Origin of the sequence: Roseococcus sp. YIM B11640 (assembly GCF_049727625.1) — a bacterium.
Lineage (GTDB): Bacteria > Pseudomonadota > Alphaproteobacteria > Acetobacterales > Acetobacteraceae > Roseococcus.
This window is the reverse complement of the sequence record NZ_JBBJOZ010000004.1, coordinates 1-55612: the sequence shown is the minus strand read 5'-3', so window position 1 is coordinate 55612 and position 55612 is coordinate 1. Positions and strand designations below refer to the sequence as shown.

At 68.8% G+C, this 55612-nt stretch carries 54 protein-coding genes (1 of these 54 cut by a window edge); 25 read left to right on the top strand and 29 right to left on the bottom strand.

What is annotated here, in order from left to right; genetic code table 11:
- Window positions 1-1142, bottom strand: the 5' portion of a protein-coding gene (locus WJM96_RS16680; protein ID WP_424813661.1) for an ABC transporter substrate-binding protein. 424 nt of this gene lie to the left of the window's left edge; only the first 1142 of its 1566 coding nucleotides appear in the window; it begins with the start codon at window positions 1140-1142; its stop codon lies off the left edge, out of view.
- Window positions 1143-1189: 47 nt separating this feature from the next.
- Window positions 1190-1651, bottom strand: a complete 462-nt coding sequence (locus WJM96_RS16675; protein ID WP_424813660.1) for an Hsp20 family protein — start codon at window positions 1649-1651, stop codon at window positions 1190-1192.
- Between the two features lie 124 nt (window positions 1652-1775).
- Here WJM96_RS16675 and def point away from each other — a divergent pair, with 124 nt between their 5' ends.
- The 3 genes from def to truA are packed head-to-tail and all read left to right on the top strand — an operon-like array spanning window position 1776 to window position 3982.
- Window positions 1776-2306, top strand: a complete 531-nt coding sequence (def, locus tag WJM96_RS16670; RefSeq protein ID WP_424813659.1) for a peptide deformylase — start codon at window positions 1776-1778, stop codon at window positions 2304-2306.
- Window positions 2299-3219, top strand: coding sequence for a methionyl-tRNA formyltransferase (fmt, locus tag WJM96_RS16665; protein WP_424813658.1), 921 nt, complete (start codon window positions 2299-2301; stop codon window positions 3217-3219). The genes def and fmt overlap by 8 nt, the downstream gene beginning before the upstream one ends.
- 1 nt (window position 3220) lies before the next feature.
- Complete coding sequence (gene truA, locus WJM96_RS16660) at window positions 3221-3982, top strand: tRNA pseudouridine(38-40) synthase TruA (RefSeq protein WP_424813657.1); 762 nt, start codon at window positions 3221-3223, stop codon at window positions 3980-3982.
- Here truA and WJM96_RS16655 read toward each other — a convergent pair.
- From WJM96_RS16655 to dapD, 3 genes are read right to left on the bottom strand one after another with little or no spacing between them, the layout of a single operon-like run.
- On the bottom strand, window positions 3979-4557 hold the full coding sequence (locus tag WJM96_RS16655) for a hypothetical protein (RefSeq protein ID WP_424813656.1): 579 nt from the start codon (window positions 4555-4557) through the stop codon (window positions 3979-3981). The genes truA and WJM96_RS16655 overlap by 4 nt on opposite strands.
- Window positions 4545-5696 (bottom strand): succinyl-diaminopimelate desuccinylase, encoded by a 1152-nt coding sequence (dapE, locus tag WJM96_RS16650; RefSeq protein ID WP_424813655.1) that lies wholly within the window; start codon window positions 5694-5696, stop codon window positions 4545-4547. Before dapE ends, WJM96_RS16655 begins: the two co-directional genes overlap by 13 nt.
- A 4-nt stretch (window positions 5697-5700) precedes the next feature.
- Window positions 5701-6531 (bottom strand): 2,3,4,5-tetrahydropyridine-2,6-dicarboxylate N-succinyltransferase, encoded by an 831-nt coding sequence (gene dapD / locus WJM96_RS16645; protein WP_424813654.1) that lies wholly within the window; start codon window positions 6529-6531, stop codon window positions 5701-5703.
- Window positions 6532-6756: 225 nt separating this feature from the next.
- On the opposite strand from dapD, the gene WJM96_RS16640 reads away from it, so the two are divergent.
- On the top strand, window positions 6757-8061 hold the full coding sequence (locus tag WJM96_RS16640; protein ID WP_424813653.1) for an MFS transporter: 1305 nt from the start codon (window positions 6757-6759) through the stop codon (window positions 8059-8061).
- Between the two features lie 7 nt (window positions 8062-8068).
- Here WJM96_RS16640 and WJM96_RS16635 read toward each other — a convergent pair whose 3' ends face one another.
- Complete coding sequence (locus tag WJM96_RS16635; protein WP_424813652.1) at window positions 8069-8659, bottom strand: HNH endonuclease; 591 nt, start codon at window positions 8657-8659, stop codon at window positions 8069-8071.
- A gap of 213 nt (window positions 8660-8872) precedes the next feature.
- Between WJM96_RS16635 and gluQRS the strand changes: the two genes are divergently transcribed.
- Genes gluQRS through WJM96_RS16620 form a run of 3 tightly spaced genes read left to right on the top strand, consistent with a single transcriptional unit; the run spans window position 8873 to window position 11046 of the window.
- Window positions 8873-9787: a tRNA glutamyl-Q(34) synthetase GluQRS gene (gene gluQRS, locus WJM96_RS16630; RefSeq protein WP_424814034.1), complete on the top strand. Its 915-nt coding sequence runs from the start codon at window positions 8873-8875 to the stop codon at window positions 9785-9787.
- Between the two features lie 9 nt (window positions 9788-9796).
- Complete coding sequence (locus WJM96_RS16625) at window positions 9797-10681, top strand: DMT family transporter (protein ID WP_424813651.1); 885 nt, start codon at window positions 9797-9799, stop codon at window positions 10679-10681.
- A complete protein-coding gene (locus WJM96_RS16620; RefSeq protein WP_424813650.1) occupies window positions 10678-11046 on the top strand; it encodes a DUF3293 domain-containing protein in 369 nt (122 codons plus the stop codon). Before WJM96_RS16625 ends, WJM96_RS16620 begins: the two co-directional genes overlap by 4 nt.
- Before the next feature lie 93 nt (window positions 11047-11139).
- Here WJM96_RS16620 and WJM96_RS16615 read toward each other — a convergent pair whose 3' ends face one another.
- From WJM96_RS16615 to WJM96_RS16605, 3 genes are all read right to left on the bottom strand, one after another.
- Window positions 11140-12204, bottom strand: coding sequence for a patatin-like phospholipase family protein (locus WJM96_RS16615; RefSeq protein WP_424813649.1), 1065 nt, complete (start codon window positions 12202-12204; stop codon window positions 11140-11142).
- Window positions 12204-12998 carry a 3-hydroxybutyrate dehydrogenase gene (locus WJM96_RS16610; RefSeq protein ID WP_424813648.1) on the bottom strand — a complete coding sequence of 265 codons (795 nt, stop codon included), beginning with the start codon at window positions 12996-12998 and terminating at the stop codon, window positions 12204-12206. The genes WJM96_RS16615 and WJM96_RS16610 overlap by 1 nt, the downstream gene beginning before the upstream one ends.
- A gap of 69 nt (window positions 12999-13067) precedes the next feature.
- Window positions 13068-16586 carry a PAS-domain containing protein gene (locus WJM96_RS16605; RefSeq protein ID WP_424813647.1) on the bottom strand — a complete coding sequence of 1173 codons (3519 nt, stop codon included), beginning with the start codon at window positions 16584-16586 and terminating at the stop codon, window positions 13068-13070.
- Window positions 16587-16762: 176 nt separating this feature from the next.
- Here WJM96_RS16605 and rpmH point away from each other — a divergent pair, with 176 nt between their 5' ends.
- The 7 genes from rpmH to WJM96_RS16570 all read left to right on the top strand — a co-directional run bounded on the left by rpmH (window position 16763) and on the right by WJM96_RS16570 (window position 23783).
- Window positions 16763-16897, top strand: coding sequence for a 50S ribosomal protein L34 (gene rpmH / locus WJM96_RS16600; RefSeq protein ID WP_131547129.1), 135 nt, complete (start codon window positions 16763-16765; stop codon window positions 16895-16897).
- A gap of 32 nt (window positions 16898-16929) precedes the next feature.
- Window positions 16930-17268: a ribonuclease P protein component gene (rnpA, locus tag WJM96_RS16595; protein ID WP_424813646.1), complete on the top strand. Its 339-nt coding sequence runs from the start codon at window positions 16930-16932 to the stop codon at window positions 17266-17268.
- 10 nt (window positions 17269-17278) lie between these two features.
- The gene (gene yidD, locus WJM96_RS16590) at window positions 17279-17545 is read left to right on the top strand and encodes a membrane protein insertion efficiency factor YidD (RefSeq protein WP_424813645.1); all 267 of its coding nucleotides are present in this window, start codon (window positions 17279-17281) and stop codon (window positions 17543-17545) included.
- Between the two features lie 9 nt (window positions 17546-17554).
- Entirely contained in the window at window positions 17555-19342 is a 1788-nt protein-coding gene (gene yidC, locus WJM96_RS16585) for a membrane protein insertase YidC (RefSeq protein WP_424813644.1), read from the top strand.
- Window positions 19339-20010 carry a ribosome biogenesis GTP-binding protein YihA/YsxC gene (yihA, locus tag WJM96_RS16580; protein WP_424813643.1) on the top strand — a complete coding sequence of 224 codons (672 nt, stop codon included), beginning with the start codon at window positions 19339-19341 and terminating at the stop codon, window positions 20008-20010. Before yidC ends, yihA begins: the two co-directional genes overlap by 4 nt.
- A 52-nt stretch (window positions 20011-20062) precedes the next feature.
- Entirely contained in the window at window positions 20063-20944 is an 882-nt protein-coding gene (argB, locus tag WJM96_RS16575) for an acetylglutamate kinase (protein ID WP_424813642.1), read from the top strand.
- A 175-nt stretch (window positions 20945-21119) separates the two neighbouring features.
- The gene (locus tag WJM96_RS16570) at window positions 21120-23783 is read left to right on the top strand and encodes an ATP-binding protein (protein ID WP_424813641.1); all 2664 of its coding nucleotides are present in this window, start codon (window positions 21120-21122) and stop codon (window positions 23781-23783) included.
- A 13-nt stretch (window positions 23784-23796) separates the two neighbouring features.
- Here WJM96_RS16570 and WJM96_RS16565 read toward each other — a convergent pair whose 3' ends face one another.
- The 8 genes from WJM96_RS16565 to WJM96_RS16530 form a co-directional block, all read right to left on the bottom strand.
- Window positions 23797-24765: a tripartite tricarboxylate transporter substrate binding protein gene (locus WJM96_RS16565; protein ID WP_424813640.1), complete on the bottom strand. Its 969-nt coding sequence runs from the start codon at window positions 24763-24765 to the stop codon at window positions 23797-23799.
- A gap of 100 nt (window positions 24766-24865) precedes the next feature.
- Window positions 24866-25945 carry a toxic anion resistance protein gene (locus WJM96_RS16560; RefSeq protein ID WP_424813639.1) on the bottom strand — a complete coding sequence of 360 codons (1080 nt, stop codon included), beginning with the start codon at window positions 25943-25945 and terminating at the stop codon, window positions 24866-24868.
- Window positions 25942-26784, bottom strand: a complete 843-nt coding sequence (locus WJM96_RS16555) for a hypothetical protein (RefSeq protein WP_424813638.1) — start codon at window positions 26782-26784, stop codon at window positions 25942-25944. Before WJM96_RS16555 ends, WJM96_RS16560 begins: the two co-directional genes overlap by 4 nt.
- Window positions 26784-26912: a hypothetical protein gene (locus WJM96_RS16550; protein ID WP_424813637.1), complete on the bottom strand. Its 129-nt coding sequence runs from the start codon at window positions 26910-26912 to the stop codon at window positions 26784-26786. The genes WJM96_RS16555 and WJM96_RS16550 overlap by 1 nt, the downstream gene beginning before the upstream one ends.
- Before the next feature lie 36 nt (window positions 26913-26948).
- Window positions 26949-27338, bottom strand: a complete 390-nt coding sequence (locus WJM96_RS16545; RefSeq protein WP_424813636.1) for an MAPEG family protein — start codon at window positions 27336-27338, stop codon at window positions 26949-26951.
- The gene (locus WJM96_RS16540) at window positions 27335-28090 is read right to left on the bottom strand and encodes an alpha/beta fold hydrolase (RefSeq protein ID WP_424813635.1); all 756 of its coding nucleotides are present in this window, start codon (window positions 28088-28090) and stop codon (window positions 27335-27337) included. Before WJM96_RS16540 ends, WJM96_RS16545 begins: the two co-directional genes overlap by 4 nt.
- 13 nt (window positions 28091-28103) lie before the next feature.
- On the bottom strand, window positions 28104-28976 hold the full coding sequence (locus WJM96_RS16535; RefSeq protein ID WP_424813634.1) for a DMT family transporter: 873 nt from the start codon (window positions 28974-28976) through the stop codon (window positions 28104-28106).
- Between the two features lie 10 nt (window positions 28977-28986).
- Entirely contained in the window at window positions 28987-29997 is a 1011-nt protein-coding gene (locus WJM96_RS16530) for an NAD(P)H-quinone oxidoreductase (RefSeq protein WP_424813633.1), read from the bottom strand.
- A 122-nt stretch (window positions 29998-30119) separates the two neighbouring features.
- Here WJM96_RS16530 and WJM96_RS16525 point away from each other — a divergent pair, with 122 nt between their 5' ends.
- Complete coding sequence (locus WJM96_RS16525) at window positions 30120-31283, top strand: ABC transporter substrate-binding protein (protein WP_424813632.1); 1164 nt, start codon at window positions 30120-30122, stop codon at window positions 31281-31283.
- 114 nt (window positions 31284-31397) lie between these two features.
- Window positions 31398-32348, top strand: a complete 951-nt coding sequence (locus WJM96_RS16520) for a lactate/malate family dehydrogenase (RefSeq protein WP_424813631.1) — start codon at window positions 31398-31400, stop codon at window positions 32346-32348.
- Here the strand turns inward: WJM96_RS16520 and WJM96_RS16515 are convergent.
- A complete protein-coding gene (locus WJM96_RS16515; protein ID WP_424813630.1) occupies window positions 32345-32719 on the bottom strand; it encodes a hypothetical protein in 375 nt (124 codons plus the stop codon). The two genes, WJM96_RS16520 and WJM96_RS16515, sit on opposite strands and share 4 nt — an antisense overlap.
- 81 nt (window positions 32720-32800) lie before the next feature.
- Window positions 32801-33775 (bottom strand): D-erythronate dehydrogenase, encoded by a 975-nt coding sequence (gene denD / locus WJM96_RS16510; RefSeq protein WP_424813629.1) that lies wholly within the window; start codon window positions 33773-33775, stop codon window positions 32801-32803.
- Between the two features lie 45 nt (window positions 33776-33820).
- Between denD and WJM96_RS16505 the strand changes: the two genes are divergently transcribed.
- The 7 genes from WJM96_RS16505 (at window position 33821) to WJM96_RS16475 (ending at window position 41458) form a co-directional block, all read left to right on the top strand.
- A complete protein-coding gene (locus WJM96_RS16505; RefSeq protein WP_424813628.1) occupies window positions 33821-34972 on the top strand; it encodes a diaminopropionate ammonia-lyase in 1152 nt (383 codons plus the stop codon).
- A gap of 73 nt (window positions 34973-35045) precedes the next feature.
- Window positions 35046-36386: a sn-glycerol-3-phosphate ABC transporter substrate-binding protein UgpB gene (ugpB, locus tag WJM96_RS16500; RefSeq protein WP_424813627.1), complete on the top strand. Its 1341-nt coding sequence runs from the start codon at window positions 35046-35048 to the stop codon at window positions 36384-36386.
- 118 nt (window positions 36387-36504) lie between these two features.
- Entirely contained in the window at window positions 36505-37386 is an 882-nt protein-coding gene (gene ugpA, locus WJM96_RS16495) for a sn-glycerol-3-phosphate ABC transporter permease UgpA (RefSeq protein ID WP_424813626.1), read from the top strand.
- Window positions 37386-38312, top strand: coding sequence for a sn-glycerol-3-phosphate ABC transporter permease UgpE (ugpE, locus tag WJM96_RS16490; RefSeq protein ID WP_424813625.1), 927 nt, complete (start codon window positions 37386-37388; stop codon window positions 38310-38312). The genes ugpA and ugpE overlap by 1 nt, the downstream gene beginning before the upstream one ends.
- Window positions 38312-39385, top strand: a complete 1074-nt coding sequence (ugpC, locus tag WJM96_RS16485; protein ID WP_424813624.1) for a sn-glycerol-3-phosphate ABC transporter ATP-binding protein UgpC — start codon at window positions 38312-38314, stop codon at window positions 39383-39385. Before ugpE ends, ugpC begins: the two co-directional genes overlap by 1 nt.
- Before the next feature lie 39 nt (window positions 39386-39424).
- On the top strand, window positions 39425-40402 hold the full coding sequence (locus WJM96_RS16480) for a Bug family tripartite tricarboxylate transporter substrate binding protein (RefSeq protein ID WP_424813623.1): 978 nt from the start codon (window positions 39425-39427) through the stop codon (window positions 40400-40402).
- Window positions 40403-40459: 57 nt separating this feature from the next.
- The gene (locus tag WJM96_RS16475) at window positions 40460-41458 is read left to right on the top strand and encodes a Bug family tripartite tricarboxylate transporter substrate binding protein (protein ID WP_424813622.1); all 999 of its coding nucleotides are present in this window, start codon (window positions 40460-40462) and stop codon (window positions 41456-41458) included.
- A 3-nt stretch (window positions 41459-41461) separates the two neighbouring features.
- Here WJM96_RS16475 and WJM96_RS16470 read toward each other — a convergent pair whose 3' ends face one another.
- Window positions 41462-41899: an acyl-CoA thioesterase gene (locus WJM96_RS16470; protein WP_424813621.1), complete on the bottom strand. Its 438-nt coding sequence runs from the start codon at window positions 41897-41899 to the stop codon at window positions 41462-41464.
- A gap of 80 nt (window positions 41900-41979) precedes the next feature.
- Here WJM96_RS16470 and WJM96_RS16465 point away from each other — a divergent pair, with 80 nt between their 5' ends.
- Both WJM96_RS16465 and WJM96_RS16460 read left to right on the top strand, forming a co-directional pair.
- Complete coding sequence (locus WJM96_RS16465) at window positions 41980-42939, top strand: tripartite tricarboxylate transporter substrate binding protein (protein ID WP_424813620.1); 960 nt, start codon at window positions 41980-41982, stop codon at window positions 42937-42939.
- Window positions 42940-42994: 55 nt separating this feature from the next.
- Window positions 42995-43966 carry a tripartite tricarboxylate transporter substrate binding protein gene (locus WJM96_RS16460; protein WP_424813619.1) on the top strand — a complete coding sequence of 324 codons (972 nt, stop codon included), beginning with the start codon at window positions 42995-42997 and terminating at the stop codon, window positions 43964-43966.
- Here WJM96_RS16460 and WJM96_RS16455 read toward each other — a convergent pair.
- The 9 genes from WJM96_RS16455 to WJM96_RS16415 all read right to left on the bottom strand — a co-directional run bounded on the left by WJM96_RS16455 (window position 43963) and on the right by WJM96_RS16415 (window position 55468).
- Window positions 43963-45507, bottom strand: coding sequence for a hypothetical protein (locus tag WJM96_RS16455; protein ID WP_424813618.1), 1545 nt, complete (start codon window positions 45505-45507; stop codon window positions 43963-43965). The two genes, WJM96_RS16460 and WJM96_RS16455, sit on opposite strands and share 4 nt — an antisense overlap.
- Window positions 45494-48298, bottom strand: a complete 2805-nt coding sequence (locus WJM96_RS16450) for a glycosyltransferase (protein WP_424813617.1) — start codon at window positions 48296-48298, stop codon at window positions 45494-45496. The genes WJM96_RS16455 and WJM96_RS16450 overlap by 14 nt, the downstream gene beginning before the upstream one ends.
- 71 nt (window positions 48299-48369) lie before the next feature.
- Window positions 48370-49317: a glycosyltransferase gene (locus tag WJM96_RS16445; RefSeq protein ID WP_424813616.1), complete on the bottom strand. Its 948-nt coding sequence runs from the start codon at window positions 49315-49317 to the stop codon at window positions 48370-48372.
- A complete protein-coding gene (locus tag WJM96_RS16440; RefSeq protein ID WP_424813615.1) occupies window positions 49310-49720 on the bottom strand; it encodes a GtrA family protein in 411 nt (136 codons plus the stop codon). Before WJM96_RS16440 ends, WJM96_RS16445 begins: the two co-directional genes overlap by 8 nt.
- Window positions 49717-51000 (bottom strand): NAD(P)/FAD-dependent oxidoreductase, encoded by a 1284-nt coding sequence (locus tag WJM96_RS16435; RefSeq protein ID WP_424813614.1) that lies wholly within the window; start codon window positions 50998-51000, stop codon window positions 49717-49719. The genes WJM96_RS16440 and WJM96_RS16435 overlap by 4 nt, the downstream gene beginning before the upstream one ends.
- Before the next feature lies 1 nt (window position 51001).
- Window positions 51002-51931 carry an NAD-dependent epimerase/dehydratase family protein gene (locus WJM96_RS16430; RefSeq protein ID WP_424813613.1) on the bottom strand — a complete coding sequence of 310 codons (930 nt, stop codon included), beginning with the start codon at window positions 51929-51931 and terminating at the stop codon, window positions 51002-51004.
- Window positions 51931-52671, bottom strand: coding sequence for an SDR family oxidoreductase (locus WJM96_RS16425; RefSeq protein ID WP_424813612.1), 741 nt, complete (start codon window positions 52669-52671; stop codon window positions 51931-51933). The genes WJM96_RS16430 and WJM96_RS16425 overlap by 1 nt, the downstream gene beginning before the upstream one ends.
- Complete coding sequence (locus WJM96_RS16420) at window positions 52668-54020, bottom strand: FAD-binding oxidoreductase (protein ID WP_424813611.1); 1353 nt, start codon at window positions 54018-54020, stop codon at window positions 52668-52670. The genes WJM96_RS16425 and WJM96_RS16420 overlap by 4 nt, the downstream gene beginning before the upstream one ends.
- Window positions 54017-55468: a UbiA family prenyltransferase gene (locus tag WJM96_RS16415; RefSeq protein ID WP_424813610.1), complete on the bottom strand. Its 1452-nt coding sequence runs from the start codon at window positions 55466-55468 to the stop codon at window positions 54017-54019. The genes WJM96_RS16420 and WJM96_RS16415 overlap by 4 nt, the downstream gene beginning before the upstream one ends.
- Window positions 55469-55612: the final 144 nt, after the last annotated feature.

Here is a 55612-nt window from a genome sequence, read left to right as displayed (position 1 = left end):
TGCGCCACCGCCTGCGTCAGACGCGCATCATTCGGCCAGCGGTCGTTGGGCGTATGGACGGTCAGCCGGAAACCTTCGGGATAGCCGGCCTCGGCCAGCAGGCGCTTGGCAGCGTCCGGGTCAAAGGGCATGGGACGTACGTCGGGATTGTAGCCGAAGGCGCCCTCCGGCAGCCATTGCGCCGTCGAGACCGAGGCGCCTTCCATGACGCGCTCCACCAGCGCATCGCGGTTGATCGCCATGGAAAGGGCGCGACGCACCCGCACGTCACGGAACGGGTTGCGCGGCAGCGGCGCGCCCGCATGGTCGGTGATCAGCGGCGTGCCGCCGTCGCGGGAAAAGTCAGGCGCCATGTAGACGGTGCGCAGGCTCGCGATCTCCGTCACCCGGAGGCGCGGCTCCCGCCGCAGCCGCGCGAGGTCACTCGTGGGGATCTGCTCGATCATATCCACGTCACCGGCGAGCAGCGCCGCCGTACGGCCCGCATCGTTCAGGATCATGCGGTAGTTCACGCGCTCCCACGGCTCGCGCCCTCCCCAATAGCCGTCATGGCGCGAGAGCTCCACGCGGTCGCCCGCGCGGTAGGAGACGAGGCGGTAGGGACCGGTGCCGATCGCGGCGCGGCCGGTGTTGTAGTCCTCGGTCGTCATGCCTTCCCCCGCATGGCGGGAGATGATGGAGACCGAAGCGAAATCCAGCGGCAGCAGCGGATGTGGGCGGCTGGTATGGATTCGCAGAGTCAGCGGATCCTTCACCTCGACGCGGGAAATGGCGCGCAGGAAGCCGCCGAAGCCACCGGGGCTATTGGGCACGTTGGGCACGCGCTGGAAGGTGAAGACGACATCGTCCGCCGTAAACGGCCGCCCATCATGCCAGGTGACGCCGGGGCGGAGCTTGAATTCCCACTCCGTCTCCGAGATCGCGCGCCAGCTCTCGGCCAGCGCCGGCCGCATCCGGGAACGCCCGTCGCGCTCCACCAGCCGGTCGAAGATGTGCATGGTGAGGGCGTTGTTGGGCCCGAGATTGTGGAAATGCGGGTCGGTCGTCGTGACCGGCGCCCCGGCGCCGATGGTGAGCGTCTGCGCCGACGCGGCGGCACAGAACCCGAGACCCGCCAGGGCCATGGAAAGCTTGCGGAACATCTTCATCCCCTTTTGCCGGGGACGGTAACAAGCCTCGCGTCGAGAAGCTATTCGCCTTCGCTACGCACGCGCTGGCTCACCACGGTGCGCGCGGGGCCGGAGGGCGCCTTGATGGGAATGGAGCGCACCTTCACCTCCGGGATGGGACGCTGCAGGTCGATATGCAGCAGCCCGCTGTCCAGATGCGCGCCCTCGACCTCGATACCCTCAGCCAGCACGAAGGCACGCTGGAACTGCCGGGCGGCGATGCCGCGATGGATGAAGATGCGCCCGTCGCTGTCGTCTCGCTGGCGTCCGCGGATGACGAGCTGGTTGTCCTCCTGCGTGATCGCGAGGTCGTCCATCGAGAAGCCTGCGACGGCCAGGGTGATGCGCAGCCGCGCCTCGCCCGTCGCCTCGATGTTGTAGGGCGGATACCCATCGGCGCTCTTCTGCACGCGGTCGAGCATCTGCTCGAGATGGTCGAAACCGAGAAACAAGGGCGAGCCGAACACCGATGAACGCGACATGAAGCCTCCTGCAGGGAGCGAGGGCGACCGTCACCCCTGAAAAGGCAGCGCCGGACCCCGCAGAATTGGCCCGCAGGCCCCGCCGTTGCAAGCCTGGGGTCGCGGCGCTACCTCCCTGGGCAGCATGACCGACGAAAAACTCCCCATCCTGCTGGTTCCGGACAAGCGGCTGCGCCTTAAGGCGCGCCCGGTGGGGCCGGCCGACCAGGACGCGGTGCGCGCGCTCGCGCCCCGCATGCTGGCCACCATGTATGCCGCCCCCGGCATCGGCCTGGCGGCGCCGCAGATCGGCTCCGACCTCCGGCTGATCGTGGTGGACGTGGCCGGCAAGGAGGAGACGCCCGCGCCCATGGTGCTGGTGAACCCCGAGATCACGGCCGCCAGCACCCAGACGGATATCCGCGAGGAAGGCTGCCTCTCCCTCCCCGGCCAATATGCCGATGTGGAGCGCCCGGCCCGCATCAAGCTGCGCTGGCTGGAGCTGGATGGCACGAAGCGCGAGATGGAGGCCGATGGGCTGCTGGGCGTCTGCCTGCAGCACGAGATCGACCACCTGAACGGCGTCCTCTTCGTGGATCATCTCTCGGCGCTGAAGCGGAACATGATGCTGCGGAAGCTGGCCAAGGACCTGAAGTCCCGGACGAGGGATGACTGAGCGCCTCCGTCTCGCCTTCATGGGCAGTCCGGATTTCTCGGTCCCTGCCCTGCGCGCGCTCCACGCCGCCGGCCACGAGATCGCCTGCGTCTACGCCCAGCCACCCCGCCCCGCCGGGCGCGGCCAGCAGGAAACCCCCTGCCCTGTCCATCGCGCGGCGCTGGAGCTGGGCCTGCCCGTCCGCACCCCCGCCCGCGTCAAGCGCGACACGGCCGAGCACGAAGCCTTCGCGGCACTGGACCTCGATGCCGCGGTGGTGGCCGCCTATGGGCTGATCCTACCCCTGCCGATTCTGGAGGCGCCACGACGGGGCTGCCTCAACATCCACGCCTCGCTGCTGCCGCGCTGGCGCGGGGCGGCGCCGATCCACGCCGCCATCCTGCATGGCGACGCCGAGAGCGGCGTCACCATCATGCGGATGGAGGAAGGGCTCGACACCGGCCCCATGCTGCTGAAAGGCACCGTCCCGCTGGGACCGCGCGCCACGACGGCGGAGCTCCACGACGCGCTGGCGGGGATGGGCGCCAATCTGATCCTGCGCGCCCTGGACGAGAATCCCCCCGCCATCCCCCAGCCCGAGGAAGGCGCGACCTACGCCCCCAAGCTCACCAAGGCCGACGGGCTGCTGGACTGGTCGCAGCCCGCCGCGTCGCTGGATGCCCGGGTCCGGGCCATGAACCCCTGGCCGGGCGCCTATTTCCCGCATGGCCGCGAATCCCTGCGGGTCCTCGCGGCCGAACCGGCCCCTGGCACCGGCGCGCCGGGCGAGGTCCTGGCGGGTCCCGCGCTCACGGTCGCCTGCGGCGAGGGCGCGCTGCGCCTGACCCGCCTGCAGCGACCCGGACGCGGCGCCATGGACGCGGACGCCTTCCTGCGCGGCTATCCCCTCCCCCCCGGGACGCGACTGGGCTGAGATGCCGGGCTACGCCCTCCTCGTCGAATATGACGGCGCGGCCTTCTACGGCTGGCAGCGCCAACCCTCCGGCCCCTCCGTCCAGCAGGTGCTGGAGGAAGCCGCCTCGCCGCTGAATGGCGGAGAGGTGCCGCTGGCGACGGCCTCGGGCCGCACGGATTCCGGCGTGCATGCCGAGGGCCAGGTCGTGCTGATGGAGCTTTCGGCCGCGCTGCCACCCGAACGGATGCGTGCCGCGCTCGACTTCCACACGCGCCCGCACCGCATCGCCATCCGCGGCGCCGCGATGGCGCCGGAGGGATGGTCGCCGCGCTTCTCTGCGGTGCAGCGGCACTACCGCTATCGCATCCTCGCACGGAAGGCGAAGCCGGCGCTGGAGGAAGGCCGCGTCTGGCACATCCCCCTGCCGCTGGACCATGAGGCCATGCACGCGGCGGCACAGGGGCTGCTGGGCAAGCATGACTTCTCAGCCTATCGCGCGGCCTCCTGCCAGGCCGAGCACGCGCTGCGCACGCTGGACCGGCTGGACGTGATCCGGCTGGGCGAGGAGGTCCATATCCTCGCGAGCGCCCGCAGCTTCCTGCACCACCAGGTGCGGAACCTCGTGGGAACGCTCTACGAGGTCGGGCTGGGCCGCCGCCCGGTGGAATGGCCGCGCGAGGTGCTGGAGGGACGGGACAGGCAGGCGGCGGGCCAGACGGCGCCGCCCCAGGGGCTGTGTTTCCTGCGCGTGGACTTCGCCGAGGCGATCGACTGGCGCTAGCCGCCGGAAATCCGGCCCGTCGCGCCACCGATGAACAGGCCGAGCACCAGGTCCAGCACCACGAATAGCACCGCGGTCGAGCCCGGCACATTCAGCGCCACCCGCGCCACGAACCACTCCAGCCACATCGCATAGCCGATGGCCACCAGACCGAGCGCATTGCCGACCCAACCCGGCAGGCCCAGCACGGCGGGCAGCAGCAGCACGATCAGCAGCGCGTACTGGATGAGGTTCGACCAGTTCCAGGCGGCGATGAAGCGCGGCCAGTCGCCCAGCCGCTGCGCGCGCTCCGCCACGAAGCGCGAGGCCAGGGCGAAGGCGACCCAGCCCACCGTGTAGCCCACCAGTTCGCCCGCCAGCGCCACCGCGAAGCCCTGGGGCGGCACGCCCTGTGTGGCCCAGCCGACGAAGCGCATGATCAGCAGCACGGGCAGGCAGATGAGCGCGGCGACGAAGGAATGCCGCGCTCCCTCCATCGTGGGCGAGATCAGCGCCAGGCCCTCCGGCCGGCCGCGCGCGAAGAGGATCGCGGCGGCGATGCCGTCGGGAACGCTGGGCGGGTTCAGCTCAGGCACTCCTCGAGCACGACCCGGTAGAGGCCCGCGAGGTCGCGCAGTTCCCGCACCGGCGCGTGCTCGTCGCGCTGGTGCAGCGTGGCGCCGACCGCGCCGAGCTCGGCCACCGGGCAGTAATGCGTGATGAAGCGCGCGTCGGAGGTGCCGCCCCCCGTGTCCAGCTTCGCCTCCAGCCCCGTGCCGCGCCGCACCGCGCGCTGCAGCGCCTCCACGAAGGGGCCGGGCTGGGTCAGGAAGCTTTCGCCGGAGACGGAGATCTTCAGCTCGTGATCCGGCGCGTGCTCCGCCAGGACCGCGCGGATGCGGTCGCTCAGCTGGCTCGAATGATGATGGTCGTTGAAGCGGATGTTGAGGAAGGTCCTGGCCTCGGCCGGGATGACGTTGGTGGCGTTGTTGTCCACCTGGATGCCCGTGACCTGCAGCGTCGAGGCCTCGAAGAATTTCGAGCCCCCGTCGAGCGGCTTCGCCGTCAGCGCCGCCAGCACGCGGATGAGGCGATGCACCGGATTGTCGGCCAGGTGCGGATAGGCGCTGTGGCCTTGCCGCCCCTTCACCGTGATCCATGCATTCATGCTGCCGCGCCGGCCGACCTTGATCGTGTCGCCCAAGGCCTGCTTCGACGTCGGCTCGCCCACCACGCACATGTCGGGGACATGGCCATTCTCGGCCATCCATTCCAGCACGCGGCGCGTGCCGTCCACGCTCGGCCCCTCCTCGTCGCCCGTGATGAGCAGCGAGATGGAGCCGGGGTGGTCCGGATTGGCCGCGATGAAATCGGACAGCCCCGCCACGAAGGCGGCGATGCCGCCCTTCATGTCGCAGGAACCGCGGCCGTAGAGCACGCCGTCCTTGATGACCGCGGCGAAGGGGTTGTCCGCCCAGGCGCTCTCGTCGCCCGGCGGCACGACGTCGGTATGCCCCGCGTAGCAGAAATGCGGACCCTCCGTGCCGCGCCGCGCGAAGAGGTTCTCCACCTCCCCGTACTTCAGCCGCGTGCAGGCGAAGCCCAGCGGCTCCAGCGCCGCCTGCATGACCGCGAGCGCGCCGTCGTCAGCCGGCGTCACGCTGCGGCAGCGGATCAGCGCCTGCGCGAGCGGAATCGGATCGGTCGGCGTCTCCGGGAGGTTGCCGCGGGCCACCGGGTCAGTCGCGCAGCAGGTCGTTGATCGACGTCTTGGCGCGCGTCTGCGCGTCCACCCGCTTCACGATCACGGCGCAGTAGAGGCTCGGGCCCGGCGTGCCGTCCGGCAGCGGCTTGCCCGGCAGGTTTCCCGGGACCACGACCGAGTAGGAGGGCACGCGGCCGATGAAGATCTCGCCCGTGTTGCGGTCGATGATCTTGGTGGTGGCGGAGAGGAACACGCCCATGGAGAGGACCGACCCCTTCTCCACGATCACGCCTTCCACGACCTCGGAGCGCGCGCCGATGAAGCAGTCATCCTCGATCACGACCGGGTTGGCCTGCAGCGGCTCCAGCACGCCGCCGATGCCGACGCCGCCCGAGAGATGCACGTTCTTGCCGATCTGCGCGCAGGAACCGACCGTCGCCCAGGTGTCGACCATCGTGTTGGCGCCGACATGCGCGCCGAGGTTCACGAAGCTCGGCATCAGCACGACGTTGGGCGCGATATAGGCGGAGCGGCGGGCCACGGCGCCGGGGACGGCACGAAAACCGGCCTCCTTCCAGCGGTTCGGGCCCCAGCCTTCCCACTTGAGCGGCACCTTGTCGTAGGCGCCGGCGACGGTGTCCATGGGCGCGGAATCGCTGAGGCGGAAGGAAAGCAGCACGGCCTGCTTCAGCCACTGGTTCACATGCCAGCCGCCGTCCTTGGGCTCGGCCACGCGGGCCTGGCCGCTGTCCAGCATCTCGAGCGCGGCCTCCACGGCCTCGCGCGGCGCACCCTGCGTCGTGGCGGAGAGCGTGTCGCGCTTCTCCCAGAGGGCTTCGATGGTGGATTGCAGGCTCGTGGACATGACCGCTCCTCGTCTGAGGGGCAGAGGCTTCGCAGCGGCAAGGCAGGGTGTCAATCAGGCACCCTGCCATAAGCGGAGCGGGCGGCTCCCATGCCTGCTCGGCGCTATGCTCTTGCGCCGAAAGGGCCGAAAAGGACATTTCCTGCATGCCGCCGGGGCCTGGCAGGGGCGTCTCCTGTCGGGGCGCCCCCAGGCGCGGCGCATGCGTCCGCAGAAGTTGAAGATATGGCCGACCACAGCACCACATTCGACAAGCCGGCGGCGGTCCCTGCCGCCAAGCCCTTGAACTCGCCGCAGAAGGTCCTCCTCGCCAGCCTCATCGGCACGACCATCGAGTTCTTCGACTTCTACGTCTATGCGACGGCTGCGGTCCTCGTCTTCCCGGCGCTCTTCTTCCCGAGCAGCGACCCCACTTCCGCGCTGCTCGCCTCCTTCGCGACCTTCTCCATCGCCTTCTTCGCCCGCCCCTTCGGCGCCGTGGTCTTCGGCCATTTCGGCGACCGCATCGGCCGCAAGGCGACGCTGGTGGCCGCGCTGCTCACCATGGGCATCTCGACGGTGGTGATCGGCCTGCTGCCGACCTACGCGCAGATCGGCGTGGCGGCGCCCCTGCTGCTCGCCATCTGCCGCTTCGGCCAGGGCTTCGGCCTCGGCGGCGAATGGGGCGGCGCGGTGCTCCTCGCCACGGAGAACGCGCCGGAGGGCAAGCGCAACTGGTACGGCATGTTCCCGCAGCTGGGCGCGCCCGTCGGCCTGTTCCTCTCCTCCGCCTTCTTCTGGCTGATGCTGCAATTCATGACGCCGGCCGCCCTGCTGAGCTGGGGCTGGCGCATTCCCTTCGTCGCGTCGCTGGCGCTGATCGTCATCGGAATGTGGGTGCGGCTCTCGATCACCGAGACGCCGGAGTTCCAGAAGGCCATCGACAAGCAGGAGCGCGTGTCGGTGCCGGTGGTGGAGGTCTTCCGCTCCCACAAGCGCAGCATCTTCCTGGGCACCTTCACGGCGCTCATCACCTTCGTGCTGTTCTACATCTGCTCGGCCTACATGCTGTCCTACAACGTGAAGGTCGTGGGCATCTCCTTCGCGGACGCGCTGAAGGCGCAGATCTACGCCTCGGTGGTGTTCGGCATCTCGACGGTCTTCGCCGGCAAGCTGGGCGACCGCTTCGGCCGGCGGGAGCTGCTGATCGTCGGAACGGCGGCGGTGGCCGTCTTCTCCTTCGCCCTGGGCCCCCTGCTTTCGGCCGGGATCGGCGGCATCTACCTGTTCGCGACGATCGGCATGCTGCTCTTCGGGCTGAATTACGGCGTGATCGGCGCGGCGCTGGCCGCCCCCTTCCCGACCCGCGTGCGCTACACGGGTTCCTCCATCACCTTCAACCTGGCGAGCATCTTCGGCGCCTCGCTGGCGCCCTATGCCGCGACCTGGCTGCAGGCGCATCACGGCATCAACGCCGTCGGCTATTACCTGCTGGCCGCGGCGGTGGTCAGCCTGGTCTGCATCTTCGTCACCCCGAAGGGCGAGGTGTGAGGAAGGCTCAGCCCTCCTCCTCCAGCTCGCTGTCCCAGTAGAGGTAGTCGCGCCAGCTCTCGTGCAGGTGGTTCGGCGGGAAGCTCCTGCCGTTCTCCTGCAACTCCCAGCTGGTCGGCTGGCGCGGAATCTGGCGGGGCAGCATGTGGCATTCGCGCGGAAGCTTGCTGCCCTTGCGCAGATTGCAGGGGCCGCAGGCGGCAACCACGTTCTCCCAGCTGGTGCGGCCGCCGCGGCTGCGCGGGATCACGTGGTCGAACGTCAGGTCCTGCGCCGGCAGGCTGTCGCCGCAGTACTGGCACTCGAAGCTGTCGCGCAGGAAGACATTGAAGCGCGTGAAGGCCGGTCGCCGCGCGGAGGGGATGTACTCCCGCAGCGCGATCACCGAGGGCAGGCGGAGCGCGAAGGAGGGCGAGCGCACCTCCGTCTCGTATTCGCTCAGCACCGAGACGCGATCCAGGACCACCGCCTTCACCGCGTCCTGCCAGGACCATACGGAAAGGGGAAAGTAGGAGAGCGGCCGGAAATCGGCGTTCAGCACCAGCGCGGGAAAGCCGCCGGGGCCGTGGACGTGGGAGATGAGACTGCCGTCGGGCAAACGAGGCTCCTCCTGGCCGCGAAGGCGGAGGGCCGAAGCACCGGGGATGAGGTCAGGCTTCCCGGGACTCGGTAGCGCCGCCAACAACTGCGCGGCATGCATGACACCCTTGCCCTCAAGCCGCAAGCCGGGCCTTCGGGCGGGCCGCCGGCTTTCACGCGGACGTCATAACGCCTTGCCGCTGCGCCGGATTCGCGCGAGAGGGCGGCGATGATGCCCGAAACGCCGCCCGGATGCGTCACGCGCTTCGCCCCGTCGCCTACCGGGCTGCTGCATCTCGGCCACGCGCATGCGGCGCTTTTCGCTCGGACGGCGGGCCAGCGCTTCCTCCTGCGGATCGAGGATATCGACGCCACGCGCTGCCGGCCGGAATTCACCACGGCGCTGCTGGAGGACCTCTCCTGGCTCGGCCTCGCCTGGGAGGAGCCGGTTCGCGTCCAGTCGCGCCACTTCGCCGAATACGGTGCCACGCTGGATGCGCTGTCGCGCCGCGGACTTCTCTATCCCTGTTTCTGCACACGATCGGACATCGCGGCGGCCGTTGCCGCGCAACACGGCGCGCCGGCGCACATCTACCCTGGCACCTGCCGCCATCTGCCGCGCGCCGAGGCAGAGGCACGCATCGCCGCCGGCGCGCCCTATGCGCTGCGCCTGGATGTCGGCCGCGCTTTGGCGGAGACCGGTCCGCTGTCCTTCACGGATCTGATCCACGGCCCCCGCCGCTGCGTGCCCGAGGCGCAGGGCGACGTGGTGCTGGCGCGCAAGGACACGCCGGCCTCCTATCACCTCTGCGTCACGCATGACGACGCGCTGCAGGGCGTGACGCTCGTGACGCGCGGCGAGGACCTGCTGGAGGCGACGGATATCCATCGTCTGCTGCAGGCCCTGATGGGTTGGCCGGAACCGCTCTATGCGCATCACGAACTCATCCTCGGCCCCGACGGCCGGAGGCTCGCGAAGCGCGACAAGGCGCCCACGCTGCGCGCTCTGCGCGAAGCCGGCCGCAGCCCGGAAGAAGTTCGCCGGATGGCGGGCTTCCGGCCGGAGGACGAGATAGTTCGCGCCCGCCGGACCGCCGCGGCGGAACCTGGCGGCCGGCGGCTTCGCCATGGCCCGGAATCGTCCTAGCCTCGGGCTGTGACGCCCAGAACAACCGGCCTGCTCCTGCTGCTGATCACAGCCATCAACTGGGGCGCCACCTGGCCTCTGCTGAAATTCATCATGACCGGGCTTCCGCCGCTGACGCTGCGCGCCTGGGGCGCGACGGCGACCGCGCTCGTGCTGCTGGGCGTCTCTCTGCTGCTGCGAACGCCGCTCGGCGTGCCGCGCGGGCAGCGGGGCCGGCTGGTGCTCTATGCGCTGCTGAACATCACGGCCTGGATGGCCTTCGGGACGCTGGCCCTACGGTGGCTCAGCGCCTCCGAGGGCGCGATCCTCGCCTATACCATGCCGGTCTGGACCGCCCTCTTCGCCTGGCCGATCCTCGGCGAAAAGCCGGGGCTGGGGCGCACGCTCGGCCTGCTCATCGGCTTCGGCAGCGTGGCCGTCCTCTTCGCCGGGCGCGGCGCCGCCATGGGCCTCGACAAACTGCCCGGCATGCTGCTGATCCTGAGTTCCGCCGTGCTCTTCGCGCTCTGCTCGGTGCTGTCGAAGCGCTGGCCGCTGCGCCTCGCGCCCATGGCCTCCGTGACCTGGCAAATGGGCATCGGGGCGCTGCCCATGCTGGTCCTGGCACCCTTCATCGAGCATGCGGATATCGGTTCGGTCAGCGGCGAGGTCTGGTTCTGGTTCGGCTGGATGGTCGTCTTCTCGATGGGGGTCTCCTACTTCACCTGGTTCGGCGCCCTGTCGCGGCTTCCCGCATCCACCGCGGCGCTGGGCACGCTGCTGGCGCCGGTGCTGAGCGTGGCCGGCGCCTCCGCCTTCCTGGGCGAGCCCTTCGGCCTGCGCGAGGGCGGGGCGCTGGCCGGTGTCATCCTGGCGGTGGGATTGGCCATTACGCAGCGGGACCGCCCGGCATGAGCCGGGACACGGCCTACCGGCGCACCGTCTACCGCGCCGGGCCGGTCGTGGTGCGCGTGGGGCGGCCCAGCGCCTCCGCCGATGCCTGGATGGCGCGCCACCGCCGGCACGAGGCCTGGTTCATCGGGGCCTGGAACCCGCTCAGCCGCCGGATGCGGCCGCGCTGGAATGCCGGGGCCCATGCGCGCCTGGCGCGGGAGCTCCGGGTCTTCGAGGAAGGCGAAGGCCAGCTCGCACCCTGGCGCGAGGACATGTTCCTGGCCGCGGCTGATGCCGCCAGGATCCGGCTCCTGATGTGGAGATTCCGCCAGGCGGCCGTGGTGCGCGTGACGCGGGGACGCCCTGCGCGTTTGGTTTACCGTTGATTTTTTTCTCTACAAGAAGCTCCGCCAAGGGGCGGAGTTTGTCCGGAACCGGCCCGCGGGCGCGGGTAAGATAGTAAGATAGTAAGGCGCCGCTCAGAGATACCGCTCGATATCCAGCGTGCTCTCGCGCCCGACCTTGTCGAAGCTCTCGCGCAGGAAATGGTCGGCCGCATCGCGGCCATAGGCGCGCAGCGTCGAGAGGAAATCCCATTCTCCATTGAACTTGGTGCTGAGCTTGAAGGCCCGCATGCGCTCCTCATCCTCGATGGAGTGCAGGAAGATGCGGCGATAGCGCGGCTGCTCCAGGCGGCCCGCATCGAGCATGCGCTGCACGAAGTCGATGGCGCGCATCTCGCTCATCAGCGAGGCGTTGAAGCTGATCTCGTTCAGCCGGTTCATGATGTCGCTGGTCGAGGTCGGCAGCTCGGGCCGCAGCAGCGGGTTGAGCTGGACGAGCACGATGTCGGCCGCCAGGCGCTCGTGATAGAGCGGCCAGAGCGCGGGATTGCCGAGGTATCCGCCATCCCAATAGGCCTCGCCGTCGATCTCCACCGCCTTGAAGATATTGGGCAGGCAGGCGGAGGCGAGCAGCGCTTCCACCGTGATCTCCTCGCGGCGGAAGACCTTGGGCTTGCCGGTGCGGACGTTGGTCGCGGAGATGAAGATCCGCATCGCGGACTTGTCCTGGCGCAGTCGCTCCAGGTCGAGCGTCTCCTGCAGCGCCTTGCGGAGCGGATTGAACTCCATGGAGAAGGGATTGAGCTGATAGGGGCTCATCACCCGCGACATGGTGTCGAAGGCGTTCCAGGCGACGCTGTAGGTCAGGTCCCAGCCCCAGAGCGCCTTCTCCACCGGCGTCGCGCGAAGCGGCGAGACGGCGAACTTGGCGCCGAGCGAGCGCCAGAAGCGCTCCAGCGCGGCACGGGCGCCCTCGCGCCCGCCTTCGAGCAGGCCGAGCGCCAGGATGGCCCCGTTGATCGCGCCCGCCGAGGTGCCGGACAGCCCGTCGAAATCGACGCGCTCATCCTCCAGGAGGCGCTCCAGCGCGCCCCAGGTAAAGGCGCCATGCGTGCCGCCGCCCTGCAGGGCGAGGTTGATGCGGCGCGTGGTGCGCTGCTGAACGACCGGTGCCGGCAGCCCGGCGGGAGGAATATCCATCAGGAAGCGAACCAGCCGCCGTCGATGGAGAGCGCCGAACCATTCACCCCGCCCGAACCGGGGCCGACGAGGTAGAGCGCCATGCGCGCGACTTCCTCCACCTCGATCCAGCGCTTGGAGGGCTGATGGGCCAGCAGGTAGTCCTTGAGTGCGACTTCCTCGCTGACGCCGTTCTTCTCGGCCAGCGGCTTGACCTGCGCCTCGGCCAGCGGCGTGCGGACGAAGCCGGGGCAGATGGCGTTGCACGTGACCTGCGACTGCGCGACCTCGAGCGCCACGGACTTCGTCAGCCCGACGACGCCATGCTTGGCCGCGACATAGGCCGTCTTGAACGGGCTTGCGACCAGGCCATGGGCGCTTGCGACGTTCACGATACGGCCGTGATTGCGCGCCAGCATGCCCGGCAGCGCAGCGGCGATCGCATGGAAATTGCTGCTGAGGTTGATCGCGATGATGGCGTCCCACTTCGCGGTAGGGAATTCCTGCACCGGCGAGACGAACTGGATGCCCGCGTTGTTGACCAGGATGTCGAGCTTGCCGAACTGCTTCTCCGCCTCCGCGACCATGCCGCGGACTTCATCGGGCTTGGACATGTCGGCGGCGCTGTAGGGCGCCTCCTTCACGCCCATGATGGCGCCGATCTCGGCCCGGGCCGCAGCAATCTCCTCGGGCTTGCCGAAGCCGTTCAGCATCACCTTCGCGCCGGCTTCCGCGTAGATTTTCGCGATCCCGAGGCCGATGCCGGAGGTCGAGCCGGTCACCAGGGCCGTCTGGCCCGCCAGTACCTGATCCATGCGTTCCGAACCTTGCTTTGTTGCGCTGCAATAGCGGAATCCGCCCCGCCCCTCAATTGTGCGGGCATTTCATCCGGCGGCCATCCCCCCGCCGGCCATCAGCGCCGGCCGCGCCACGGCCAGTGTTTCGGCGAGAAGCGAGGGAAGCTGGCCCCGGGCCGCCTCCACCTGCTCGCTGTCGCCACGCCGGGCGGCCTCCTCCAAGGCCTGGGCCGCCTCGGCCAGCAGCCGCGCGCCCACCATCCGGGCGGACCCCTTCAGGCGGTGGGCGGCATCGGCGACGCGCGGGCCGCTCGCGGCCTGCAGGCCGGCTATGTCATGGCTCGCCTGCTCGCTGAAGCTGTCGAGAATTCCGAGCAGCCGCTCCCGATCCTGGCCGAAGAGCCCCCGCAAGGCCTCGGGGTCGAACAGGGCGCCGCCCGCGGGACCGCCGGCGGCGCCGAGGCCCGGCATGAAGCGCCCCAGCGCGCGGGAGAGGCCCTCGAGCGTCACGGGCTTGGTGACGAAGCCGTCCATGCCCGCGGCGTAGCAGCGCTCCGCCTCGCCCTTCATGGCATTGGCCGTGACCGCGATCAGGGTGGTGCGCGGCAGGCCACCGCGGGCCTCCTCGGCACGGATGGCCCGTGCGAGCTCGAACCCGTCCATGACCGGCATGTGGATGTCGAGCAGCACCACCGAAGGGCGGCCCCGCCGCCAGTCCGCAAGGCCCTTGGCGCCATCATCGGCGGTGGCGGTCGCGATGCCGAGCAGTTCCAGTTGCCGGGTGATCACCTCCCGGTTGACCGGATGATCGTCCACGACCAGGACCCGGCCGATCTGGGGGCCGGCGGGCGGAAGCGGCGCGCTGGCGGGAACCTCCGGGCTCAGCACCGGCGCCGGCGCGGTCGCGAGGCCGAGGCGCAGCGTCACCGTGAAGCGGCTGCCCCGGCCCGGCGTGCTCTCCGCACTCACCGAACCATCCATGAGTTCCGCGAGCCGGCTGACGATGGAGAGGCCGAGGCCCGTGCCGCCGAAGCGGCGCGTCGTCGAACTGTCGGCCTGGGTAAAGGGCTGGAACAGGCGGGCAAGGGTCCCCGCATCCATGCCCACGCCACTGTCCTCGACGGTGAGGGTGACGAAAGCCCCGCCGTTCTCCTCCCGGGTCTCCGCCCCGATGCGGACGAACCCGCGTTCGGTGAATTTTAGCGCATTGCCGATGAGGTTGAACAGGATCTGGCGCACCCGTGTCGGGTCGCCCTCCAGCCAGTCGGGTCCGGGGCCAGGCGGGTCGGCGAAGAAGGCGATGCCCCGGCGGCGGGCCTGGGACATCAGCGCCTCGATAGTGCCGTCGATGAGCCCGCGCAGGGAGAAAGGCAAGGTCTCGACCTCCATGCGGCCGGCCTCGATCTTCGAGAAGTCGAGCACGTCGTCGATGATCCTCAGGAGGGATTGGGCGCTTTCGCGCATCACGGCCACGCTGCGTGCCTGATCAACCGCCAGGTCCGATCGTTCCAGGATTTCCAGCATGCCGAGCACGCCGTTCATGGGCGTCCGGATCTCATGGCTCATGGCCGCCAGGAAGGCGGATTTGGCCTGCGCCGCGGCCTCGGCGGCATCGCGCGCCGCCTCGGCCTCGGCCTGGGCGGCGAGGGCGGCCTGCTCGCTGGCCTTCAGCGGCGTGACGTCGCGGGCATGGCTGATGAGCCGGCCGCCCGAGAGCAGGGTATAGGTGAACTCGACCCAGCGGCCGTCCGGCATCTGCCGCGCGTAGCGCAGGCTGTCCCCTGGATCGTCCATGCCGAAGACGAGCTTGAGCCTGCGGCGGACAAGCTCATCCTCCTCCTCTGCCGCGACCGGGCCGAAATCTCCACGGCGGACGAGGAAGCGCAGCCCATCCTGGAAGTACCTGCCCGGAGCGAAGAGCTCCTGCGGAGCCCCCATCAGCTCCTCGTGCCGTCCATTGGCGATGGTGATGCGGCCATCCTCGTCGAAGAGCGTGACGAGGGAATCGGTGCTGTCCAGCACCTCGCGCAACAGCGTGCGCTCGGTCTCCAGCTCCGCCTCGCGCTGCTTCAGCTCGGTGATGTCGCGGGCCTGGGCGATGAGGCGCCCGCCCGAGATGCGGCGATAGGCGAATTCCAGCCAGCGCCCATCGGGAATCTGGCGCGAATGCCGGTGGACCTCGCCCGAGTAGATTTCCTCCATTCGCCGGCGCACCAGCGCATCCTCGTCGTCCACCATGCCGTAGAAGCCGTTGCGGGCGAACCAGCGGATCCCCTCTTCCAGCGAGCGGCCGGGCTCGAAGAGGATCTGGGGAATGCCCATCAGGTCCTCGTGCCGGAGATTGGCGAGAAGCACCTTCCCGTGGGCGTCGAAGAGGGTGAGCATCGAGTCGCTGCTGTCCACCACCTCGCGCAGGAGGGAGCGCTCCGCATCGAGCTCGGCCTCGCGCATCTTCAGCGGCGTGACGTCCCGGTAGAAGGCGAGCAGGCCGCCATCGGGCAAGGGGCGTGTGTTGAACTCGATCCAGAAGCCGCCGGCGGTGAAGCGCACATATTGTGCTCCCCCCGGGCGCCGCATGATCGCCTCGCGCTCGTCGATGAGCGCCTCCAGCGTCGCCTCGTCCTCGGGCACTGGCCCGAAATCCCCGCGCCTCGCCTGGAAGCGCAGGATGTCGCGCGCATGCGCGCCCGGAAAGGCCACGTCCGGCGTCAGCGCCTGAAACTCCATCAGGCGTTCATTGGCCATGCGCCAACGGAAATCGGCGTCGAAGAGCATGACGCCGTCCGGCAGGTTGGAGATGACGGTGTTCAGCATCGCGCGCTCCCGCTCGAGCGCGATCTGGGTCTCCTTGAGGGCAGTGATGTCGCGAATGGTGACGAGGAGGCGTCCATCCTCCAGCACGCGGAAATTGTACTCGACCCAGGTGCCGCTGGGCATCTGCGTGGAATAGGTGACGGCACCGGCCATGATGATCCGGCCGCGGCGCTCGTTGACGAAGGCTTCGATGTCCTCGACCGGGCCGAAATCTCCGCGCTCGGCCATGAAGCGCAGGATCTTCTGATGGCTGGAGCCAGGGGCCGCGAGCTCCGGCGGCAGGCCCAGCAGATCCCCCGTGCGGTCGGAGTTCTCGAGGATCGTGCCATCGGCTTCCATGAGCACCACCACATCCCGGGTGTGGCGCAGCAGAAGCTCAGCCCGGCGGCGGGCGGCAGCGAGCTTGGCCTCGGCCTCCCGCGCCGCGGTCTGGTCCCGGCAGATGCCCAGGCGCTGGCCGCCCGGCGCATCCATCACCGTCATCGCGAGGTAGCGTCCGGTACCCGACAGCCAGGCAACCTCCGCCCGCCCCTCCTGAGCGAAAGCCCGGGCCAGCGCCTCGGCGTCGTGATCGCGGAGAATACCCTGGGCGCGGAGTGCCGCGAGCTGGGAGGAAAAGGCAGTGCCGGATTCGGTCAGCGGCGGCGAGAGGCCCAGCAGTTCGTCCATCCGGGCATTGGCCAGCAGCCGCCTGCCCTCGGAATCGTGGACGCAGACACCGGCTGTCATCCCCTCCAGCAGCACAGGGAGCAGGGCCGCGGCTGCTTCCGGCGGCATGGATTGCAGACTCATTTCAGGCATTTGGGCCTTAGCCCTAGCATGGGATAAGGGCGGCTTCTGTCGCGTGTGTCGCGCGGGGCTGCATCAACTTGACCCCCCGGACCGGCCTCCCTATACACCCCCGCATCCGCCGGGGTGGCCATCCACCACCGGTACTTGCCATTGAGTGAATACCCCAGGAGTTCGCCGTGAAGCGCACTTATCAGCCCTCCAAGCTCGTCCGGAAGCGCCGGCACGGCTTCCGCGCCCGCACGGCGACCGTCGGTGGCCGCAAGGTTCTCGCGAACCGCCGCTCCAAGGGCCGGGCGAAGCTTTCCGCCTGATCCCTGCTTCGCGGCGGATGGGAGGACCAGCCATGCTCGGTCGCCTCAAGCGCCGCGCGGAATTCGTCCAGGCCGCCAAGGCGGGCCGCCGTGCGGCCCGCGATTCGATCGTGCTGCAGGCCCTGCCGCGCGCGGACGGCGAGACTCGCCTGGGCTTTACGGCCACGAAGAAGATCGGCAACGCCGTGGCCCGCAACCGGGCCAAGCGGCGCATGCGCGCGGCCGCGCGCCTGGCGCTCGGCGCGTCTCCCACGGAGACGGGCTGGAACCTGGTGCTCATTGCCCGCGACTCGACCGGAAGCTGCCCCTTCCCCTCCTTGATGGCCGATCTGGACAACGCCCTGCGCAAGGCGGGCGTGAGCCGCACATGAGCATCGCGCCATGAGCCCGGCAGGGGCTCTGCTCAAGGGCGCTGTGGTCGCCTATCAATGGACGCTGCGGCCGATCCTGGGCTGCAACTGCCGTTTCCACCCCTCCTGCTCCGATTACGCGATCGGGGCGCTCACCGAGCACGGGGCGTTGCGCGGAGCCGGACTGGCTGCCCGTCGCGTCCTGAGCTGCCATCCCTGGCACCCCGGCGGCTACGACCCGGTGCCCCCAGCCTCGAAGCGGCCCGAGCCGAACGGCGACGCCCGCTCCCCGATCTGATCGAGACCCATGGACCAGAAGCGCCTCATCGCGGCCATCGCGATTTCCATCGGCATCCTGCTGACCTTCGAGGTCTGGAACCGCTCGCAGGCGCCCGCCCCGGTGCCGGCGCCGCCCGCGGCCTCTCAGCAGGCGACGGCACCGGCCGTGCCCGCGCCCAGCACTCCCGCCTCGCCCGCAAGCCCGGGCACGGAAGTCACCGCTACGCCGGAGGCCGGCCCTGCGGTGACGGTGCCGGTCCAGAACGGCCGCGTGTCCGGCCGCCTCTCGGCCCGTGGCCTGATGCTCGACCAACTGACGCTGACCGACTACCGCGAGACGATCGAGCCCAACTCGCCGCTCGTCACCCTGCTTGCCCCGCGCGGCACGCCCGAGGGTTATTACGCGCAATGGGGCTGGACGGCGGCGGACAACCGCACGCGGGTGCCGGACAACAACACCGACTGGCGCGTGACGGGCGGCCCGCTGGGCCCCGACAGCCCGGTCACGCTGACCTGGGACAATGGCCAGGGCCAGGTCTTCCAGGCGGTGGTCAGCATCGACGGGAACTACATGTTCCACGTGCAGCAGAGCGTGCAGAACAACGCTGCCGAGGCCATCACGGTGCTGCCCTGGGCCCGCGTCCGGCGCGAGCGCACGCCGCACCTCGCGGGCTTCTACATCCTGCATGAGGGCTTCATCGCCGTGCAGGACGGCCGCCTGAACGAAGTCACCTACAGCGACGGCAAGAAGGCGCAGACCGGGGACCGCCGCGCGCTCGGCTCCGCCTGGGAGAACGAGGCGACCGAGGGCTGGGCCGGCCTCTCCGACAAGTACTGGCTGACCGCGCTGACCCGCGCCGACGACGGCACGCGCCTGCGCAGCGCCTTCCGCCACATTCCCGATGGCGCCATCGACCGCTGGCAGGTGGATGTCGCCCCGCCGCAGGCCGTGACCGTCGCGGCCGGCACCAGCAGCAGCCTCGCCACCCGTCTTTTCGCGGGCGCCAAGGAAGTCCACCTGCTCGACGACTACACGAACCGGCTGCGCATTCAGAACCTGGACAAGGCGATCGACTTCGGCTGGTTCTACTTCATCACCAAGCCGTTCTTCTACGCGATCGACTGGCTGTTCAAGTTCACGGGCAATTTCGGCGTCGCCATCCTGCTCTTCACCCTGGCCCTGAAGATCGCGTTCTTCCCGCTCGCCAACAAGGCGTACAAGAGCATGAGCCGGATGCGGCTGCTCGCGCCGAAGATGACCGAGATCCGTGAACGCTATAAGGAAGATCCGCAGAAGATGCAGGCCGAGATGATGGCCCTGTACAAGACGGAGAAGGTGAACCCCGCCTCCGGCTGCCTGCCGATCCTGATCCAGATCCCGGTGTTCTTCGCGCTCTACAAGGTGCTGTTCGTCACCATCGAGATGCGGCACGCCCCCTTCTTCGGCTGGATCCGCGACCTCTCGGCGCCGGACCCGACCAACATCTTCAATCTGTTCGGCCTGATCCCCTTCGACCCGCCCACCTTCCTGCACCTGCCGGCCTGGGCGCTCGTCATGGGCATCACGATGTTCCTGCAGCAGAAGCTGAACCCGCAGCCGCCCGATCCTATCCAGGCCAAAGTCTTCGCCTGGATGCCGGTGATCTTCACCTTCATGCTGGCGAGCTTCCCCGCGGGCCTCGTGATCTACTGGTCCTGGAACAACCTCCTCTCGATCGGCCAGCAGTGGTCCATCATGCGGATGGACGCGAAGGCCAGCGCGAAGAAGCCGCCTTCCCAGGGGGGTGCCGGCGGGGCCGTCGCCGCGAAGAAGTGAGCCTTCCCGCGGGCGGCCTGTCGGAAGCCACGACGCCCGAGGAACGCGCCGCCCTCATCGAGGCCGGGCGGCTCCTCTTCGCGAAGCCCTGCGCCTTCTTCACGGCGGCGCAGGGGCTCGACCACCTGCCCCCGCCCGACGGCATCGAGATCGCGCTCGCCGGCCGCTCCAATGTCGGCAAGTCGTCGCTGACCAACGCGCTGACGGGGCAGAAGGCACTGGCCCGTGTCTCCGTGACGCCCGGCCGGACCAAGCAGCTCAACTTCTTCCGCGTCGGCGAGGGTCCTCTCGTTCTCGTGGACATGCCCGGCTACGGCTACGCCAAGGCCTCCAAGTCGGTGAAGGAGGACTGGCAGGGGCTGATGTTCGACTTCCTGCGCGGCCGGCCCAACCTTCGCCGCGTCCTGCTGATGATGGACGCGCGCATCGAGACCAAGCCCTCCGACACGGCGGTGATGGACCTGCTCGACCGCGCTGCCGTGCCGTTCCAGCTCGTGCTCACCAAGGCGGATAGCGTGAAGCCCGCGGCGCTGGCCAAGCGCCAGGCGGAGATCGAGGCCCTGGCCCGCAAGCACCCGGCCGGCCACCCCCTCGTGATCACCACGAGCAGCGAGACGGGCCTCGGTATCGAGGAATTGCGGGCCGAGCTTGCCGCCCTGGCGGGTTGACGCACCGCAGCGCGCGTCGGATAGCGGCAGCAAAGCCTTCCAAGGACACGCCATGGACGACGCCCTCGCCCAGATGCAGACGCTGACCGGCGCCCTGCCTTACCTCAAGCGGTACGACGACCAGATCGTGGTCGTGAAGTACGGCGGCCACGCCATGGGCGAGGAAGAGACCGCCCTGCGCTTCGGCCGCGACATCGCGCTTCTGGAGCAGGTGGGCGTGAACCCCGTCGTGGTCCATGGCGGCGGACCGCAGATCAACTCCATGCTGTCGCGCCTCGGTGTGAAGTCCACCTTCGTCCAGGGCCTGCGCGTCACCGACCAGCAGATGGTCGAGGTCGTCGAGATGGTCCTGGCCGGGACGGTCAACAAGCAGGTGGCGGAGGCGATTACCCGCGCCGGTGCATTGGCGGTCGGCATCTCCGGCAAGGATGGCGGGCTGATCCGCGCGCGCAAGGCGACGCGCACGGTGAAGGATCCGGGCTCCAACATCGAGCAGGTGCTGGACCTCGGCCTGGTGGGCGAGCCGGAGTGCGTGGATACCCGGGTGCTCAAGCTGCTGATCGGCGCGGATATCGTGCCGGTGGTGGCGCCCGTGGGTGTCGGCGCCGACGGCCAGACCTACAACATCAACGCCGACACGGTGGCCGGTGCGGTGGCGGGCGCGCTGGCGGCCGAGCGCATGCTGATGCTGACCGACGTGCCCGGCGTGCTGGACGCGAACAAGAACTTCATCCCCGAGATGACCGTCGCCGAGGCCCGCGCCGGCATCGCCGCGGGCTGGATCGCGGGCGGGATGATCCCGAAGGTCGAGACCTGCATCTACGCGGTCGAGCAGGGGGTAAAGGGCGCGGTGATCCTCGACGGCCGGGTCCCCCACGCCGTCCTGCGGGAACTCTTCACCGATGGCGGCGCCGGGACGCTGATCAAGGCCTAGGAGTCTCGCGTCACGCGGGCAATTTTCCAGGACACACTCCCGCAAAAGTAGTAGATCGGTCCTCCGTTGGAATGTCGCAAGGCCGGAGGACCGCTGGCGTGTTTCGCCAGAAGCCTGGATTGACAAGATTCTTTCCCGCGCAGCGATGGTTCCCGGCCATGGGGATCACCTGCGGGTGAGGGCTCGCCACGTCGCGCTCGCGGTCGGTGCCGCCACTGGTCTGCTGATCCTGGCCACTTGCCTGCTGGCCGCCCGTATCGTGACGCGTGGGGACCGGCTGATTCTCGCCAACACGCAGGACACCGTCCGGAACGCCGCCGAGGTGGCGCAATCCCTGGTAAACCGCCATTTGCTGCAGGTCGAAGGCCAGCTTTCCAGCCTGGGCGAGTTGCTCGACCAGGGTTTCATCTCCGTGGCGGAGCCAGAGCGGACGACCCGCGCGCTGCGGGAAATGACCGCGCACGCTTTCACCTACCGGAATCTCATGCTGGCCGATCTGGATGGGCAGGTATGGGCATCGGCCTTGGAAGGCCGGCGCGGACGCGGCTTGCCCATTCCGCCCGGTGCCGAACCTTCGCTTTCGGTCGACCTCGCCCGGATTTTCGGGCCGAGCGTCCACAACCCCGGCCGGGAAAACACGCTGCTGATGGCCCGCCGGCTTGATCCCGGCGGCCGGGGCCATGAGCTCATCGCGGCCGCGGAAATCGCGACGTCCCAATTAGGTTCAGCGCTGGCGCCTCTCATACATCCCGCCGGCCTCCGTATCCGCCTCGAGGGAGCGGGCGGCACTATCCTCGTCGGAGGCCCCGGCCAGGAGTACTTGGAAGCAAGCACCCTGGGCGACACCGGCCTAGGCGCCAATCAGGAGGTTGTCCGCCGACCGGACCGCCAGGGGAACGGACAGGTCTTCGCGACAAGCAGGGGCACGGCCTATCCTGGCTTGCGCGCGGTCGTCGCCATCGCGGAGCGTGATGCGTTCGGAGCCTGGTGGCAGGTTCGGCGCCGGGTCATGATCGGGGCGGGCTTGGCCTGTTTCCTGATCGCGGCGGCGGGCGGCGCCCTGCTGCTCGCGATCCGCGCCCGGCTTCGCGCGGCCGACGAACGGGCCATGGCCGGCGCCAGGCTGGCGCAGGCTGTCGAGGGCCTCCCGCACGGTTTCGCCCTCTGGGACAGCGAGGATCGGCTGGTGATCTGCAACACCGGCTACCAGGAGCTTTTTGGCGCGCTGCCGGCGGGCCTTGGCTATGAGGCTTTCGCGCGCCAGGTCGCGGTCCGCGGCCTGTTCGTCGAACCCGACGCCTTCCCGATGTCTCTGGAAGCGGAAGCCCTCCGGGAAGGCTACGTGGAACGCGAGCTGACGGACGGCCGTTGGTTGCGCATCGCCCAGCGCCGAATGGACAGTGGCGCCACCGTCGTGGTGCTGACCGACGTCACGGCGCTTCGCCGGGCCCAGGAGATGGCGGACCGGGCAACGGAAGCGAAATCCCGCCTGCTGTCCCATGTCAGCCACGAGATGCGGACGCCCCTCGCGAGCCTGCTTCGCCTCTCCGAGCTTCTCAGGTCCGACACACGGCTGTCTCAGGCGCAGCTCCATCAGGCTTCGCTGGTGGGGGCGTCGGCACGCCATCTTCTCGCCCTCGCCAATGAGGTGCTGGACCTCGCCGCGATGGAAGCCCGAAGCCTGAGCCTGAATCTTGCACCTGCTTCGCCCCGGGAGGTCTTCGAGGAAGCGCTCGCGATGATGCAGCCTCTGGCGGAGGCCAAGGCTGTCCTCCTGAGCTTCCGCGGCGAGGGCCTGCCCGAGAGCATGTGCACGGACGCCACTCGCCTACGGCAGATGGTGCTCAACCTCGTCGGCAACGCGGTGAAGTTCACCCCGCCCGGCAGCCTCGTGCGCCTCGATGCCGCGGCTCTCGTCAATCCGGCAAGGCTACGCTTCGAGGTGGTGGACCAAGGCCCTGGCGTGCCGGAACACGAGCGCTGCCGACTTTTCCAGGACTTTACGCGCCTCGGCGCCATGGAAACGGAAGGCACCGGCCTCGGTCTCTCGATCACGGCGCGGCTGACGGAGCTGATGGGAGGCACTATCGGCTGCGATGATTCGCGGTCCGGCTCGGGGGCATGCTTCTGGGTGGAGTTGCCGCTGCGGATCGCGGCGGCGGTCCCTTCCCCAGAGCCGTCATTGGAAACGGAGCGGCGGTTGCGCCTGCTCGCCGTCGACGACGTTGCCTCTAATCTGTCCGTCCTGCGTGCCATGCTCGCCTCCACCGGCATAGAGCTCTCCACCGTGATGGAGGGCCAAGCGGCGCTTGAGGCCGTGATCCGGGCGGCGCAGGAACGCCGGCCCTTCGATGTGGTGCTGATGGACGTCGTCATGCCCGGCATGGATGGGATGGAAACAACGCGGCGCCTCCGGGCCCTGCCCGGTGGCGTGGGCGCCATGCCGGTGATCGGGGTCACTGCGGGCGCGCTGCCGCAGGATGTCGAGGCCTGCCGGAACGCGGGGATGGCCGCACATCTCGCCAAGCCCGTGCAGCGCATTCCCTTGCTGCGTGCCATCGCCGCCGTGATCGAATACGCGCCCCAGCGAACTCACCTGATGGAGCTTGGGCATCGCGCGGCCGAATTGGAGGCGTGCCTCCCGGACGGCACCATGATCGACGCGATGGAGGCGATTCTGCGCGCCATTGAACCCGCGGAACGACCTGAACTCGCAAAGCTCGCGCTGAGCGCGCTGAGCGCCCTGAAGGCAGGCCGGGCCGACGCCCCATCGCTCGTGGCGGAGTTCCTCGAGGAGCTCCGCCGCAGCTTTCCCGGCCTCGAGAGTCGCGCCGCCTGAAGCCGCGCGCTTTCTAATCCGGCTTGATGTCGTTCTCGCGGATCACGCGTCCCCAGGTTTCAATCTGGCGATCGATGAATGCTCCGAAGACCTCCGGCCCCTCGAGGGCGAGGTCGATGCCCATGACGTTGGTCAGCCGATCGCGCACCTCGGGCAGGGCGGCCGCCTTTCGCGCCGCGGCCTCCACGCGGGCGACGATCGGCGCGGGCGTGCCCGCTGGTGCGAGCAGGCCCCAGAAGGCCAGGGCCTCCACACCCGGAACGCCTCCTTCGGCCATGGTCGGCACGTCGGGCAACGAGGCCCGGCGGTTTGGGCCGAGCATCGCAAGCGGGCGAAGCACGCCCTGGCGCAGATGCTCGACGAAGATCGTGCCGGTGGCGACCACGATATCCGTCTCCCCGGCCATTGCCGAAACCGCGAGCGGGCCGCCGCCCCGGTAGGGCACATGCGTTACCTTGAAGCCGCCCGCCTTCTGCGCGAGCGACATGCCGAGATGCGCGAGGCTGCCATTGCCGATGGTGCCGTAGTTGATCTGGTCCGGCCGCGCCTTGGCCGCCTCCACCACCTCCCGCAAGCTGGTCCATGGCCGGCTGCGATGCACCGCGAGCATGTTGGGCGCCGTGCCCAGGAGCAGGATGGGCGCGAGGTCCCGCCGCGTGTCGAAACCCATGTTGGGGATCAGCGTCGGGTTCGTCACATGGGTGTCGAAGACGAGCACGAAAGTCTGCCCGTCCGGCGCCGCCCGCGCGACCTGCCCCGTTCCGAGCGACCCGGAGGCCCCTCCCCGGTTCTCGACGATGACGGGCACGCCCAGCTCGGCCGAAATGGGGCCCTGAAGGAGGCGAGAAACGGTATCGACACTGCCCCCCGGCGGAAAAGGCGCCACGAGGCGGATGGGACCATGAGGCCAGGCGGGCTGGGCCAGCGCGGGCGCTGCGAGCAGCCCCGCGCCGGCCGCGCCCAGGGCGCGGCGGGTGATCATTCGTTCTCTCCCTGTTGCTTCTTTGGCAACAGAGATTGCCCGCATGTCATCCGGCGCGCCAGACCGCGAATCGCCAAGCCTGGCAAGAAGCCGTGAGGCGCTATCGCCGAGGCGCTGGAACCGGCGCCTGGGACTTCGCCGCCGTCAGCGAGCGGCGGATATCCTTCTCCAGCGCCAGGAGCTGGGTTTCCGCCTCGCGGCGCTGGGTCCTGGCCTCGTCGGCGATGCGCAGGCTGTCCTCAATCGTGCCGACCAGCGCGGCATTGGCCTGCTTGATCGCCTCGATGTCGAAGGTCCCGCGCTCCAGCTCCTTGCGGGCCTCGGCATTGCCGCTGCGCAGTGTCTCCGCATTGGCGACGAGGAGCTTGTTGGTCAGGTCCGTCGCCGCCTTCACGGCCTGCCCGGCCTCGCGCATGCGGTGGATCGCGAGTGCCTGGGCCAGCTGCTGCCGCCAAAGCGGCACGGTATTCGCCAGCACGGACTGGATCTTGGAGGAGAGCGCCTTGTCGTTTTCCTGGATCAACCGGATCGCCGGCAGCGTCTGCATCGCGACCTGCCGCGTCAGGCGCAGGTCGTGCACACGGCGCTCCAGTTCATCGCGCGCGCCGCGAGCGTCGCGCAGCGCCTGCGGGGCCAGCGGATCGCCCTCCTTGGCGGCGGCGGCCTCGAGGGCGGGGATCAGCTCCGCATCGGTCCGGGCCAGCACTTGGTCGCCCGCCGCGATGTGGTCCGCGAGCGCGTGGAACCAGTCGAGTGTCGCGGTGTAGAGCCGCTCCAGCCGCTCCACATCCTCGAGCAGCTTGGTGCGATGGGTATCGAGCCGGTCGCCGATGGCCTCCACCTGATCGCGCACGCCTTCATAGCGCTGCAGAATCGCGGTGGTCTCGGCGCCGGCCTTGGTGAATATGCGCTGGAAGAAGCCGGGCTTCTCGGCCAGCGTCGTGACGTCGAAGCCCCGCAGCGCGGTGAGCATGGAGGAGAGGGTCTGGCCCGCCTCGCCCGTCTCGCGATTCTGCGCGCCCTCCAGCATGGCATCCGCCGCCGCCTGCGCGCGCGACTGCGCGGCCGCGCCAAAGCGCAGGATGGTGCCGGGATCCTTGAGGTCGATGGCCTCGGCCAGCTTGGCGATCTCGGCCTCGCGGGCGGGGGTCAGGGCCTGGTCGGACGGGTTCTCGCTCATGGTTCCTCCTGGCGCAGCCGCTCGGCCAGCACCTTCACCTGGATGTCCAGCGCCTCGCTCTCCGCGTTGCGGAGTTCCGCGCGCAGCTTGCGCGCCGAGGCGGTGAGGTCGGTCAGGAGGCCCGGCAGGCTCTCCGGCGGCTCGGCGCCCGCGCCCAGCCGGTCCACGATGCGTGTCAGGCCATCGAGATGGACGGCCAGGAAGCGCCGAGCCTCGTGCAGACGGGCCGGCCGCAGCTCCAGATCCTCGACCACGCCCTGCATGGCACCGGCCGCCTCCAGCAGCAGGGCCGTGTGCGGCAGGCCCGGGGCGGAGGATGCGATGTGAGCCAGTTGCGCGCGGGGGCCATCCAGCGGGTCCGGGCGGGCGGGCTGCTCGGGCTCGGGCACCGGCTCGGGCGCGATTTCGCCGAGATCGTCGGTGAGGAGCCGCGTGCCGAACCACGCGCCGAAGCCCAGCGCCACGGCGATGGGTGCTGGCAGGCCGGCGGCCAGACCGGCGGTGAGACCGGCCGCCGCGCCCATCAGAATAGCGCCGCGTCGGACGTCACCCTCGGTTCCGCGCGCCATGCGCGCAGCAGCCAGCCAGGCGAGGCCGAGCCCGAGACAGGCGCCTAGCAGGTGACGCGGATGGCCGAGGACGATCTCGATCGGGATGTCGAGGACGAGCGGCCAGAGGAAGAGCGGCAGCATCCAGACGCGCCAGCCGAAGACGCGGCGCGGCCCCTCCTGCGGCACAGGGCGCGAGAATGAGCCGCCGCGCATCTCGTCACGGATTCGGGACTTGCGCTCCCGCCACTCGCGCTTGAAGGCGCGCTTCTGGTCCTTCCAGCCGCCCATCAGCGGAACAGGGCGATGAAGGCCGGAAGCCAAAGGCAGAGCCCGAGCAGGCCGAGCCCGACCGCGATACGCGCCGGGACAGGCCATTTGGCGAGGGAAAGGTCTTTGCCGATCATGTTGCCCGACATGTTGCCTCCCGGCCGCCCGGGTGCAAGGCCGATCCCCTACAAGGCTCCGACAATCACCAGGGCGGAGCCCAGCGCAAGGGAGAGGAAGGTGAGCACCATGCCCATCTGGCGCAGGATCAGGCGGTCTGGCTCGCGCGAGATGCCGAAGGCATGGAGCACGCGCCCGCCCAGCACCATCCCGCCCAGGATATGCAGGAGCCCCGTCGCCTGCCCGCCTGCCTCCAGCATGAAAAGCAGGATCAGCGACAAGGGCGCGTATTCGGCGAAATTGCCCTGCGCCCGGATGGCGCGCAGCAGCCGGCGGTCCTCGCCGAATCCGAAGGGCGTGCCGCTCCTCAACCGGGCGCGGATGGCCAGCATCGACAAGGCCAGGAGCAGGAGACCACAGAGCCCTGCATAGAGCGAGGTGACGGGATAGGCGCTCATGCCAGGAAGGGACCGATAGCGGTCAGGAAGCCGTTCGGATTGTCGGCATGCAGCCAGTGGCCCGCGCGCTCGACCTCGGCGAACTCCGCGCGCGGGAAGAGCCGCCGGAACAGCGCATGGTTCTCGCGGCGGATGTAGCCGCTCTGAGCGCCAGCGAGGACCAAGACGGGCCCGTCATAGCGCCCCTCGATATCGAAATCCTCGATCCCGGGCATGGCGGCGGCGAGCTCGGCCAGGCCCAGCTTCCAGGCCGGCGGATCGGCCGAGAAGTCCAGCGACTGCAGCAGGAAGGCGCGGATGCCCGCCTCGGGAACCGCGGCTTCCAGCGCCGCATCTGCCTCGCGCCGGGTCAGCCCCTCGCGAAGCGGGATGGCCCGCATGCCGGCAATGTAGCCGCGCAGGCTGGGCGGGTACTTCACCGGGGCAATATCGGCGACGACGAGGCGGCCGACCATTTCCGGATGCCGCAGCGCCAGCGCCATGGCGACCTTGCCCCCCATGGAGTGGCCCAGCACGGCGGGCGCGCTCAGGCCCCTGTCGCGGATCAGCTCGCAGATGTCGGCCGCCATGTCGGCATAGCCCATCGCGGCCGTGTGGGGGCTGTCGCCGTGGTTCCGCAGGTCCGGCGCCAGCACGCGGTGCCGCTGGGCGAGCCGCTTCTGGATCCCACCCCAGTTCCGCCCGGCGCCGAAGAGGCCATGCAGCAGCAGGACGGGGCTGCCCTCGCCCATCTCGATCACGTTCAGCTTCATGGCCGACCCCTTATCACGCCTTCGCCGCGACGATCACGCTCAGCACCACCAGCGCGCCGCCGAGGATGAGGTCCCAGCCCAGAGGCTCGCCCAGCCAGGTCGTCGCCAGCACAAGGCCGAGCAACGGCACCATCAGGAAGCCCACGGAAGCGAGCACGGCATTGAGATGACGGCCCGATTCCACTACGGCCCAAGTCCCGATGGGCGCGGCCACCATCCCGATGAAGAGCGCCGTCCAGATCGCATGCGGGCCGATGCCGCCGCCCGCTGAGAGCGGCTCCCGCCAGAGCGCGATAGGCAGGATCACGAGCGCGCCGACCATGAAGATCCAGGGCAGCAGCTCCATGACGGGCGCCTGCGGCGGGCGCTTGCGCATCGCCACGATCGCGATGCTCCAGAGCAGCGAGGCGCCGAGCAGCATGAAGTGGCCGATGACGATTCCGGGCCGCGTCCAGTCGATCGCCCAGGGGCCCATCATCACGCCCACGCCCAGCAGCCCCAGCCCTGCCGCCAGCCAGCGGCGGCGCGAGACTTGCTCGCCCAGCAACCAGACCGAGAGCGGCACCAGCCAGAAGAGCGTGACATTTCCCAAGATCGCCGTGCGCCCCGCCGGCACCAGCACCAGCGCGAGATGGGCGAGCGCGAAGAACCCGCCGATCTGCAGCCCGCCCACGATCAGAACCAGCACGCGGTCACGGCGCGAGGGAAGGCGCAGCCGCCCCATCAGCGCCAGCATCGCGCCCGCCGAAACCGAGGCGAGCGCGGCGCGCGAGAAGCCGAACCAGAGCGGCGTCGCATCCTGGAAGGCGTGCTTGGTCAGCGGCCAGACGCCGCCGAATAGCAGCACCGCCAGAAGGAGCGTCTGGAGCGCCCTGGCCTGGCTCAACTCACCTTGCCTACCCGACCGCCAGCACGATCTTGCCGATGTGCTGGCTGCTTTCCATCAGCGCATGCGCCTTGGCGGCCTCGCCCAGCGGGAAGACCTCATGGATGTGCGGGCCGGCCTTGCCCTGCTCCAGCAGCGGCCAGACCTTCTCGCGCAGCGCGTCGGCGATCTCGGCCTTCTGGGCCGTGGTGCGCGGGCGCATGGTGCTGCCGGTGACGATGAGGCGCTTCACCATGATGGGGCGCAGGTCCACCTCGGGCGCGATGTGACCGCCCAGGAAGGCGATGATCGAGAGGCGCCCGTCCAGGCGCAGGCAGCGCAGGTTCTGCGCGAAGTACTTGCCACCCACCATGTCGAGGATGACGTCCACGAGTTTGCCGTCCGTGAGGCGCTTCACCTCCTCGGCGAAGTCGTGTGTGCGGTAGTTGATGGCGTGGTCGGCGCCGAACTCGAGCACCGCCTTGCACTTCTCCTCGGAGCCCACCGTGGTCAGAACCGTGCAGCCGATGGCCTTGGCGAGCTGGATGGCCGTGACGCCGATACCCGAGCTGCCGCCATGGATCAGCACCGTCTCGCCCGGCGCCAGCTTGCCGCCGGCCGCGTGCGGCGTGCCGAAGAGATTCGCCCAGACGGTGAAATAGGTCTCTGGCAGGGCGGAGGCCTTGATGGCGTCATAGCCCTTGGGCCAGGGCAGCGTCTGCGTCTCGGGCGCCACGCAGTACTCGGCATAGGCGCCGCCATTGGTCAGCGCGCAGACCTTGTCGCCCACCTTGAAGCGCGTGACCCCGGCGCCGGCCGACACGACCTCGCCCGCGCATTCCAGGCCCAGGATGGGCGAGGCGCCCGGCGGCGGCGGATAGCTGCCCGACCGCTGCGCGACGTCAGGCCGGTTCACGCCCACCGCCTGCACGCGGATCAGCACCTCGTCCGCCGCGGGCTGCGGCACGGGGCCTTGCGCCATGACCAGCACGTCGGCGCCACCACCCTTGCCGTGGTCGATGAAGGTCATGGTTTGGGTCATGGCGACGTCCTCCGAATTGCGGGCGCACGTTCCCCGCCCACCCCCGAGGCGTCAACCCAGCCACTCGCGCGGCAGCCGCGCGGCGATTGCGTGAACGACCGCCGCATCGGACAATACAGGGCATGCTTCGCCGCCGTGCCCTCCCGCTTCTGGCCTGCCTGCCCGTGCCTGCCCTGGCGCAGGGCAATGAATGGCGCATCGGCGCGCTCTTCCCCCTTTCCGGCACCTCTGCGCTGCTGGGCGACGAGGCCGCGCGGGGCCTGGAGCTGGCGGTCGAGGAGCGTGTGGCGGCCGGCCGCCCCATCCGCCTGGTGCGCGTCGACGTGACGGAGCCCGCGCAAGCCCTCGCCGAAGCCCGCCGCCTCATCCAGCAGGAGCGCGTGGGACTGCTTTTCGGTAGCGTCAGCGCGCCCATTGGCCAGGCCGCGATCCAGGCTGCCGAGGCGCTGGACACCGTGTTCGTCGAGCTCGCGACCGCCGCCGACGCCCTGACCGAGAGGGGCGCGCGCCAGCTCGTCCGCACCGCGCCGCGCGCGACGGACTACGCGCAGCTGGGCATCGATGCGATGACCCGCTTCCTGCCCGGCCATCTCCGCCGGCCAGCCGATGCCTTGCGGACCGCGGTGCTGCACGAATCGAGCACCTCCTCGGAGAACATTGCCGTCGCCTTGCAAAGCCGCATCGAGGAAGCCGGGCTCACGGTGGTCGAGCGGCTCACCCACGCCCCCCGCACGACGGAGATGCCGGCCATCGTCCAGCGCCTGAAGGCCGCGGGCGTGAACCTGCTGGTCCATGCCGCGGCGGAAAGCGATGCCATTGCCCTCTTCCGCGCCCTCGCCGATGCGGCCTGGCGCCCCGCCGCCATCATGGGCGCGGGCTTGGCCTGGGGCCTCATGGACATCGCCCGCGCGATCGGCCCCTCGCTCGACTCCGTCTTCGCGCTCGACGTGCCGCCCATCCAGAGCTCGGATCGATGGGCTGCCGGGGCACGGCCCTTCGCGGAGGCCTACCAACGCAAATGGGGCTCGCCGCCGCGCTCGGGCCTCTCCCTCGCCAGCTATGCCGGAGCCCAGCTCGTCCTGTCGCAGCCGAGCCTTGAGCGGCCGGCGCTGCGGAACGGCCTGGGCGCGCTGGACGTCGCGGATGGCGGCCTGCCCAATGGCTGGGGCTTCCGCCTGGACGAAAGGGGACAGAACCAGCGGGCGAAGCCCGTGCTGCTGCAATGGCAGGCGGGGCGGCCGGTCGCCGTCTTCCCGCCGGAGGCTGCCGCGGGGGCGCCGGTCTGAGGCCACTGCTTCGCGCATCTGCTCGATGTCCTGGAAAAGACTTGGTTTTCACCCTGGAAGCGTGATGCTCTCTCCCACGGGCGGAAGCATGGCCCTGGATGGGAGTGCGCTGAGATGACGGACAAGGTTGGTATCATCGGCGCCGGGCTCGTCGGCGCGGCGGCAGGATATCTCCTCTCCCAGACGGCCGGCGTACAGGAGGTCGTGCTCGTGGACCTCGACCATGCGCGGGCAAGCTCCGAGGCCACGGATATCGCCCATTCGGCGGCCTTCGACGGGCATGCGCTGATCCGCGCCGGCGACTACGCGGATCTCGCGGGCGCCCAGGTCGTGGTGATCACGGCAGGGACCAGCCTCAAGCCGGGTCAGACGCGGCTAGAGCTGGCGGCGGCGAATGTCCGCGTCGTCTCCAAGGTCATCGAATCCGTGCTGCGGGTGGCGCCGGAAACGGTGCTGCTCTTCGCGACCAATCCGGTCGACGTGATGCCGGCCGTCGCCGTGCGGCGCTTCGGCGTGCCGCCCGGGCGCGCCATCGGCACCGGCTGCGCGCTCGATTCCGCGCGCTTCCGCGTGCGGCTGGCGCAGCATCTCGGCGTCTCTCCCGGCTCGGTCCACGCCTATGTGCTCGGCGAGCACGGCGATTCGGAGGTGCTGCACTGGTCGGGGGCGCAGGTCGCCGGCATGCCGCTCACGGCCTTCGCGCATGAGTTCGGACATCCCCTGCCGCCCGCGCTGCAGGAGAGCATCGCCCAGGAGGTCCGCACCTCCGCCTACCGGATCAAGGAGGGCAAGGGCGTCTCCAATTTCGGCATCGGTGGCTGCATCGCGCGCCTCACTCGGGCAGTGATCGGCGACGAGCAGGTCATCTTCAGCGTCTCCACCTACATGGATCAGCTTCTGGGCGTGACGGAGACCTGCGTCTCGCTGCCCCACGTGCTCGGGGCCAGGGGCGCGTCCCGCCCCATCCTGCCGCTGCTGGACGAGAGCGAGGAGCAGGCGCTGCGCCACAGCGCCACCCTCCTGCAGGAGGCCATCCGCTCGGCGATGGAAATGACGGGCGGTTAGTTGCAGTTGAGCTTGAGCACGCTCCGCACCGCCTCATCCGTCATGCCCGGCTTCAGTACGTTCGCGAGCGCGAAATAGACGCGCTGCCCGGGCGTGATGGTCCAGCTCTGCCCCGTCACGAAGCTCTGATCCACCGGGGGTGCGGAGAAGGTGGCGGTGAACGTCACCTGCCGCGTCGAGATGTTGCGCACACTCAGGCTGATCGTGATCAGGTCCCGACCGCTGCGCGGGTCGCGCGGCACGCGCTGGGTCCCGCGGTCGATGCTGTCGATGTTGAGCAGCCCTGCGGCGATGCAGTCCTGCGTCTGGGCGGCCGCGAGCCCCGGCAGGGACAGCGCGGCGATGGCGGCCAGGATCGGAAGGCGTGTCATGCGATTCTCCTCGCCGTCAGAATGCTCGGGAGGCACGCCGCTGCGTAGCCCTTGCGGCCCGATGAAGCCGATTGGCCGGGCCTATGGCATGCCGCGATCGGCACGGGTCGCCGCAAGATCGTCCTCGCGGAAGGCCGCGAGGATTTCGGGCACCCCTTCCTGCGGCGCGAAGCCGAGCTGCCGCGCGCGGGTCGCGGCGAATTCGGCGGGCCAGCCGCCGACGATGCCTTCGATCACCTGATCCGGCTCGGGCCTCACCAGGGCGCGCTCGGCCGGCGTGAGGGCGGACAGCATCTCGGCCACGCTGACGGCGAGGCCGGGCGGGTTCACGCCGCGGTCCAGGCCCAGGGGGCGCGTGTCCATCGTCGCTGCGTGCAGGAACCAGTCCACCGCCCGGCGGGGCGAGCAGACCCAGACCCGGAAGGCCTCGCCCACCGGCAGCGGGGTTTCCAGCCCCAGCAGCGGCTCGCGCAGGATGGCCGAGACGAAGGACGACGCCGCCTTGTTCGGCCGCCCCGGACGCACGATCACGGTGGGAAGGCGGATGCAGACCGCGTCCATCATGCCGCGCCGCGAGGCGTCGTTGAGCAGCAGCTCCGCCGCCGCCTTCTGCGCGCCGTAGGAATTGCCGGGAAGCTGGCGCGCATCGTCTGGCAGCAGCGCCGCCTGCCCGCCGCCGAAGCTCGCTACGCTGGAGGTGAAGATGACGCGCGGCGGGGCCGAAAGCTTCCGGCAGGCCTCGATGACCGCCAGCGTGCCGTGCAGGTTCACCCGCATGCCGAGGTCGAAATCCGCCTCGGCCGCGGCGCTGACCACGGCGGCGAGGTGGAAGACCACGCCGGTTCCCTCCGGCAGGGCGGCCGACACGTCTTGGGCGCTGGCCACGTCGCCCGCTAGGCGGCGCACCGGGAAGGGCGCGTCCAGGGCCGCGGGCTCAGCCAGATCGAAGAGCGTCAGCTCCGCGATGGGCTTGCCGCCGAGCTTGCCCTCGGCCGCCAGTCGTTGCGCCAGCTTGCGGCCGAGAAAGCCGCCGCCTCCCAGGATCGTGATCTTCATGCGGGGAGATTGCCCGGCACCGCGCCTGCCGCCAAGTTCCGCGCCATGCATCCCTTCCGCCTCGTCCTGAACCGCAACCACGGCACGCCCGGCATCGTGGCCCTTCCCGATTCCGGCTATCGCCGCGCCCGCGCCGAGATCACCTCCTGGCCCGGCTATGCGCCGACGCCGCTGCGCCAGCTGCAGTATCCGGGGCTTGCGACGGTCCACTACAAGGATGAGGGCGGGCGCTTCGGCCTCGGCAGCTTCAAGGCGCTCGGCGGCGCCTATGCGGTGCTGCGGGTGCTCGTGGCGGAGCTGGCCAAGCGCGGAGTCGCGCCTAACGCGACGGGAGCGGCGCTGGAGGGCGGCGCCTATCGGGACGCAGCCCAGCAGATCACCGTCACCTGCGCGACGGACGGCAATCATGGGCGCTCCGTCGCCTGGGGCGCGCAGCGCTTCGGCGCGCGCTGCGTGATCTTCGTCCACCAGCATGTGAGCCAGGGCCGCCGCGACGCCATCGCCCGCTACGGCGCCGAGATCCGCGAGGTCGCGGGCAATTACGACGACAGCGTTCGCGCCGCGCAGGAGACGGCCGAGGCCGAGGGCTGGTTCGTCATCAGCGATACCTCCTATCCCGGCTATACCGAGCCGCCGCGCGACGTAATGCAGGGCTACCGCCTGATGGCGGAGGAAGCCCTGGCCGCCCTGCCCGCGCCGCCGACCCATGTCTTCGTGCCCGGGGGCGTGGGCGGCGTCGCGGCCGCCGTCGCGACGCAGCTTCGCTCCATGTGCGGCACGGAACCGCGACTCGTCATTGCCGAGCCCGACCGCGCCGCCTGCCTGACCGACAGCCTCGACGCTGGCCGCCTGACGACGGTGGGCGGGAACCTGGACACCGTGATGGCCGGGCTAGCGTGCGGCGAGCCCTCGCTGCTGGCCTGGCAGGAGCTGGAGCGAAGCGCCTTCGCCTCCATGGCGCTGTCCGACGACGCCGTCCCCGGCGCCATGCGGGCCCTGGCGGCGCAAGGGATAGAGGCTGGGGAAAGCGCTGTCGCGGGCCTGATCGCGCTGGATTGCGCCTGGCCCGATGCGGCCGCCAGGGCGGCGCTGGGGCTCTCCGAGAAGAGCCGCGTTCTCATCTTTGGAACAGAGGGCGCGACCGATCCGGCGCTCTACGCGCAAATTGTGGGGCTCAAATCCCCTTCACGAGACTGAAGCAATTGTGTCACATGGACGTAATCGGGGGCGCTTAGCAGCCGCCCTTCCAATAACTTCCGGGAGTGCCTTCATGCTGCGTCGTTCCCTCGGCCAGGCCGCCATCGCCGCCGCCGCCACCTCTCTCGCCGCGCCTGCCCTCGCCCAAGGCGGGCCGGTCGAACTGACCTTCTGGCACGGCCTGCCCCAGCCGCTCGGCGGGCTCCTCGAGAAGCTCGTCAGCGACTTCAATGCCAGCCAGACCGGCGTGAAGATCGCCCCTTCCTTCCGGGGCTCCTACCCCGAGACCATGGTGGCCGCGATCGCCGCCTTCCGCGCCAACCAGGCGCCGCACATCGTCCAGATGTTCGAGGTCGGCACCGGCACGATGATGGGCGCCGGCCGCGCGGTGAAGCCGGTACACGAGTTGTTGGCCGAGACCGGCGTGAATATCGACTTCAACGACTTCCTTCCGGGCGTGCGCGGCTACTACGCCTCGGTCGACGGCAAGCAGATGTCGATGCCCTTCAACAGCAGCACCTCGGTCGTGTTCTACAACAAGGACATGTTCCGCCGGGCAAACCTGAACCCGGACCAGTTCCCGACGACCTGGGAGGGCGTGGAGCAGGCGATACGCGCGCTGAAGGCCGCGGGCGTCGAGGCCCCGCTCACCACCTCATGGCCGACCTGGCTGAACCTCGAGCAGTTCAGCGCCATCCATGACATCCCCTTCTCGACCCTGGCGAACGGTTTCGGCGGCCTGGGGACCGAGCTCCGGGTCAACAACCCGCTCGTCCTGAAGCATATGTCGAATCTGCAGGCCTGGGCCCGAGAGGGCCTCTACCGCTACGGCGGCCGGGACAACGCGGCGGATGCGCTGTTCCCGTCGGGCCAGGTCGCGATCGCCATGGCTTCCTCCGGCCTGCGCGCGCGCATCACCAACGAGGCGCGCTTCCAGTGGGGCGTGGGGATGCTGCCCTACTTCAACGGCACGCCGCGGGCGCCGGGCAACTCCATCATCGGCGGCGCCAGCTTCTGGACGATGAACAAGGGCCCGCGCGACACGCGCTCGGCCACCGAGTACCGGGGCGTCGCGGAGTTCTACAAATACATCAGCGACACCGAGGTCGGCGCCAAATGGCACCGGGACACAGGCTACCTGCCCCTGACCCGCGCCATGTTCGAGGCGACCAAGAAGACCGACTACTACCAGCAGAACCCGGGCGCGGACGTGCCGATCGAGCAGATGCTGCGCGGCACGACGAGCGAGAACACGCGCGGCCTGCGGCTCGGCGGCCTGATCGAGATCCGCAACATCCTCCAGGAGGAGATGGAGAAGATGCTGCAGGGCCAGCAGACTGCCGAGCAGGCCATGGCGGCCGGCACGACGCGCGGCAACGTGGTCCTGCGCAACTTCGAGCGGACCAACCGCTGAGCCCGGTATCCGGCCCGCTTCGCGCTCGCGGCCCTGGCGTGGTAAGGCCGCGCCAGGGCCGTTTCCATGCGGGCGGCCGGTCGATGAACGTGTCGCGCCACGGGCGCCCGGAGGTGCGATGCAAAAGAAGGTGATCTTCAAGGGAAAGCTGCTGCCCTATCTCCTGCTGCTCCCGCAGCTCGCCATCACGGGCATCTTCTTCTTCTGGCCCGCAGCGCAGGCCGTCTACCAGTCCTTCCTGCGCGAGGACGCCTTCGGCCTCTCGACCGAATTCGTCGGCTTCGAGAACTTCGCCGACGTGCTGAGCGACGCGACCTGGCTGGATGCCGCCGTGCGGACCCTCGTCTTCTCGGGCTCGGTCGCGGTGCTAGCACTGAGCGTCGCGCTCTTCCTCGCCGTGCAGGCGGACAAGCACATCCGCGGCGCGGACGTCTATAAGACGCTGCTGATCTGGCCCTATGCCGTGGCGCCGGCCGTCGCCGCCGTGCTGTGGCTCTTCATGTTCCACCCGAGCATCGGCCTCTTCGGACGCATGCTGAACGGGCTCGGCATTCCCTGGGACTACCGGCTGAACGGCAATCAGGCGATGCTGCTGGTCATCCTGGCCAGCGCCTGGAAGCAGGTGAGCTACAACTTCATCTTCTTCCTGGCCGGCCTGCAGAGCATCCCAAAAGCCGTGCTGGAGGCCGCGGCCATAGACGGCGCACGTCCCATGCGGCGCTTCTGGACCGTGGTCTTCCCCCTGCTCTCGCCGACTGCCTTCTTCCTGCTGGTGGTGAACCTCGTCTACGCCTTCTTCGACACTTTCGGCGTGATCCACAGTCTCACCCATGGCGGGCCCGGCAAGGCGACTGAAACGCTGATCTACCGCGTCTACATGGATGGCGTGGTGAACCTGAACCTCGGCTCCAGTTCGGCGCAGAGCGTGATCCTGATGCTGCTGGTCGTGGCACTGACGGTGATCCAGTTCCGCTACGTCGAGCGGAAGGTGCACTACTGATGTCCGCCTCCAATCAATCGATCGTCAGCGAGAGCGTGAATCGGCCGCGCAGGGATGCTTCCGACCTCGCGGAACGCACCCGTCGCCGCCATCGGCGCGAGAAGCTGATCACCCACGCCTGCCTCGTCATCGGCGTGCTGATCTTCGTCTTCCCGATCTACCTCACGCTGATCGGCTCCACCCATGATGTAAACACGATCGGCCGCGGCGACGTTCCGCTCCTGCCGGGCAGCGAGGGCGTCGACAATTACGCGCGCGCCTTCGGCGTGGGCGGCGGCCGCTTCATGAGCACGCCCGCCGGGACGATGCTGCTGAACAGCATGATCATGGCGCTGTGCATCGCGGTCGGGAAGATTGCGATCTCGCTGACCTCCGCCTATGCGGTCGTCTTCTTCCGGTTCCCGATGCGCATGGCCTTCTTCTGGCTGATCTTCATCACGCTCATGCTGCCGGTGGAGGTCCGCATCATCCCGACCTTCCAGGTGATGGTGGATCTCGGCCTGACCAACAGCATGGCGGGCCTCGTGATCCCACTGATCGCGAGCGCGACGGCGACGCTGCTGTTCCGCCAGTTCTTCCTCACCATTCCCGACGAGTACGCCGAGGCCGCGAAGATCGACGGCGCGGGGCCGATCCGCTTTTTCATCGACGTGGTGCTGCCGCTCTCGCGCACGAACATCGCGGCGCTCTTCGTGATCCTCTTCATCTACGGCTGGAACCAGTATCTCTGGCCCCTTCTGATCGTGACCGACCGCGATCTGGAGACGGTGGTCGTGGGCCTGACCAAGATGATCGGCACGGGCGACCAGCAGAACGAGTGGAACGTCATCATGGCGACGGCTGTCCTCGCGCTGCTTCCGCCGGTGGCGGTCGTCATCCTCATGCAGCGCTGGTTCGTGAAGGGCCTGACGGAGACCGAGAAGTAATGGCCACCCTCCACCTCCAGGACATCAAGAAGTCCTTCGGCGCCACGCATGTCCTGCATGGCGTCAACCTCGACGTCGCCGATGGCGAGATGATCGTGATCGTCGGCGCCTCCGGCTGTGGCAAGTCCACCCTGCTGCGCATCGTCGCGGGACTGGAGACGGAGACCTCCGGCAAGGTGGAGATCGCGGGCGGCGATATGACGGGGCTGGAGCCGGCCGACCGCGACGTCGCCATGGTGTTCCAGAACTATGCGCTCTACCCGCACATGACCGTGTTCCAGAACATGGCCTACGGGCTGAAGATCCGCGGCATGGCGAAGGAGGAGATCGCCCGCCGCGTGGATCAGGCCGCCGCCCTGCTCGGCATCGGCCACCTGCTGCAGCGCCGTCCGCGGGAGCTCTCGGGCGGCCAGCGCCAGCGCGTCGCCATGGGGCGCGCCATCGTGCGCGAGCCCAAGCTCTTCCTCTTCGACGAGCCGCTTTCCAATCTCGACGCCAAGCTGCGCGTGGAGCTTCGCGCCGAGATCCGGCGGCTGCAGAGGCGCCTCGGCGTCACCTCCCTCTTCGTGACGCACGACCAGGTGGAGGCCATGACGCTGGGCGACCGGCTCGTGGTAATGAATGCGGGACGCGCGGCGCAGATCGCGACACCCATGGAGATCTGGGCGCGCCCGGCAGATACCTACGTGGCCGGCTTCATCGGCAGCCCATCCATGAACTTCCTGCCCGCCACGCTGGAGGCAGGCGGCGGTGCGGCACGGCTCACCGGGAACGGCCTCGTCCTTCCCTTCGTGGATGGCGTGCGCCCCGGCCCGGCCGGACGCAAGCTCACCATCGGCATCCGCCCGGAGCATCTGCGCCTGGGCCAGGGCGGCCTCGACGTCACGGCGGAATTGGTGGAGCCGCTGGGCGGCGAAAGCGTGATCCACGGCCGCCTCGCCGACGGTACCGGCATCACGGCACGGCTTCCCGGCGCCGCTTATTCCGATGGCGCGATGAACCTCGTCCTGCCGCTTGAAGCGCTGCACGTCTTCGACGGCGAGGACGGCAAGAGGATTGAACCCACGGGCTGAGCACGCCACTCTTCCGGACAACAATCCGGGAGAACGTTCATGCTGCGTCGCCAGGCCCTTGCCCTCAGCGCCCTCGCGCCTTTCGCGCCGCTCGCCGCCCGCGCCCAGCCGAGCGACTGGCCGTCGCAGCCCGTGCGCCTCATCGTTCCCTTCGCGGCGGGTGGGCCGACGGACATCCCCGCACGCCTGATCGCGGACGAGATGTCGCGCGGGCTGCCCAACCGTCTCGTCGTCGAGAACCGCACGGGCTCGGGCATCATCGTCGGCACCGATCTCGTGGCAAAGGCGCCGAAGGATGGGCTGACGGTGCTCTACACCACCATCGGCCATGCGGTGGTCCGCGCGCTCTTTCCGCGCGCCCCCTTCGACCCGATCGCGGATTTCGCGCCGGTCGCGCTCGTCGGCAAGGTGCCGATGATCATGATGGTCAACAAGGACTTCCCGGCGCGCACCCTGCCTGAGTTCATCGCGCTGATCCGCGCCAATCCCGGCAAATACGACTACGCCAGCAGCGGCAATGGCGGCGCGGTGCATCTCGCGACCGAGCTGTTCCTGCACATGGCTGGCGGGCTGCGCATGAATCATATCGCGTTCCGCGGCAGCGCGCCGGCGATGCCCGACCTGTTGGCCGGGCGCATCCCCATGCTGATCGACGTCGCGGCCGGCGCCATTCCCATCATCCAGCGCGGGGACCTGCGCCCGCTCGCCATCTCGACGCGCGAGCGCAGCCCGCTGGTGCCGGAGGTGCCCACCTTTATCGAGGGCGGTGTGCCGGACTACGAAGCCTATACCTGGCACATGCTTATGGTGCCCTCGGGCACGCCGGTGCCGGTCATCAACGCCATCAACGCGGCTGCCAACCGCGCGCTCGAGGTGGAAACCGTCCGCAACCGGCTGACCGAGATGACGGTCGAGGTGGTGCGCGGCAGCACCCCGGACACCGCTGCCACCTTCCTCGCCGCCGAGATCGCGAAGTGGGAACCTGTGATTCGTTCCGCCGGCATCAAGGTGGACTGACCGACCGCTCGGTCGTCCTGGATTGCTGCGGTGCGGCATCCGGGCTAGATGACCCGGATGCAATCCTCCAAGCTGTCCCTGCGGCGGCGCCAGGCTCTGAAGCTGGCGGCGCTCGCCCCCTTCGCCGCGCCAGCCGGCGCCGTCGCCCAAGTGGCCGATTGGCCCTCGCAGCCCGTGCGCCTCGTCGTGCCCTTCAGCGCCGGCGGCCCGACGGACATTCCCGCCCGCATTATCGCCGACGAGATGTCACGCAACCTGCCGAACCGCCTCGTGGTCGAGAACCGCACGGGCTCGGGCATCATTGTGGGCTCGGACGTCGTGGCCAAGGCGCCGAAGGATGGGCTGACGGTGCTCTACAGCACGGTCGGCCACGCGGTCGTGCGCGCGCTGTTCCCGCGCGTTCCCTTCGACCCGGTCCGCGATTTCACGCCCGTAGCACTCGTCGGCAAGGTGCCGATGATCATGATGGTGAACAAAGACTTTCCGGCGCAAACCCTGCCCGAATTCATCAAGCTCATCCGCGAGAACCCCGGCAAATACGACTACGCCAGCAGCGGCAACGGCGCCGCCGCGCATCTGACGACCGAGCTCTTCCTGCACATGGCGGGCGGGCTGAAGATGAACCACATCCCGTTCCGCGGCATCTCCGCCGCGCTGCCGGACATCCTGGCCGGCCGCATCCCGATGATCGTGGACATCGCCGCCAGCGCGGTGCCGCTCATCCGCCGGGGCGACCTCCGCCCGCTCGCGATCTCGACCACCGAGCGCAGCCCGCTCCTGCCGGAGCTGCCGACCTTCATCGAGGGCGGCGTCGCGGGGTTCGAGAGCTACACCTGGCACATGATGTTCGTGCCCTCCGGCACGCCGACGCCGGTGGTGAACACGATCAACGGCCATGTGAACCGCGCGCTGGCGGTGGATGCGGTGCGCGACAAGCTCGTCGACCTCACGATCGACGTGACGCAGAGCACGCCCGAGAGCGCCGCGGCCTTCCTGGCCTCCGAGATCGCGAAGTGGGAGCCGGTGATCCGTTCCGCCGGCATCAAGGTGGACTAGCCCTTATCCGGCCTTGGCTCCGTCGCGCTCGATCATGAGCCGGCGGGCCTCGGCCGGAATCGGCGTGCTGGCGCCGTCCTTCACGCAGACCAGCAGCGCCTTGCATTCGAAGCAGAGCCCGTTCTTCCAGACGGCGTAGTCATGGACGAAGCTGGTGTTGCGCAGGCTCGGCACGCGCAGTGTCAGCAGCACGTCATCCTCGAAGCCCAGCGCCCGGACATAGCGGGCCTCAAGCTTCGCAACGACCGGCCCCGGTGCGTCCGCCCGGAGCACCTGCCCGCAGGAGCGCCAATGCTCCACGCGCAGATCCTCGAACATCACGAGGTAGGCCGTGTGGTTCACATGCCCGTAGAGGTCGCATTCCGCCCAGCGGACGCGATGGCGCACGGCCATGCTCCACTCCCCCTCGACCCCGAATTCTTCCAACAGCGACTGACCCATCCGGCACCTCCCAGAAGGGGGCAGGCTGGACGAATTCGGCGCGGGCATCCACCCTGTCGCGACCACGCGGAAGGAAGCGCATGCGACGAAGGAGCCTGCTGCTGCTGACCGGCGGCGGGCTCGCGGCTCCCCGCATCGGGCGCGCGAACTGGCCGGCGAGCCGCAGCATCGAGATCATCGTACCGGCCCCCTCCGCCAGCGCGTGGGATCATCTTGGCCGCCTCGTGGCGCAGCACCTCTCGCGCCAGATCCCTGGCGCGCGTTGCGTCGCGATGAACCGGCCCGGCGCAGGCGGGCAGATCGGCTTTGAGACGCTGTTCCTCGCGCCGGCCGACGGATTCACCATCGGCCTCGTCGCCACGCCCACCCTGCACGCCATCTCGCTGGAACGAGCCACGCGCTACGATCCGGAGGACTTCACCTTCCTGGCCAATATCGTGGACGACCCCGGCGGCTTCTGGGTGCGCGCCGACAGCCCGTGGACCAGCCTGGCGGATCTGCAACAGGCCGCGCGGGGGCGGCCGTCGGAGATCGGCGTGGGCACGAGCGGCATCGGAAGCGATGACCACCTGCTGCTCCTCGCCTTCGAAGCCGCGTCGGGCGTGAATCTACTGCACGTGCCTTATGCCTCGACCGGGCCGATCCAGCGGGACGTGCTGGCCCGGACGCTGGTCGTCGGCGCCTTCAACAGCAGCGAGGCCCTGCCCCTGCTGCGCGCCAGACGTATCCGCGGCCTCGCACAAGGTGGCCGCAGGCGATGGGCGGCCGCGGCCGAGGTGCCCACCTTCCAGGAAGCCGGCTTCGACGTGCTGGGGGGCTCGGCGCAGGGGCTGGCCGCGCCGCCGGGATTGCCGCCCGAGATTGCCCTGCAGTTCGAGCTCGCGCTCAAGGACATGCTGACCGACGAGGAATTCAGGCGCGAGGCGGAAAACTTGCGCCTACCCTTGCAGCCGCTCTTCGGTCGCGAGTACCGGCGGCACCTCGCGGCGGAATACGCGGCGCGCCGGGCGCTCTGGGAAAGGCGGCCCTGGCGCGAATAGCTTGCATCGAGAGGTCCGGACCATTCACCCTCCGTGAAAACGAGGGAGATACGTCATGCTCAATCGCCGGCTCTTGCTGGGCGGCAGCCCGGCGCTGCTCGCCACCCCAGCCCTGTCCCAGGTGCCCGCCTGGCCTCAGGAGCGCCCCGTCGAGGTGATCATACCCTTCCCTGCCGGCGGCGGCGTGGATGTCATGGCGCGCCTCATCATGCCGATCGTAGCGGCGCAGGTTCCCGGCATGCGCCACATCGTCACCAACCGCAGCGGCGCGGCCGGGCAGATCGGGTTGGAGGCGATCTTCAACGCGGCGCCGGACGGCTACACGATCGGCGCCACAACCCTGCCCGCGCACAATGCCATTCCGATGGAACGGCCGGCGCGCTTCCGGGCCATGGATTTTACCTTCCTCGCCAATGTCGTGGAGGATGCGAACTGCTTTTATGTCCGCGCCGACAGCCCACTGCGCAGCCTCGCGGATGTGGTCGCGGCGGCGCGGGCGCGGCCTCGCCAGCTCACCTACGGCACGACAGGCGTGGGCTCGGACGACCATCTCTTTATGCTGAACTTCGAGCAGCGGGCGGGCATTCCGCCGCTGGTCCACGTCCCCTTCCCAGGCGCAGCGCCGCTCATCCCGCAGCTGATCGGCGGCCACATGGATCTCGCGGCGATCAATGTGGGGGATGCGCTGCAGCTCAAGCGGGAAGGACGGCTGCGCATCCTGGCCCAGGCGGCCGAGGCGCGCTCGGAGGAAGCCGCGGACGTGCCGACCTTTCGCGAGGAGGGGTTCGACGTGGTCAACGGTGCGGCCCGTGGGCTGGTGGCTCCACCCGGCCTGCCGGCGCCCATCACGCAGCGGCTGAATGGCGCGCTCGCCGTGGCATTGCGCGACAGCGACTTCATTCGCGAGGCGCGCCGCCTTTTCATGCCGCTACGCCCGCTGGTGGGCGATGACTACCGCTCCATGGCCCAACGCACGGAAGACCAGCTCCGCACGCTGTGGCAGAGCCGGCCCTGGCGCGACGGCTAGGGGATGCGCTCTCCCGAGAGCAGGCGGCAGGTTCCGTTGATGGCCACGACCCGGCGCCCGGCCAGCAGGGCGTCCACCTGGGGCTGCAGCGCGCCGAAATGGGGACCCGGCTCCATGCAGTCCACAATGCCGCCCAGTGGCACGCCGCCCAGCTGGGCATTCGTGTCCCGCAGGATCTCCCCCATCACCGGCGCCGGGATCCAGTAGGGCAGCGCCAGCGAACGGCGCTGCGCATAGTAGGGAATGGTCGAGGACCAGTCGTCGCCCAGGAAGATGAGCGCACTGCCCTCGGGCGTGCGTTCGCGAGCCAGGAGCGCAATGGCGTAGGGGTCCCTGGCCTCGATCCCCGACCGGATCCACTCCATGTTCTGGCGATGAAAGCGCATGCCTTGCGCGCCCACCACGACGACCAGCAGCACGCCCGCGAGCGCCGCCCCGCCCGCCCGCCGACCGGCCAGCGTGCCGAGGGCGATGGCCAATGCGGCCAGGAGGAAGGCGCCGTTCGCGTATTGGTAGTAGTTGTGGACCATGTGAAGGTTGGTGAAGAGCAGGATGGGCGTCACGAAGCCGATGGCGCAGAGAGCCACGGCCAGCACCGCCCGCGGTCGCCACCACGCACCCAGTAGCGCCAGCAAGGCCCAGACGCCGAACGTCCCAAAGACATCCCGCAGGATGCGGCGCGACACCACGCCATCCCAGAGCTGGGCACTGAAGCGCTGACCCAGCGTGCCATAGTTCCATCCACCCAGGACCGAGGAGGTCAGGAACTGGCCCATCGCATTGCCGCTCTTCACGTCGTCGCTGAACCGCACCCAGGCCAGCCCCACCACGAAGGGCAGAAGCAGCGCCGCCGCGGACCAGGCCAATCGCGAGACAAGCCGCCAGGAAACCCCCTGCCGCAACCAGCCGATGCCATAGCCCAGGCCGATGAGCCCGCCGACCAACGCGAAGCTCGGGAAGGTGGTGGCCTTGGCCAGGGTCGCGAGGCTTCCCGCAAGGACGGCCGCCAGCGCCAGTGCGGCCTTCTCCCCACGCAGCCAGCGCACGAAGCAGGCGAGCCAGAGCACCGCGAAGAACCAGGCGCAGGATTCGATCAGGAAGGTCCGCGCCCAGAAGAGATAGAGGGGCGACGCCAGCAGCAAGGCGCAAAGCATCGGAAAGCCCGCAGGCGGCAGTTCCAGGTCCCGCCAGAGCATGCGAATCGGCCAGGCCGCGGCCAGGAGGAAGCCAAAGCTTACCAGCCTTCCCGCCGCATCCATGGGCACGCCGAGCTTGGATACCAGCGCCACTACGGCGTGATAGACCGGCGCCTCGAAAGGAATGGCCCAGGGCGCTCCTAGGACCGGCGTGTCGTAGGCCAGGATCGGCCCGCCCTGGGCGATCCAGTAGGTGGAAAGCGCCGTCTGGGTCTGGCGAAAGGCGTGGCGGTCCAACAGTGGCTCATTTAGCCAGCCGAACAGCACATAAAGCCCATGGGCTAGCGCCAGCGCGGCCACTAGCCAGGCAAGGCGCGAAAGCCAGGGACGATCACGCTCCGGCATGCTGGGCGATGATCTCCTCGTAGCTCTGCACATAGGCCGCGGCGACGTTATCCATCGCATAGGCCGCGCCCATCTCTCTGGCGTTGCTGCCGTAGACCTGCCGTACCGCGTCGTCGGTCATCGCCAGCATGGCCTCGGCAACCTGCGCGATGAAGCGGTCGTCGTCGCGATCATATGGGACCAGCAGACCAGCGGCCCGATCGCCCTGCAGCAGCATTTCGGCGATCTCACCGATATCCGTTGCGATGATGGGCCGCCCCGTCTGCATCGCCTGCACCAGCGTGAGCGGGTACGACTCGCCCTGGAACCGGGTCGGCAGAATGGCGCAATCCGCGAGCCGATAGACGCCATGGACCCGATCCTGGAAGCCCAGGAAATGTACGCCGGGAGTCTGCGCATGCAGGGCGCCGAGGCGGTCCGCTTCGGGGCCCGCACCGCACAGCAGCAGGTGCAGCCGTCGCTCCGTCTTCTGCTGCGCCAGCGCAAGCGCCGCGATAGCCTCGGCCCAGCCCTTCTCCGGGATCGCACGGGACACCAGCGCGAAGACCACATCGCGCTCGCCGATCCCGAGATCGGCGCGTGACTTGAGGAAAGGGCGTTCGTCGTCCGGCATGGCATTCGGTAGCCGCCGCGTCCTCGCCGATGCGCGCAACTCCGGGTCGAGCATGGCGAGGTGATCGAGATTCTTCTCGGTCAGATAAACCCAGAGGCTCACGCCGCGCCCCACCCGCGCGGCAAATTCGGGCCGGATGGCGGTGATTTCGTAGGAGCCGTGCAAGGTCACGACATAGGGCAGATCCGGCGGCTCGAGGCCTTCATTGAAGAAGAGGCCCTCGGCACCGATGAAATGGGTGTGGATCAGGTCCACGCCCGCGTCATTCAGAAACTTCCATGTGCCTGTCTTGCGGACAATCGCTGCGTCATAGACCGCGATCCTTCGGTCGAGCTGCGCGCGGATGCCTTCGTTCCAATCGTGCTGCAGCAGGGTCATCACCGAGACGGTGAATCCCATCTTCACCAGAGCGTTCGCCAGATGGATCGGGAAGATCTCACCGCCGCCCAGGTAGAAGCCCAGGATGACCATGAGGATGTGCTGACCCTGGCGGCGCGTGGCGAGCGCCTTGCCGGCATCGAACACCTCCTCCAGCGAGCCGAGCTTCTCCGCCGCTTGAGCGTGACGAAACTGCGCGGCCACTTCGTCCGCGAAACGCTCCACCGTCGCTTCCGGGATGCCCCAGAGCGCGCGCAGCTCCCGGAGGATGCGCTGATGCTCCTCGTAGTAGCGCGCCGTCGTAAAGCTGGAGACGGAGGTGTTCGAGCCGTGCTGACGGAAGTAGGCGACGGCGCCAGGCTCGTAGGCGATCTGCCCGCCGCGCGCGAGCTTGGCATAGAGATACCAATCGCCCAGCACGCGGTAAGTCGTCGCTTCCTCCCAAACCTCGTCCTCGATCGGCTGGTTGCGGATGAGGCACCCGCCGACATTGGCAATGACGTTGTGCACGCCGAAGCCGGTATCGAACCAAGCCTTGGCAGGACGTACATTGCGCGCCTTCCAGATGCCGGGTTGCGAGCGCTCGCGATAGGCATCGAGGCCCGGGTAGGGCTTGCCGGCCGCATCGGCGAACTGGATCCGGCCGAATCCGATCATCACGCTCTCGTCCAGAAACACCGGGACCAGCGCCGCGAGGAAGTCAGGCTCCGCGAAATCGTCGCTCTCGCAGATCCAGATGAGCTCGCCCTTCGCCTCCGCCACGCCCTTGCGCCACTGGCGAAAGACATTGCCGGCGTTCTGCTCATTGCGGATGACGCGGATCACATCCGGATGCGCGGCACGGTAGCGCTCGATGACCTCGGCGCTGTCGTCCGTGGACGCATCGTCGAGGATCAGCAGCTCGAACTTCGTATAGTTCTGCTTGAGAATGCTTTCGATGCGCTGCGGCAGGAACCGCGCATGGTTGAAATTGGGAATGATCACGCTGACGAGCGGCTGGAAATCGCCGCGCCGGCGCCGCCTGAACCGGAACCGCATCAGCGATCCCTTGGCCCGATAGGCGGCGCGAAGGCTGTTCCGCAATGCCTGACGGAGTCGCGGAAAACGCGCGAGCGCCTGGCGCATCGGCCCGAAGACGCGCCAGAGCGTGCTACTTTCAATGGAATTGCTGCGCTGCCGCTCGGCCTCCAGCCGCGTCGCGAGGCTCGAAGCACGGCGCGTCTGGTTGATGAGCCGCGCTCGGAGGTCATTGAGTTCCGCCGCCGCCATGGCATCCGGGCCGCAGATCGCATGAAAAAGATGCGGCAGTGGCGCATCGGACGCGATGGCGATGGTACCCGGTCGCGGCAGATCTCCCCCGGCCTCCAAGCCGCGCAAGGGAGCAGCCATGCCCTCGAAGATGATGGCGGAAGCAGGCGCGGCCACCTCCCGCGCGATCGCCACCTGCGCGAAATTCGTCCGTATCGCGGCAGCTGAGCAGGAGGATCGGAAGGGATGTTCTGAGCCCAGGAAGAGCCCATCCGGACGCAACACGCGCTTCGCCTCGCGCAGCAGCTCGTCGTCGGCATCGCCTTGCCCGAGCAGCCCGAAGGCCAGCACGACATCCGCTACGGCATCGCCGAGCGGCAGCGCACCAGGCGCCGCTTGGGGGTCGTGCGTGGTGACCTGCGCTGCGGTCGCGCCCAGGAGGTGCGCTGCCTGCCCCTCGCCGGATGCGAGTTCCAAGACATGGCGCCCGGCCACGAACTCCCGGGCGAAGAGATAGGAATACAGATGTTCCGCGGAAGTATCGCGGGACACTTCCGGGTTTCCTTTTCCGGAAGCCTTCAAAACCATGCAAATACCCTCAAACGCTCAGGCGCGCGCCAATTCTATAGCCCAGGCCCGGTGCCCTGCCCATCATCCGATGGCAGCGCCTGCGCCAAGACCCAGGCCCGCAGCAGCCATTGCGCCGCGCGCGCATGGTGCGCGAGGCCCGCGCGTCGCATCGCGCCGAGGCGTCTCCAGGGGCGCGGATCGCGCAAGCCTTCGAGCTCCGCCAGGACGCGCCGGGCTCCGGGGGTCAGGGGCGCCAGATCGAGCGCGCGCATGTGCCGCGCCAAAGGCAGCAGAAAGCCCGTCGCGCCTCGCCCGAAGGCGCGTGCAGCGCGCTGGCGGAAGCGTGACGCGCCGCCCACCACGTTGGTCGCGTGCTGCCGGTAAAGCACACTCGGCTCGGGATCGAAGATCAACCTGCCGCCACAGCCTGTGATGAGCAGCACCGACCACCAATCGTGCAGATCGCCTTCCGGCATGGGCGCGGCGAGCGCCAGGCGTCGGGCCGGCTCATTCATCACCAGCGTGCAGCCAGCCGCGATATTGTGCGCCAGCAGCGTGGCGAAGCCCGGCTCTCGCCCGGGCAAGGGCGAGAGGCCGAGAGGGCGCAACTCGGGGTCAACCAGCGAGAGCCGAGTGCAAACCGCCATAGGCGCCGCGCCGATCTGGGCGGCAGCCCGCGCCAGCTTGGCCGGTAGCCAGACGTCGTCCTGGTCCATGAAGGCATGCAGTCCACCCGGCTCAGCGGCCGCAAGCAACGCCATGAACGAGGCGCCCGCGCCCATGCGCCCAGCCGGATCGGCCAGGCGCTGCACCCGGCCAGGGTTGGCTGCGGCGAATTGCTCCAGGATCGCGATAGTGGCGTCCGTCGAGCCATCGTCGCGCCAGAGCAGCGACCATTCGACGCCCTGCTGCGCCGCGAGGCTTGCGAGCTGCTCGCCGAGATGCGCCGCACCGTTCCAGGTCGCCAGCAGCACCTGGACGCGCGGCGGTTGGTCAGCCATGGCGGCGGGCGAAACTGAAATGGCGGTGGCCGAGATAGCTCGTACCGATCGGGCTCAGGACGCCAATGACATGCGCGACCGTCTCGGCGTGGAAGGTGTATCCCACAGCGGGAAAGACGAACCTCGCCAGACCGACGCTCACAATCCAGACCTGCGCGAGCGCCACGGCATTCACCATGGCGAAACGACTGAACTCGCTGCCCATGCCGGCGCCGCTCGCGGCGAAGACGAAGCGGCGCGCCAGAAGATAGGCCGTCACCATGCCCACGAGATAGGCCAGAACCACCGCGATCTCGTAGCGCATGACCTGGGAGAACAGGATGCGCGCGCCGATATTCACCGCTGCGGCCGTGCCGCCCGTCAGCACGAAGCGGATGAATTCGGAGCTGAGCAGCGCCTTCATCGCGCGACTTGTTCCGCCATCATCCGGCCGAAGCGGATGCTTTCGGCCACCCCCCGATCCTCTGGGTAGTAGTGCGAGGTATCGGCGATGAAGAGGCCCTCGATCGGCGAGCGGAAAGGCGGAAGGCGGTCCAGGAAATTGGGTTCGCAGACCGGTTGCGCGTGACGCAGGCGCCCGGCGCGTGAGTCGATTAGGTCCGCCTCGGTGATCTCCGGATTGACGCTGCGCACGGCGGCGAAGGCCTCGGCGATGAGTTCGTCGTCGGACCATGCCCATTTCGGGTGCGTGACCGGCATATAATAGGGAACGTAGACGATGGCGTCCCCCGTCGGTCGCAGGTTCGAGAACTCGATGATCCCCGGCACCTCGATCTTCGGATCGACAATGTTCACCCAGAAATTCCTGGTGACACTGCGCTTCAGCTTCAGGATGACGCAGACCACGCCGATATTGCGCAGCCGCGCATAGGCCGCACGCGTCTCTTCCGGCAGGTCCGGCACCAAGGCAGGGATGAGCGGCAGCGGCACGGTGGAGATGACGGCATCCGCCGCGAAATCCTGCCCCCCGGCGCGCAGGCCCGTGACGCGGCCATCCCGCGTCAGCACGCGCTCGCCCGGCATGCCCAGATGGATGCGGCCCCCGCGCTCGCGGATCGCGCGCTCCATGGCGTCCACCAGCGTCTGCGATCCGCCCTCGATATAGCCGAGCTGCTCCTGGAAGATGGATTTGCGCGAGCGGCCGATGCGCTTCACCCGGGTCGCGATCCAGGAGGCAGAAACCTCGTCCGCCAGCTCATGGAACTTCAGCGCCATGAGGCGTTCCCACATCCGGCGATAGACCGCGGGGCCGGAGCCGCCCTCGATCCACTGCCGCGTCGTCATTCCCTCGATGCGCGAGAAGTCGCGCGCGCGCGTCGTCAGGAACATCTGCAACCCGGTACGAATCTTCGACCAAAGGCTCAGATGCGGGAAGCGCAGCAGCGAGACCGGGTCTCCCCAGGGATGTACCCTCCCCTCCATGTAGTAGCCCATTCGCGTGCCGACCCAGCGCATGGCATCGCCGATCCCGAGTTCCTGCATCAGCTCGAAGGTCGGGTGATCGGACATGCAGACGAAGTGGTAGAAGCGCTCGATCGAGAGGCCGCCGAAATCGAAATGCGCCGCCATGCCGCCCAGAACGCGGTCGGCCTCGATTAGATCCACCTCGTGGCCAAGGCCGAGGGCATGATGCGCGGCGGCCAATCCCATGGGCCCGGCGCCGAGGACGAGAACACGCGCCATCTCAGAACTCCAGGATCACGCCGGAATAGACCGGGTGCTGGAAGGTCTCGCGCAAGGCTGTGTCCAACGGCGTCTCCGACACGCCGAACTCCGCGGGCCAATCGGTGATGGGGAAGGTTTCAGGGATCACGAGCGCCTCGAGCTGCGAGGTGGTGAAGGGCGGGTTCCGGTTCAGCCGCGCATAGGTCCAGAGCAGGATCCAGAAGAGCCCGTAGGGAATGTTCACTATCCGCGCCCGCGGCTTTACGATCCGGTGGATCATGCGGATCAGCTCGCCATACTCGACCACGTTGCGGCCGGAGATGTCATAGGTGCCGGTGGTGCGGTTCGCGATGCAGCTCGCGATGATGGAGACGAAATCCCCGACATAGAGCGGCTGGCGCAGGAACTTGCCATCACCCGGGATGGGAAAGACGGGCGTGCGGTCCATGAACCGGCGGAGCCAGCCTAGGTGCTTGCGGTCGAACCACCCGAACATGAGCGTAGGACGCAGCGAGACATGCGGGATCTCAACGCCGTCCATGAACTCTTCCTGGCGGCGCTTCGTGTCCACGTAGAAATCCGAGGCTTGGCTGCGCACCACGGAGGAGGAGATCTGCACGAGGTAGCCCACGCCGTGCCGGCGCGCGGCTTCCACGATCAGACGCGTGGCCTCGACATTGTTGCGCTCGAACTCGGCGCCATCTAGGCCGCCGATCTGCGCCTGGTTGATGACGACGGTATCGACGCCGTCCAGCAGATCGGTCCAGGGCCCCGGCTCGGCCAGGTCGGCCTGAACGACCTGCACCTCGGGATGGAGGCGGCGCAGGGTCTCGGTGTTCGCTGGGTGCTTGTCGATCGCCACGATCCGTAGCGCCGGATCGGCCTTGAGCCGCGCGACGAGGTTCTGCCCGACCAAGCCCGCCGCGCCGGTGACGAGAATGGTCCGCATCACAAACGGCTCCGGTGGAACAGCGGACGCGGCAGGAAACTCACGATGAGCAGGATGAAGCGCCAGAACCAGGGCGTGTAGAGCACCGCTCGGCGCTTGCCGATGGCAGCGACGATGTCCTTCGCCACCGCATCCGGCGTCGCCCAGAGGGGACCACCCTGCGGCAGGTGGGCCGTCATGGGGGTGGAGACGAAGCCGGGGCGGATGTCCAGCACCGCAACCCCGTCCCGCCATAGCCGGTGGCGCATGCCCTCCAGGAAACGCTGCAGGCCGCCCTTCGCCGCGCCATACACGTAGTTGCTCTGCCGCCCTCGGTCGCCGGCGACCGAGGTGATGGCGGCGATGCAGCCCGCGCGCGTGGACGCGAAGAGATTGGCGAGTTCACCCAGGAGAAGGGCGGGGCTCGTGAAGTTCAGCGAAAGTGCTTGCTCCGCGGCCCGCGCCGATGCGGTGGCCTCCCCCTGGTCCGGCAGCGAGCCGTAGGCCACGAGCGCGATATCGAGCCCACCGAAAGCATCCCACGCTGCGCGTGCGACGGCAGGAAGCGCGGCGAAGTCGGTGAAATCAGCCTGCAGGGACACGACTTCCGCACCGCGCACCGAAAGGTCCGCGCGCTCGCGCTCCAGCGCTGCAGCATCTCGCGCGACCAGCACGATGCGCGCCTTCTCCGCGGCGTACCGGCGCGCCACGGCCAGCGCTATGGCGGAGGTCCCACCGAAGATGGCGATGCGCACGCTCATGGCGTCAGCCCCACGCGCCGCGAGAAGCCGGAAGCGAAGGCCGGGTCGATCCAGGGCCTGAAGATATCCAATTTAGTGTAGCCCCGCTGGAAGGTGTCCGCGCTCATCACACTGTCCTTGGCCGGGTAGAGGCGGCCTTGCGCCTCGACCGTGATCGCCTCGAGCCGTGAGAGCAGGCGCAGCGTTTCGTCTCCCCTGGCGGGAAAATCAAGAGCCAGGGTCGTGCCGGGCATCGGAAAGGAGAGAAGTCCCGGCGAGGGCAGGTTGCCGAAGCCCTTGAGCACCACGAGCGGCGAACCCTGGCCGCTCCGCGAAATTTCCCTGAGCAGCGCTGCCACGACATCCCGTGCATCGGACGGTGGAACGGCGCACTGGAACTGATGGAAGCCGCGCGGACCGTAGAGCTTGTTCCAGCCGCCGACCGCATCCAGCGGATACAGCACACCTTCATAGCCCCCCACGCGATGCGAGCGGCCCGAGCTCCCGAGGCGGCGCAGGTACAGAGCATTGAAGGCGCGGAGCGACAAACTGTTTACCGCGGAAAGCGGCGGCGTCGCCGGTAGGTTCCGCCGGGGTTCCAGCGAGGGAGGCAACGCGCCCTGCCCCGGCGCTGGCCGCGCCCGGGAGAAGATGCCACGTCCCATCGCGTCGCCATCCGCCAGGCAATCCACCCAGGCCGCGGTGTAGTCCCATTCCTCGTCGGACTGGGCGGCGATGGCGAAATACTCGTCAAGGCCGCCGAAGCGCAGGTCCTCGGCCTCCATGGCGAGGCCTGGCACCCGCAAGAGCTGAAGGCGAACACGTAGAAGGAGCCCTGTTAGACCAAGACCGCCGATTGTCGCAGCGAAGAGTTCGGCGTTCTGGGAAGGCGAGCAAGCCAGCGCCCTGCCATCCGAACGTGCGAGGTCGAAACCCAGCACGTGCCTGCCGAAGCTACCTGCGCGGTGGTGATTCTTGCCATGTACGTCATTGGCGACTGCGCCGCCGAGCGTCACGTAGCGCGTACCGGGCGTGACCGGGAGGAACCATCCCGCGCCGTCGGCTTCCGGCCGGGCCAGCACAGCGAGGATATCAGCCAGGCGCAGCCCGGCCTCTGCCTCAAGGATGCCCGTCTCGCGGTCGAAGGAGATGAAGCGGTCCAGGGGCCGCATCTCGATCAGTTCGCCATCCGGGTTCAGCCCAGCATCCCCGTAGGAGCGGCCGCAGCCTACGCCGAGCCGTGTGCGGCCGGCCATCGGCGCGGCAGCGAGACGGGCAGCAGCCGCCGGCGTGGAGGGACGCTCCACCCAATGCTCGGCGCGCAGGTTGCGCCCCCAGCTCAGATACCCGCGCGAGGCGATCGCCGTCATTGCCAGGCCAGCGCCAGCACCAGCAAGGCAACCGCACCGAGCGCCAGCGAAAACCGGTCATGCAGCGCGAAGGCAACCGGATCCTCGTTCATCCGACCGTGGAGCGCCAAGTGCCAAACGCGGAGCAGCCAGACCATGATGATCGGCACCAAGATCCAGAGCAGCGCGGGCATGCGGTAGATGTCGCGCGGATATTGTTCCTGGATCAGATAAATCGTGAAAATCACGATGGCACTGAAGCCCGAGGCCAGGCCGGCGCCGAGCAGCAGTGGCAGGTCGGCGGCCGTGTAGCCGCGCGCGCTGACGCCGCCACCCCCCTCCGATACGACCCGACGCAGCTCGGCATAGCGCTTCACCATGGCCAGCCCGACGAAGAAGAGCATGGAGAAGGTCAGCAGCCAGAGCGAGACTGCCTCGTCCATCAGGACGGAGCCCGCGAAGATGCGGATGGTGAAGAGAATGGCGAGCGTGATGACATCGACGATCGGCATGCGCTTCAGTGCAAGGCTGTAGGTCAGCGTCGTCGCAAGATAGGCGAGCAACGCGATCGTCGCCTGCATCGGCAGCAGAAGCAGCGACAAGGCGAAAGCCGCCGCCAGCAGCCCTGCCGCTGCGACGGCGCCGAGCCTCGCGGAGATGGCCCCGCTTGCAATCGGACGGTTCTGCTTGACCGGGTGCCGGCGATCCGAGGACAGGTCGAAGAGGTCGTTAACGAGATAGGTCGCCGAAGCCAGCATCCCCATTAGGATGAAGAGGAGCAGCGCTTCCAGCAGGATCTCCGGCGCGCGCTCGACGGCGAGCCCGAGCAGCGGCGCTACAAAGACCAGCAGGTTCTTCGACCAGTGCGAAAGCCGTAGAGCGCGCCGCCACTCGCGCCAGCCCGGCCTCTGTCCCGGGAACTCCGCCTCGATCCGCCGGCCTTCGGGCAAGGACGCGCGTAGGCGGGGCACGTCGCCCACCAGGACCGCGGCATCGGCGCGGGCAAAGACGCCAGCGTCCACCGGAGCGTCGCCGACATAGACGAAGCCCTCCGGAAACACAGCGGCAATCGCGTCCGCCTTGCGCGAGCCGGAGAGATTCGTGCTGCCGTCCGAGCCGCGCACCTCGTCGAACAAGCCTTCCAGATGCGCGGCTACGGCATCCGCTACCGCCTGATCGGAGGCAGTGAAGAGGCCGATGCGCCGGCCCTTGGCCCTCTCGGCCCAAAGCCAGGCCAGCAACTCTTCGTTGAAGGGCATCGCCTCCACGTCAGCGGTGTGCGCCAGCGCGATCCGTCGCTTGAAGGTAGCCTTGCCTTGCCTCAGCAGCGTGCCCGCGGAGAGGACTGAGAGAGGGGCTTCGCGCAGCAACGCGAACAGCGCTTCGTGCAGGGTGTCGATACGAACCAGCGACCCGTCGAGGTCAACGGCGATCGGCAGCAATTCGGACGCGTCGGGGGTATTCAGCACCAGGCTTGCTTTCGGACTAGGGCAGCATCATCCCCGCAGCCCATCCGAGCCGCAAGTCTAAGGGCTGTTCAGAGCCTTGACGATGCGTTGGAGGGCGTTTTCCCAGGGTGGCAATGAGACGCCGAAGGTTTGCTGGAGCTTGGA

Excerpts from the sequence above, each read along its gene's own strand:
- WJM96_RS16620 (WP_424813650.1), top strand. The coding sequence starts at position 10,678 with ATGAGCCGGGACACGGCCTACCGGCGCACCGTCTACCGCGCCGGGCCG.
- ugpE (WP_424813625.1), top strand. The coding sequence starts at position 37,386 with ATGTCCGCCTCCAATCAATCGATCGTCAGCGAGAGCGTGAATCGGCCG.
- WJM96_RS16430 (WP_424813613.1), bottom strand. The coding sequence starts at position 51,931 with ATGCGGACCATTCTCGTCACCGGCGCGGCGGGCTTGGTCGGGCAGAAC.
- yidD (WP_424813645.1), top strand. The coding sequence starts at position 17,279 with ATGAGCCCGGCAGGGGCTCTGCTCAAGGGCGCTGTGGTCGCCTATCAA.
- WJM96_RS16640 (WP_424813653.1), top strand. The coding sequence starts at position 6,757 with ATGGCCGACCACAGCACCACATTCGACAAGCCGGCGGCGGTCCCTGCC.
- WJM96_RS16530 (WP_424813633.1), bottom strand. The coding sequence starts at position 29,997 with ATGACCCAAACCATGACCTTCATCGACCACGGCAAGGGTGGTGGCGCC.
- WJM96_RS16475 (WP_424813622.1), top strand. The coding sequence starts at position 40,460 with ATGCAATCCTCCAAGCTGTCCCTGCGGCGGCGCCAGGCTCTGAAGCTG.
- ugpA (WP_424813626.1), top strand. The coding sequence starts at position 36,505 with ATGCAAAAGAAGGTGATCTTCAAGGGAAAGCTGCTGCCCTATCTCCTG.
- fmt (WP_424813658.1), top strand. The coding sequence starts at position 2,299 with ATGACTGAGCGCCTCCGTCTCGCCTTCATGGGCAGTCCGGATTTCTCG.
- yidC (WP_424813644.1), top strand. The coding sequence starts at position 17,555 with ATGGACCAGAAGCGCCTCATCGCGGCCATCGCGATTTCCATCGGCATC.
- WJM96_RS16425 (WP_424813612.1), bottom strand. The coding sequence starts at position 52,671 with ATGAGCGTGCGCATCGCCATCTTCGGTGGGACCTCCGCCATAGCGCTG.
- WJM96_RS16525 (WP_424813632.1), top strand. The coding sequence starts at position 30,120 with ATGCTTCGCCGCCGTGCCCTCCCGCTTCTGGCCTGCCTGCCCGTGCCT.
- dapD (WP_424813654.1), bottom strand. The coding sequence starts at position 6,531 with ATGTCCACGAGCCTGCAATCCACCATCGAAGCCCTCTGGGAGAAGCGC.
- WJM96_RS16435 (WP_424813614.1), bottom strand. The coding sequence starts at position 51,000 with ATGGCGCGTGTTCTCGTCCTCGGCGCCGGGCCCATGGGATTGGCCGCC.
- WJM96_RS16445 (WP_424813616.1), bottom strand. The coding sequence starts at position 49,317 with ATGGCTGACCAACCGCCGCGCGTCCAGGTGCTGCTGGCGACCTGGAAC.
- WJM96_RS16565 (WP_424813640.1), bottom strand. The coding sequence starts at position 24,765 with ATGATCACCCGCCGCGCCCTGGGCGCGGCCGGCGCGGGGCTGCTCGCA.
- WJM96_RS16460 (WP_424813619.1), top strand. The coding sequence starts at position 42,995 with ATGCTCAATCGCCGGCTCTTGCTGGGCGGCAGCCCGGCGCTGCTCGCC.
- WJM96_RS16470 (WP_424813621.1), bottom strand. The coding sequence starts at position 41,899 with ATGGGTCAGTCGCTGTTGGAAGAATTCGGGGTCGAGGGGGAGTGGAGC.
- WJM96_RS16560 (WP_424813639.1), bottom strand. The coding sequence starts at position 25,945 with ATGAGCGAGAACCCGTCCGACCAGGCCCTGACCCCCGCCCGCGAGGCC.
- WJM96_RS16675 (WP_424813660.1), bottom strand. The coding sequence starts at position 1,651 with ATGTCGCGTTCATCGGTGTTCGGCTCGCCCTTGTTTCTCGGTTTCGAC.
- argB (WP_424813642.1), top strand. The coding sequence starts at position 20,063 with ATGGACGACGCCCTCGCCCAGATGCAGACGCTGACCGGCGCCCTGCCT.
- WJM96_RS16480 (WP_424813623.1), top strand. The coding sequence starts at position 39,425 with ATGCTGCGTCGCCAGGCCCTTGCCCTCAGCGCCCTCGCGCCTTTCGCG.
- WJM96_RS16540 (WP_424813635.1), bottom strand. The coding sequence starts at position 28,090 with ATGAAGCTGAACGTGATCGAGATGGGCGAGGGCAGCCCCGTCCTGCTG.
- ugpC (WP_424813624.1), top strand. The coding sequence starts at position 38,312 with ATGGCCACCCTCCACCTCCAGGACATCAAGAAGTCCTTCGGCGCCACG.
- ugpB (WP_424813627.1), top strand. The coding sequence starts at position 35,046 with ATGCTGCGTCGTTCCCTCGGCCAGGCCGCCATCGCCGCCGCCGCCACC.
- WJM96_RS16515 (WP_424813630.1), bottom strand. The coding sequence starts at position 32,719 with ATGACACGCCTTCCGATCCTGGCCGCCATCGCCGCGCTGTCCCTGCCG.
- WJM96_RS16455 (WP_424813618.1), bottom strand. The coding sequence starts at position 45,507 with ATGCCGGAGCGTGATCGTCCCTGGCTTTCGCGCCTTGCCTGGCTAGTG.
- denD (WP_424813629.1), bottom strand. The coding sequence starts at position 33,775 with ATGAAGATCACGATCCTGGGAGGCGGCGGCTTTCTCGGCCGCAAGCTG.
- WJM96_RS16505 (WP_424813628.1), top strand. The coding sequence starts at position 33,821 with ATGCATCCCTTCCGCCTCGTCCTGAACCGCAACCACGGCACGCCCGGC.
- WJM96_RS16605 (WP_424813647.1), bottom strand. The coding sequence starts at position 16,586 with ATGAGTCTGCAATCCATGCCGCCGGAAGCAGCCGCGGCCCTGCTCCCT.
- gluQRS (WP_424814034.1), top strand. The coding sequence starts at position 8,873 with ATGCCCGAAACGCCGCCCGGATGCGTCACGCGCTTCGCCCCGTCGCCT.
- WJM96_RS16550 (WP_424813637.1), bottom strand. The coding sequence starts at position 26,912 with ATGTCGGGCAACATGATCGGCAAAGACCTTTCCCTCGCCAAATGGCCT.
- truA (WP_424813657.1), top strand. The coding sequence starts at position 3,221 with ATGCCGGGCTACGCCCTCCTCGTCGAATATGACGGCGCGGCCTTCTAC.
- WJM96_RS16465 (WP_424813620.1), top strand. The coding sequence starts at position 41,980 with ATGCGACGAAGGAGCCTGCTGCTGCTGACCGGCGGCGGGCTCGCGGCT.
- def (WP_424813659.1), top strand. The coding sequence starts at position 1,776 with ATGACCGACGAAAAACTCCCCATCCTGCTGGTTCCGGACAAGCGGCTG.
- WJM96_RS16555 (WP_424813638.1), bottom strand. The coding sequence starts at position 26,784 with ATGGGCGGCTGGAAGGACCAGAAGCGCGCCTTCAAGCGCGAGTGGCGG.
- WJM96_RS16545 (WP_424813636.1), bottom strand. The coding sequence starts at position 27,338 with ATGAGCGCCTATCCCGTCACCTCGCTCTATGCAGGGCTCTGTGGTCTC.
- rnpA (WP_424813646.1), top strand. The coding sequence starts at position 16,930 with ATGCTCGGTCGCCTCAAGCGCCGCGCGGAATTCGTCCAGGCCGCCAAG.
- WJM96_RS16440 (WP_424813615.1), bottom strand. The coding sequence starts at position 49,720 with ATGAAGGCGCTGCTCAGCTCCGAATTCATCCGCTTCGTGCTGACGGGC.
- WJM96_RS16615 (WP_424813649.1), bottom strand. The coding sequence starts at position 12,204 with ATGGATATTCCTCCCGCCGGGCTGCCGGCACCGGTCGTTCAGCAGCGC.
- WJM96_RS16420 (WP_424813611.1), bottom strand. The coding sequence starts at position 54,020 with ATGACGGCGATCGCCTCGCGCGGGTATCTGAGCTGGGGGCGCAACCTG.
- WJM96_RS16610 (WP_424813648.1), bottom strand. The coding sequence starts at position 12,998 with ATGGATCAGGTACTGGCGGGCCAGACGGCCCTGGTGACCGGCTCGACC.
- WJM96_RS16520 (WP_424813631.1), top strand. The coding sequence starts at position 31,398 with ATGACGGACAAGGTTGGTATCATCGGCGCCGGGCTCGTCGGCGCGGCG.